26 protein-coding genes (2 of these 26 running past the window's edge) are annotated in these 57,671 nt (G+C 65.9%); 11 read left to right on the forward strand and 15 right to left on the reverse strand.

All coding sequences use genetic code 11. The features are described from left to right. From ACFOHJ_RS08410 to ACFOHJ_RS08430, 5 genes are all read left to right on the forward strand, one after another. On the forward strand, window positions 1-54 hold the 3' portion of the coding sequence (locus ACFOHJ_RS08410; RefSeq protein WP_378220231.1) for a hypothetical protein. It extends 417 nt beyond the left edge of the window; 54 of the gene's 471 nt are visible here — the last part of the coding sequence; its start codon lies beyond the left edge, outside the window; it ends in the stop codon at window positions 52-54. A 16-nt stretch (window positions 55-70) separates the two neighbouring features. Further along, the gene (locus tag ACFOHJ_RS08415; RefSeq protein WP_378220043.1) at window positions 71-364 is read left to right on the forward strand and encodes an I78 family peptidase inhibitor; all 294 of its coding nucleotides are present in this window, start codon (window positions 71-73) and stop codon (window positions 362-364) included. 328 nt (window positions 365-692) lie between these two features. Then, window positions 693-1,646, forward strand: coding sequence for an ABC transporter substrate-binding protein (locus tag ACFOHJ_RS08420; RefSeq protein WP_378220044.1), 954 nt, complete (start codon window positions 693-695; stop codon window positions 1,644-1,646). Between the two features lie 141 nt (window positions 1,647-1,787). Next, complete coding sequence (locus ACFOHJ_RS08425; RefSeq protein ID WP_378220045.1) at window positions 1,788-2,666, forward strand: ABC transporter permease; 879 nt, start codon at window positions 1,788-1,790, stop codon at window positions 2,664-2,666. Then, on the forward strand, window positions 2,663-3,457 hold the full coding sequence (locus tag ACFOHJ_RS08430) for an ABC transporter ATP-binding protein (RefSeq protein ID WP_378220046.1): 795 nt from the start codon (window positions 2,663-2,665) through the stop codon (window positions 3,455-3,457). The genes ACFOHJ_RS08425 and ACFOHJ_RS08430 overlap by 4 nt, the downstream gene beginning before the upstream one ends. A gap of 264 nt (window positions 3,458-3,721) precedes the next feature. Here the strand turns inward: ACFOHJ_RS08430 and ACFOHJ_RS08435 are convergent, their stop codons facing one another. From ACFOHJ_RS08435 to ACFOHJ_RS08460, 6 genes are all read right to left on the reverse strand, one after another. Beyond that, complete coding sequence (locus tag ACFOHJ_RS08435; protein WP_378220047.1) at window positions 3,722-34,150, reverse strand: LEPR-XLL domain-containing protein; 30,429 nt, start codon at window positions 34,148-34,150, stop codon at window positions 3,722-3,724. A gap of 119 nt (window positions 34,151-34,269) precedes the next feature. Continuing rightward, entirely contained in the window at window positions 34,270-35,052 is a 783-nt protein-coding gene (locus ACFOHJ_RS08440; RefSeq protein WP_378220048.1) for a SapC family protein, read from the reverse strand. A 78-nt stretch (window positions 35,053-35,130) separates the two neighbouring features. After that, the gene (locus ACFOHJ_RS08445; protein WP_378220049.1) at window positions 35,131-36,075 is read right to left on the reverse strand and encodes a radical SAM protein; all 945 of its coding nucleotides are present in this window, start codon (window positions 36,073-36,075) and stop codon (window positions 35,131-35,133) included. Window positions 36,076-36,093: 18 nt separating this feature from the next. After that, entirely contained in the window at window positions 36,094-36,960 is an 867-nt protein-coding gene (locus tag ACFOHJ_RS08450; protein WP_378220050.1) for a hypothetical protein, read from the reverse strand. Then, window positions 36,953-38,386 carry a hypothetical protein gene (locus ACFOHJ_RS08455; protein WP_378220051.1) on the reverse strand — a complete coding sequence of 478 codons (1,434 nt, stop codon included), beginning with the start codon at window positions 38,384-38,386 and terminating at the stop codon, window positions 36,953-36,955. Before ACFOHJ_RS08455 ends, ACFOHJ_RS08450 begins: the two co-directional genes overlap by 8 nt. Next, the gene (locus ACFOHJ_RS08460; protein WP_378220052.1) at window positions 38,383-39,411 is read right to left on the reverse strand and encodes a methyltransferase; all 1,029 of its coding nucleotides are present in this window, start codon (window positions 39,409-39,411) and stop codon (window positions 38,383-38,385) included. The genes ACFOHJ_RS08455 and ACFOHJ_RS08460 overlap by 4 nt, the downstream gene beginning before the upstream one ends. A gap of 211 nt (window positions 39,412-39,622) precedes the next feature. Here ACFOHJ_RS08460 and ACFOHJ_RS08465 point away from each other — a divergent pair, with 211 nt between their 5' ends. The 6 genes from ACFOHJ_RS08465 (at window position 39,623) to ACFOHJ_RS08490 (ending at window position 48,422) form a co-directional block, all read left to right on the forward strand. Next, complete coding sequence (locus tag ACFOHJ_RS08465; protein WP_378220053.1) at window positions 39,623-40,933, forward strand: outer membrane protein; 1,311 nt, start codon at window positions 39,623-39,625, stop codon at window positions 40,931-40,933. Window positions 40,934-41,228: 295 nt separating this feature from the next. Beyond that, complete coding sequence (locus tag ACFOHJ_RS08470; protein WP_378220054.1) at window positions 41,229-41,546, forward strand: DUF3467 domain-containing protein; 318 nt, start codon at window positions 41,229-41,231, stop codon at window positions 41,544-41,546. A 12-nt stretch (window positions 41,547-41,558) separates the two neighbouring features. Beyond that, entirely contained in the window at window positions 41,559-43,445 is a 1,887-nt protein-coding gene (locus ACFOHJ_RS08475; RefSeq protein ID WP_378220055.1) for an HlyD family efflux transporter periplasmic adaptor subunit, read from the forward strand. Between the two features lies 1 nt (window position 43,446). Beyond that, the gene (locus tag ACFOHJ_RS08480; RefSeq protein ID WP_378220056.1) at window positions 43,447-45,600 is read left to right on the forward strand and encodes a PqqD family peptide modification chaperone; all 2,154 of its coding nucleotides are present in this window, start codon (window positions 43,447-43,449) and stop codon (window positions 45,598-45,600) included. Then, window positions 45,593-47,581 (forward strand): preprotein translocase subunit SecA, encoded by a 1,989-nt coding sequence (locus ACFOHJ_RS08485; RefSeq protein ID WP_378220057.1) that lies wholly within the window; start codon window positions 45,593-45,595, stop codon window positions 47,579-47,581. Before ACFOHJ_RS08480 ends, ACFOHJ_RS08485 begins: the two co-directional genes overlap by 8 nt. 4 nt (window positions 47,582-47,585) lie before the next feature. Continuing rightward, complete coding sequence (locus tag ACFOHJ_RS08490; RefSeq protein WP_378220058.1) at window positions 47,586-48,422, forward strand: efflux RND transporter periplasmic adaptor subunit; 837 nt, start codon at window positions 47,586-47,588, stop codon at window positions 48,420-48,422. 17 nt (window positions 48,423-48,439) lie between these two features. On the opposite strand, the gene panC is transcribed toward ACFOHJ_RS08490, so the two are convergent. The 9 genes from panC to ACFOHJ_RS08535 form a co-directional block, all read right to left on the reverse strand. Further along, on the reverse strand, window positions 48,440-49,297 hold the full coding sequence (gene panC, locus ACFOHJ_RS08495; RefSeq protein WP_378220059.1) for a pantoate--beta-alanine ligase: 858 nt from the start codon (window positions 49,295-49,297) through the stop codon (window positions 48,440-48,442). Next, window positions 49,294-50,127, reverse strand: a complete 834-nt coding sequence (gene panB / locus ACFOHJ_RS08500; RefSeq protein WP_378220060.1) for a 3-methyl-2-oxobutanoate hydroxymethyltransferase — start codon at window positions 50,125-50,127, stop codon at window positions 49,294-49,296. Before panB ends, panC begins: the two co-directional genes overlap by 4 nt. 89 nt (window positions 50,128-50,216) lie before the next feature. Beyond that, window positions 50,217-51,608 carry an MmgE/PrpD family protein gene (locus ACFOHJ_RS08505; protein WP_378220061.1) on the reverse strand — a complete coding sequence of 464 codons (1,392 nt, stop codon included), beginning with the start codon at window positions 51,606-51,608 and terminating at the stop codon, window positions 50,217-50,219. An 87-nt stretch (window positions 51,609-51,695) separates the two neighbouring features. Next, on the reverse strand, window positions 51,696-53,192 hold the full coding sequence (locus ACFOHJ_RS08510; RefSeq protein ID WP_378220062.1) for a tripartite tricarboxylate transporter permease: 1,497 nt from the start codon (window positions 53,190-53,192) through the stop codon (window positions 51,696-51,698). 49 nt (window positions 53,193-53,241) lie between these two features. Then, window positions 53,242-53,745 carry a tripartite tricarboxylate transporter TctB family protein gene (locus tag ACFOHJ_RS08515; protein ID WP_378220063.1) on the reverse strand — a complete coding sequence of 168 codons (504 nt, stop codon included), beginning with the start codon at window positions 53,743-53,745 and terminating at the stop codon, window positions 53,242-53,244. Between the two features lie 25 nt (window positions 53,746-53,770). Further along, the gene (locus ACFOHJ_RS08520; RefSeq protein WP_378220064.1) at window positions 53,771-54,733 is read right to left on the reverse strand and encodes a Bug family tripartite tricarboxylate transporter substrate binding protein; all 963 of its coding nucleotides are present in this window, start codon (window positions 54,731-54,733) and stop codon (window positions 53,771-53,773) included. A gap of 86 nt (window positions 54,734-54,819) precedes the next feature. Then, complete coding sequence (locus tag ACFOHJ_RS08525) at window positions 54,820-55,620, reverse strand: SDR family NAD(P)-dependent oxidoreductase (RefSeq protein WP_378220065.1); 801 nt, start codon at window positions 55,618-55,620, stop codon at window positions 54,820-54,822. A 114-nt stretch (window positions 55,621-55,734) separates the two neighbouring features. Continuing rightward, window positions 55,735-56,817, reverse strand: a complete 1,083-nt coding sequence (locus ACFOHJ_RS08530; RefSeq protein WP_378220066.1) for an AbrB family transcriptional regulator — start codon at window positions 56,815-56,817, stop codon at window positions 55,735-55,737. A gap of 50 nt (window positions 56,818-56,867) precedes the next feature. Further along, window positions 56,868-57,671: the 3' portion of an MmgE/PrpD family protein gene (locus ACFOHJ_RS08535; RefSeq protein ID WP_378220067.1), read on the reverse strand. Its footprint extends 576 nt past the window's final position; only the last 804 of its 1,380 coding nucleotides appear in the window; the start codon falls outside the window, past its right edge; it ends in the stop codon at window positions 56,868-56,870.

Raw genomic sequence — 57,671 nt, forward strand, 5'->3', positions numbered from 1 at the left:
TACCGTCCGTCATTCAGGCCTCGTTCATCCGGGCTGGCGGATAAGCCGGGCTGAAATTGGAGATATAGCGATGGATCGACGGGTATTTCTGACGGGCTTGGCCGGAGCGGCGGCGCTGGTTGCCGGCTGCCAGAGTGAGCCGGTGGCGTCGCAGCCGCCCTCCGGCGTATGCGACAGGGCCGCGGTGGAGCGGCTGTTTGGCATGGACCGGATATCCGACGCGCAGGCGATGAAGCTGACCGGCGCGACGATCGTCCGCCAGATCGGGCCCGGCCAGGGCGTGACCATGGACTTCCGGCAGGAGCGGGTAACGATCGAAACCGATCCCAAAACCGGAAAGATCCTCCGCGCCATGTGCGGCTGAAAATCCCGCCTGACCCGCCGTTCGCGTTCAAGCCGATGCCATCGGCAGTCTAGGGCCGCGAGCGGCCTCCTGGACTAACCCGTTCGCCGAATGACGACCTCACGAGCGGGTCGAACGCCGGACCAGCGCCGCGAAATGTTGCGGCCGCCGGCACGCCCGGCAAACGACAGCACGACCGGCCCGGATACCCTCCACAGCCACCTCGGTTCGCCGCTTTCCTGCCCGCGCAGTCAGGCGGGGATTGCATCGAACAAATTGTCACAGCAAGCTTTCATCGGGCTGCAGAATGACATAGAGGTCACGACAACCATTTTCGGAGGGACTTGGAATGAAAGCTCTGTTTCTTGCACTGGCGGCTACCGCCGCTCTCGCGCTCCCGGCGCAGGCCGAGGATGTGACGGTTGCCGTGACGGCCATCGTCGAGCACCCGGCGCTGGACGCCGCCCGCGACGGCGTCAAGGACGCGCTGGCGGCCGCCGGCTACAAGGAAGGCGAAGGCCTGAAGTTCGTCTACCAGTCGGCCCAGGGCAATCCGGCCACTGCCGCCCAGATCGCGCGCCAGTTCGTCGGCGATGCGCCCAACGTCATTGTGCCGATCTCGACCCCTTCGGCCCAGGCCGTGGTTTCGGCCACGCGTGATATCCCGGTGGTATTCACCGCGGTGTCCGATCCGCTCGGCGCGCAGCTCGTCAAGGACATGGACAAGCCGGGCGGCAACGTCACCGGCCTTTCCGACATGTCGCCGGTCGCCGCGCATATCGACCTGATCAAGGAAATCCTGCCGCAGGTGAAGACCATCGGCTATCTCTACAATTCCGGTGAAGCCAACTCGGTGTCGCTGCTGGCCGCCCTGAAGCAGGCGGCCGAGCCCGCCGGCATCAAGGTGGTCGAATCCGCCGCCACCAAGACCGCCGAAGTGCAGGGTGCAGCCCGCGCGCTGGTCGGCCGCGTCGACGCCATCTACGTGCCCACCGACAACACCATCATTTCGGCGCTGGAGGCCGCGGTCTCGGTGGCCGAGGAAGCCAAGCTGCCGCTGTTCACCGCCGATACGGATTCGGTGAACCGCGGCTCGATCGCCGCCCTCGGCTTCAACTACTACGACGTCGGCGTGCAGACCGGCGAAGTGGTGGTGCGCATCCTCAAGGGCGAAAAGCCCGGCGACATCCCGGTGACGGTGGCCAAGGGCACGGATCTCGTGGTGAACAAGAAGGAAGCGGAGAAGATCGGGCTGAAACTGCCCGAAAGCGTCCTTTCGCGCGCCACCAAGGTAATCGAGTAAGAATGCGAAGCCGGGCGCCTGACGGGTTGTCCGGCTTCGCCACACCACCCGGTGCGTAGCCCTACGCAACAAGACCGACAAGCCGAACCTCGGCCGCAAAAGAGTCCATGAGGTGCGCATGCTGCTGAAAGACAGGCAATCTTGAGCCAGATCGCTTTTTGGGGTGCCGTCGAACTCGGCCTCGTCTACGCGTTCGTGGCCATCGGGGTATATCTGGCCTTCCGCGTGCTCGATTTCCCCGACCTCACGGTCGACGGCTCGTTTCCGCTGGGCGCCGCGGTGGCGGCGGTGCTGATCCTGGCCGGGGTCAATCCGTGGCTGGCGGCCCTCGTCGCGATGGTGGCCGGCGCGATTTCCGGGCTGGTCACCGCGGTTCTCAACGTGCGCTTCAAGATCCTGCACCTTCTGGCGTCGATCCTGACCATGATCGCGCTGTTTTCGGTCAACCTCAGGGTGATGGGAAGGCCGAACGTCGCGCTCATCAACGCCGATACGATGCTCACGCCCTTCTTCGGCCTCGGCCTGCGCGACTATCTGGTGCGTCCGCTGTTCATCGGCGTGCTGGCGCTCATCGCGCTGGTGGTCGTGTGGCGCTTCCTCGAAAGCGATGCCGGCCTGGCCATGCGCGCCACGGGAGCCAATCCCCGGATGGCGCGGGCGCAAGGGGTGGACAGCGCCGGGCAGATCTATCTCGGCATGGCGATTTCCAACGCGCTGGTGGCGCTGGGCGGGGCGCTGTTCGCACAGACCAACGGCTTTGCCGACGTCACGTCGGGCGTCGGCACCATCGTGGTCGGCCTCGCCGCGGTCATCATCGGCGAGACTCTGTTCGGGGCACGCGGCATCCTGATGGCGCTGATCGGCTGCGTCATCGGCTCGATCCTCTACCGCATCGCCATCCAGCTCGCGCTTTCCAGCGACGTGCTCGGCCTGCAGGCATCGGACCTCAATCTCGTCACGGCCGTGCTCGTCACCTTCGCCCTGGTGCTACCGCGCCTGCGCAACGGAGGCGGCCGATGATCTCGCTCAAGGATATCGACGTCGTTTTCGGCCGCGGCACGCCGCTTGAAAAAAGGGCGCTCAACCGCATCAACCTCGAAATCGACAAGGGCATGTTCGTCACGGTGATCGGCTCCAACGGGGCCGGCAAATCGACCCTGCTCGGCGTGCTGGCCGGCGACATCGTGCCCAGCGCAGGCCACGTGGTCATCGGCGACAAGGACGTGACCCGCAAGCCGACCGTGCGGCGTGCCGAATTGGTGGCGCGCGTGTTCCAGGACCCGCTGGCGGGAAGCTGCGGTGCGCTGACCATCGAGGAAAACCTGGCGCTGGCCGAAAGGCGCGGCAAGCGCCGGGGCCTGACACTGGCGCTCAACGCACAGCGCCGCGCCAGTTTCCGCGAGCGCATCGCCGAACTCAACCTCGGGCTGGAAAACCGGCTCGGCGACCGCATGGACCTGTTGTCCGGCGGGCAGCGGCAGGCCGTGTCGCTGGTCATGGCCACGCTGACCGGCTCCCAGATGCTGCTGCTCGACGAGCATACCGCCGCACTCGATCCCGGCATGGCCGAGTTCATCATGGGGCTGACCCAGAAATTCGTCTCGGAACGTAAGCTGACGACGCTGATGGTCACGCACTCCATGCGCCAGGCGCTCGACTTCGGCGACCGCACCATCATGCTGCATGGCGGCGAGATCGTGCTCGACGTACGCGGGGAAGAGCGCAAGGGCCTGCAGATCGAAGATCTGATCGAGATGTTCCGCAAGATCCGCGGCCAGACGATCGACGACGACGAACTGCTGATCGGATAAGTTTTAAGGCCGGGCTCGACCGACCATCTGATTACAGGCGCCACGAGGCCTTGGTTATGGGGCCGGCAGAGCCGCCCTTCGCCCTTCCGGGTCAGCCGCATTTCCGCACTCGAACGGATTCACCCATTTGCCGGGGGCGTCCTTGGACGCGCCGCTTCAGGCACCGTGACCCAGCCCGGCCATCCCGCCTCGGCCCCCTACCCCATTCGCCTATTCGGGCCGCCAGGCTTGCAGCCAGGCAAATCCGCCCGGCTGCAAGATGCGTCAGTGAAACGCGATGTCGTCGTCGGCGTCCACCTGGGGCACGAACGAACCGGTATCGGTGTCGAAGAACAGGACATCGAGATCGAGGTCCGGCTCGGCTTCCTCCGAAACCCTGATCGCCACGTTGCCGAGCCCGCTCATTGCGCCGGCCAGGGCCAGCGGAATCGCCGTCATCCCTTCGATCACGATATCGCCGCTGCGAATGCCCGATATCAGTTCGGAGGGGCTGGCGACGCTGTCGGCCTCCGGCGCGGCCGAGGCAAGATCATCGGCCTCGGCCTTCAGCGGTGCCTGCGCCGCGAACGTCATGAACAACCCCGCCGCCAGCATCCTGTTGTTGGGCGCGGCCTCGTCCTCGCTCGGCAGCGTCGTCGCATCGAACCCTGCGACGTATTCCAGGTCGGCGGTCGGCCGGCAATGCGGTGCCTCAGCCACCGCGTTGATGACCTTCGGCGTCGCGCTGACGCCCTTGGGCAGCTTGGCGGCCTTTCCGACCCTGATCGCATTCAACCCGGTCGGCACCAGCGAGGCTTCCGCCGCCCTGGCGTCGGCACCCAGCTGCGCCATCAGCGGGCTGATCCAGTCCCGGCCCAGCACAAGGCTGGCGGAACCGGCATCGAGGGTCTGGCGAACCACGTCCTTGCCGCCGCCGGGCTCGACCGTGTCGCGCTTGCGATCGAAGGCATAGATATTCGTGCCGATGCCGCCGTTGACGGTGTCGAAGCCATTGCCGCCGGAGAGCTGGTCATTGCCGTCGCCGCCCGACAGATAGTCGTCGCCGAGCAGGCCGTAGAGCACGTCGTCGCCGTCGCCGCCGATCAACCGGTCGGCGTCGATCCTGAACAGCGACGGCGTATTCACGTCCTTCGTCACCACGCCGTGCAGGGCCCCGAAGGCGCCGAAACCGTAGACGTAGCGAAGCGTGGCGGTCACGGTGGCGCCCGTCTCGCCGACCGGCAGGACCCGCATGCTCTGGATCATGCCGTCGGTCGTCGTGGCGGTAACCACCGGCAGGACGGCAGCCATGTCGCCGAACATCAGGTCGTTGCCCTCGCCACCCTCCAGGAGGTCGTTGTTGAGGACGATGTAGTCAGCGTCCGGCCGCTGCGCCTGCCGCTTGTCCTTGGCATTGAGCAGCCAGGAACTGGTCGAGCCGTTCTTCGACCAGTCGGCGGTCTTCTTGCCCAGGGTCGCCTGTACGCCCCAGGCCTCCGCACTCGCCTTCGCGGCACTGATGTTGCCGAGATAGAGGCGGTCGATGGTCTTGAAGAAGGCGTTCTGCAGGCCGTCGGCGATCTTCTTCGCGGTCGCCTTGGTGCTGCCGATCGTCAGCATCGGCTGCTCGATCAACCCGACATCGCCGATCAGGACGTCGTCGCCCTCGTCGCCGAAGATCTGGTCGTTGCCGACATTGAGCGCATAGCCCAGGCCGTTGCCGAACAGCCAGTTGCCGATCTTGTTGGCATTGGCGTCGATGGCATGGTCGCGGGTGATGTGGGCCTTGAGCGCCGCGGTCAGCGTCTTGTCCTGCGCCGCCAGCGCCTTGTTGACGGCGCTCAGTTCCGTGGTCGCGACACCGGCCAGCGTGCCGGCATTGGCCGCGCTCACCACTGGCAGCACCATGACGCCATGGTCGCCGACGATGAGGTCGTTGCCGAGGCCGCCGTGGATGATGTCGTTGCCGATGTTGAGCCGGTGCGTGGCCGGCCGCAGTTCCGTCTTGCCGGCAACGAAGGCCGTGGACGGCGTGTTGGTCTTGACCCCGAAATCGGCGATGACCTGCTCGCCAGCCGCATGCGCGGTGTAGGACAGGTCGGCCACGACCGTCTGGAAGTCCATCAGCCAGCCATGCAGGCCGAGCGCCGCCGCCGTGAGGTTGGGCCCGACCAGCGTCAGCGAGGTCGCGGGCACGACGATCGTCCCGGTATCGCCGAAGATGGTGTCGTCGCCATCGCCGCCGGTGACGATATCGCCACCGATCGTCACGTCGATGATGCCCGCATTGGGGTCGGCATCGAGCGCGTTCCTGGCAAAGCCGAGCGACGCCAGGTCCTGCAGCAGCCCGTTCAACGATACCGACAGGCCGGCGATCTCCTTGTCGATGACGGCAAGGCCGGTCTCGGTGATGGTCGTGATCCTGCCGTCGTCACCGAAGAGGGTGTCGTTGCCGGCGCCGCCGTCGATCGTGTCGCTGCCATAGGCGAGATCGCCTACCCGCGTCACGTCCGCCAGCACCGAGGCGAATATCTCGATGCGGTTGCCGTCGGAGCGGGCGATGCCGTTCCTGGCCGAGAACTCGCCGAGGAAGCCGGCGGCTCCCGGCAAGAGCTCGATCTGCGGCAGGGCGTTGGTCAGTTCCTGCGGAAGCAGGTTCACGCCCGGTACCACCAGTTCGCCTTCGGCCGGAAGCTCGAGGCCGAGGGCAGCGTCCGCGCCGATGATGCGATAGGCGTTGACGATCTTGGGCAGGTCGGTCTGGAAGCCGCTGCCGTTGGAGGCACGGTCGCCGAAGATCGTGTCGTCGCCGGCGCCGCCGCGCAACGTGTCGTTGCCGCGCTGGCCGAAGATCACGTCGTTGCCGTCGCCGCCGTCGATGGTGTCGTCATAGGCGACCTCGAGGTTGATGCCGAGCGCTTGCGTGTCCCACGTGCCACCGGCCAGAGTCACCTTGACGCCATTGGCATCGACCACTCCGCCGACCAGCAGCATGTCCGGATCGAGCAGGCTGGAGGCGAGATCGGCGCGCGAGACGGTCTTGCTGGAGCTGATGGAGACGATGCTGACCAGCGTCGCCACCTCCTCCAGCACGACGTCGCGATGCCAGCTGCCGTCGCTGTTGAGCATCGCCGAGCCGTCGGGATTGTAGGCCCGCAGAATCTGGCCTTCGTCGCCGAGCAGGTAATCGTTATCTGCACCGCCGTCGATATAGTCGGAGCCGAGGCCGCCGACGATCTCGTCGATGCCGTCGTCGCCATACAAGCGATCGTCGCCGCGCTGGCCGAAGATGCGGTCGTCGTCGGCACCGCCGTGGATTTCGTCGTCGCCGCCGACGCCGTCGATCAGGTCGAAGCGGATCACGTCGCGCAGCAGCGAAGGCGCCTTGCCCGGAACGGGCGGGTCAAGCTGCCAGACGGTATCCTTCCACGAGGTGCCGCCGATCACCTTGCGGGCGATCAGGCCGTTGTCGCCGAGGATGACGTCTTCGCCGGCGCCGCCTTCGACATAGTCGTCGCCGTCGGCGCCGCCGATCACATTGTGGCCGCCGAGAATGTCGTCGTCGCCGGCGCCGCCATAGAGATCATCGTCGCCCTGCTGGCCGACGATGATGTCGTTGCCATCATCACCGTAGATGGTGTCTTTGCCGCCACCGTCCGCGTCAGTCGTGTAGATCGAGATGACCCGCTGGTTTTCGGGCAAGGTCAGGTCGAACAGGGCATGGTCGCCGAACAGGCGATCGTCGCCCGCGCCGCCATGGATCTCGTCGTCGCCGGTACCGCCGGCGACGATGTCGTTGCCCCCACCCGACTGGATGCGATCGTTGCCGCCGTCGAGCGGGCTGATGACATAGCCGCGCTGAAGGTCGGCGATACGCTGACCATCCACGTCCACGATGGCAAATTCGAACCGCGCATTGTCGCCGAAGACGATATCGGCGCCATTGCCGGTGGTGATGAAGTCGCCGAAGGCACCGCCCGCGGCGATCTGGTCGCCGTCGCCGGTGGTAATCGTATCGATGCCGCCCTTGTCGGTATCGATCGAGTAGGCGAGCGTCGGCAGGGTGTCGTCGAACTCGGCATAGCCGCTGTCGCCGAACACCACGCTGTTGCCGGTGCCGATCTCGATCAGGTCGCCTTCGCCGCCGCCGAACACGACATGGCCGCCGTCGCCGGCCTTGATGGCGTCGACGCCGTCATGTTCGGTCCAGCCGCTGCGCACGGAGGCCATCTTGCCGTCGACATAGAGCGCGATGCCGTTGTCGCCGAGGATGACGTCGTTGCCGCCGCCGGCGGTGATCGTGTCGTCGAAGGAACCGCCCATCAGCACATGATTGCCGGTATCGATCGTGATCGTGTCGTTGCCGCCATGGGCGACATCCGTCGTTTCGACCGAGACGCGCCGGCCAAGGCTATCGAAGATCGCCAGGCCGTTGTCGCCGAGGATGACGCTGTCGCCGTCGCCGGCGGTGATCTCGTCATCGCCATTGCCGCCGAACACGACGTTGCGGCCCGACCCGGCCCTGATCGTATCGTTGTACCGGATCATCACGGGCACGCCGTCGACCATCGGCGCGAAGTCGGCGAAGGTGCTTTCGATGCGCACGAGGATATTGTTCTCGAACGTCGCCTTGCCGTTATCGCCGAGGATGACGTCGTCGCCTCCCTGCGAGGTGACCTGGTCGTTGCCGGAGCCGGCGATGACGATGTTGTCGCCGGCGCCCGTCTCGATCACGTCGTCGCCATAGTAGCCCGGATCGGTGCTTTCGATGCTGGTGACGTTGCCTGCATCATCGAACAGGATGATGCCGTTGTCACCCAGCACGACATCGCCGATGTCGTTGGCGCTGCCGCCGATCACCTGGATGGTGTCGCCGGCCGAGCCGCCGACCAGGATGTTGCGGCCGCCGGCACTGGTGATCTGGTCCTCGCCGCCAAACTCCGGATTGGTCGTCTGCACGATCGTCGGCAGGCCGTTCACGAACTCGGCGCTGCCGTTGTCGCCGACGATCAGGTCCTGGCCGCCGGTGCTCTTGAGAATGTCGGAGCCGAAGCCGCCGAACACGATGTTCGGCCCCTTGCCGGCATCGATCACGTCGCCGCCGCCGACCGACGGGTTAGACGTCTCGACCTTCACGACCGCGCGGTCGATCATCATGTCGAGTGTGCCCGCCACCAGCACGAGCGTGGAGCCGTCCACGGTCGCCTGCTGCGTGATGATGCCATGGTCGCCGATGATGACGTCGCCGAGGTCGCCGCCGAAGATGAGGTCGCTGCCCGCCACTTCCGTTTCGCCGTCGGCATTGATGCCGTCGTCGTCGATGATGACGGTGCGGTCGCGATAATCGACGTCGAAGGACGAGTCGCCGATGATCCAGTTCTTGCCGTCGACGCCGCCATGGATGATGTCGTCGCCGGCGCCGCCGGCGATGAAGTTGGTGCCGTGGCCGCCCGTCAGCGTATCGTTGCCCGCGCCGCCGTCGATCACGACGATGCCATGGGCGCCCGAGGCGTCAATGGTGTCGTTGCCGGGGTTGAGGAACTTGTAGGCCGTGCCGTTCGGCGTCCCGGGAACGGAACTGTAGCGCAGGCCGTTGGCCGAGGTGTCGCCGAACAGGACGACCGGCCCGGTGCTGTCCTGGACGATCAGCGTGTCGCTGCCGCCGCCGCCATGCACGACCGTCAGCGTCTGCTCGGCAGTGCTTTCGATGGTGAAGATGTCGTCGGCCGCGCCGAGCAGGACCTCGACGATCTGCATATTGTTGTAGGTGATGCCGCGCGCGATATCGACCGGCGGCTTACCGTCGTTGTAATCGACCGACAGCGGGTCCGCAGGCATGCCGAGCCCGGAAATATGCGTATCGGTCAGCACGCCGGAGAGCGGCGCCTGCGCGGTGTCGCTGAAGACGATGAGCTGGTCGACATCGGTGCCGTCATCGACCTCGATCTGGCGGATTACTTCCGGGTTGAATTCGTCCGGCAGCGCCACCGAGGGCGTCAGCGAGCGGTCTTCCGTTCCGACGCCGCCGTCGACGAACAGCGGGCCGCCGATGCGGGTCAGGTCATGCGGCTGCTGCGAGAACACGCGAACGCCGTCCGGCGGCGTCGTGCCGGTCTCGTCGAAGACGAGGTTGACCGTCACCGCCTGGTCCCAGTTGGTGTCGTCGAAGGTCACGAAGTAACCGGCAGCATCCTGCTGCACGCGCGGCGATGCCGCCAGATCGACCTTGGCCTGGCCGGAAATGGTGATGCGAACGACGACCGGCGCAGTAGGCTGCGTGGTCAGCACCATCTGGTAGCTGTCGGTTTCGCCGGCCTGCGATACGCTGGTGTGGCCGTCGGTCTCGATGATCTGCACCGAAGCCGTATTCGTGTCGATCACCTCGACACTGACCTTCTGGGTGTCGACATCGGCATAAACCCCGTCCGCCTTGTCGGACGTGACCTTGTTGCTGATGGTGACCACCTGCCGGTTTTCCGGCGTCGCGTCGGCCGGCGACGAGACGAGCACGGTCTGGGCGTCGTTCCAGGCAAACACATTGTTCGCGGCGTCCGCCACCAGGCCGAACTTGATCGTGGTGCGCGACAGGTCGACCTGGTCGCTGCCGGAGGACAGCGTCACGGTCACCGTCTCGCCGGCTGCCGGCGGCTTGCTCAGCGCCACCGTGTAGCTGTCGGCGGCACCGCCCTCGAACACGCTGGTCGAGCCGCCGCTTTCGGTAATGACGGCATCGGGCTTGTCGTCGTCGATGACGGTGACGAGCACGTTCGGGATCTGGAAGTTGTCCAGCGACTGGGCGACGCCGTTGGCATCGACATTGATGATCGAATGGCTGATCGCGACGACCGTCTTGCCTTCCTCCGCATCGTCGGAGATCGCCTTGACATAGATGCGCTGGCCGGCGGCCCAGTTGGTACCGTCGAACGCGACGGTGACCGCTTCCGAGAAATTGACGCCATCGAGCGAGACGAGGATGGTCTGGCCGCCCTTGGCCCGCTGCTGGGCCGAGGCCTGCGCAGCCGAAACCGTGACATAGGCGACCGTGCCGAGCACCGGCGCCGTCGGCAGGGTCAGCATATAGCTGTCCACCGAGGTCGGATCGTCTTCCCGGACCAGGAGGCCGTCGTCTATGTCGACCGCGACCGCCGTGCTGCCCTTGGTGGTCAGGTCGATGCCCGGCGTGAACAGGCCGTTGTAGCGCGGATCGGCACTGCTGACGGTGTGGGTTATGGTGCCGCTGTCGCCGGCTGCGTCGTCGGAGATGACGGGCATCACCACATCGCCCGCGATGTTGAAGGTATCGCTGCCGAGGCCGCCGATCAGCGTGGTGACGAGGTTGTCGGCAGTGGAAAGCACGTAGAAGGTATCGTCGCCTTCGAGGCCATCGACGTCGAGTGCTTCCGCGTTGCTGATCCTGATCGTCAGCCCGGCGCCGTAGACGCCGTCCTTGGTGATGACGAAGGTGTCGGCAAGCTCGGTGCCCAGCACCACGACCCGGTCGAAGCCGGCGCCGCCGTCGATGTCGACCGGCGCGTTGATGTTGTACTGGATGACATCGTCGCCATTGCCGCCGTTGACCTTGACGTTGACGCCATCGGCCAGCGCGAAGGCGCGAATGACGAATTCGTCATTGCCGTCCTCGCCCTCGAGCCTGAGATCGGCATGGTTCGAATAGACGACGAACATGTCCTCGCCGCTGCCGCCATAGAGCACGGCCGGAACCGTGATGCCCCTGGACAGGTAGCCGAGCGTGGTCTCGACCGTCTCGAAACGGTCTTCTTCCGACAGGATGGCATAGAAGCCGTTAAGGGGGTCGAGCTTGCCGTCGGCGTCGACCTTCTGGTCGCGCGAGCTGCCGAATATCTGGCCGACCTGGAAGAAGTCGTTGCCCTCGCCGCCGTCGACGGTGAGGATCGCCGCGTTGTCGTCAAAGTAGAAGCGATCGTCGCCCGCGTTGCCCTCGACATAGACACGGCCGTTGCTGCTCGCATCGTAGTTGATGCGCTCGACCGCCGGCACGTAGCCGCCGTTCCCGTCGGGCACCAGATGGGCGATGAAGTTCTTGCGAAACAGGAAGGTATCGGCCTCTTCCATGCCCTCGATGGTCAGCGTGTCGACGCCGTCGTCGCCCGCGCCGCTGTCATGGATGTTCATGACGTAGTCGCTGGCACCCGCAATGTTGACGACCACCCGGTCGGTGCCGCCCTGCCCGTCGATGGTCAGTTCGTCGCGGATGATGCGCCCCGTCCCGTCACGGGCGAAGGCAGGCAGGCCGTTCGCGCCCGGCGCCACGTCCTGCCCGAGATAGGTGGTCATCGACGGCAGTTCGTTGACGGTGACGAGATCGCTGCCTTCCCCGCCATAGACGAAGGTGTTGCCGCGCAGCGCCTTCAGGTCGAGCAGGATGGTATCGTTGTCCAGGCCGCCGGAAATCTCGATCTGCGGCGCCTGCAACGTCCCGTAGAGTTCGATGTTGGTGCCGATGCCGGGATCCGGATCGGCCACGCCCTGCGGCTGGTAATCGCCGATGATCACGATCCGGGTGGGCGAGATGATGGTCGCGGTGGCGTCCAAATAGATATCGTCGCCCGCCAGAAGGCGCACTTCGCCTTCCGACGCCTCGAGCGTCACCCCGGCCGCGACGGTGATGTTGTCGGGCAGGTCGTCATCACCAAGGCCTGAAGCCTCGTTATCGTCCTCGGCCCAGAACTCCAGCTCCGTCTGTTGCGCGATGCTGCTTTCGGTAATGACGATCGGGCTCGATGCCATGATGTAGGCGCCGCCGCCGGCGTTGACGCCGGAGATCTGTTCCCGCACGCCGCCGACTTCGAGCGCGCCCAGGTTCCCGATCCAGGTATCGCCGACATAGGACCAGGATTCCAGGTTGGAAACGGCTGTCGTCACCCGCTTGGATGAGGTGCCGATGCTCCTGGACGCGAACAGGTAGGTCTTGCTCGAAACGATGTTGGCGAGGCCGTCGTTGCGGCCGTTCAGGATATTGCCGTTGACCGCAGTGATGAAGGCGACGGAATCGGCGAAAGCGGCAACGCTCGCGGTTCCCGAGCCGATCTCGTTGAGGATGAGGTCGCCCGCCGTCTCGATCAGGTAGATGCTGCCGAGTTCGGTATGGGCGGTAACGGTGCCCGGCGCGGGACTGGAACTGTCGATGTCGAGTTCGTTGCCGACGGTGCCGATGCCGATATGGGCGGTCAGGCTGATGTTGCGGCCGATGACATCGGCCTTGGGCAGCACCAGCGCGCGCCTCACATAGGCGGGGGTCGTGTTGTCGTCCGGAATCTCGACATTGTAGTTGGGGTCCGGCATTTCGGCGTCGATGATCGAGCCCTCGACCGAAACCAGCGTGACATCCTCGTTGATCGAATGGATGCCGCGCACATTCATGTCGCCATGCGTTTCGGTCAGGAAGATCGACCCGTCGGCCGTGGCGATGACGGTGCCCCGGTTGGTGGCGTCGATGGTCGGGTCGCTCGACACGTCACCGGTAACGTCGATCTCCAGCGCGTTGCCGCTCATGCCTATGCTGCCGGCCGCTTTCAGCCAGATATGCTGCGCCTGCACCTTGGTCGCCGACGATCCCGGCAGGGCGTCGAGAATCGACTTCTGGGACGCCGTCAGGAAAGCGCTGCCGCTCCTCGAATAGACTGATTCCACCCGCAGATCGCTTGTCGGGGCGGTTATGCGGACATCGTCCTGCGCCCTCGCGATCAGGCCGCCCCCGCCGCGCATGGTCACGGTCACGGCGTTGCCGGCCTCGCCGATATGGCCCCTGCCGGCTTCCAGCAGGATGTCGGAACCGTCCAGATTGACGCCGCTCGTCGCGGCATTGATCACGCTCCCGCTCGTCTTAATGCGGATGGTGCCGCCATTCGGGTTGCCGTTGCCGGCAACCACGTTGCCGAGCTTCACGTCGGTTTCGGAGCCGAGATAGACGGCGCCGCCGGCCGTAGCCGACACCGTGTCCCGCGCGGTCAGGTCGAGATCGTCACGACGGTTGATGATGATGCGCGTGATCCGCGCGGTCTCGCTCATCGGGTCGTCGACCACCGCCGCCAGGGTGACGGTGCGGCCGAATTCGGTGGCCATCGACCTGTCGGACGTCAGGTTGACGGTGATGACATCGCCCGCCACCGACGTGATGACGAAATAGGCGTTGTCCTCGGTGGTGTTCTGCGTGTTGCCGGCAACATAAAGGAGGTCGCCGGCCTTGAACATGCCTGCCGGCCACGCGCCGGTCGTGCTGGTGATGGTGCCCTGCGTGCCGTTGCCCACCACCGCGAAATTGACCACGGCGGAATCGATATAGGCGCTCGACACCACGTTCGGCGCGGATTCATAGCCGCTGACATAGATGATGTCCTTGCGCTCCGCAGCGGCGAGCGCCACACGCTGGTCGTCGGTTAACTGGACCTGCTGGCTGCCGTCGCCGAGATCGATCTGCATCTCGCCTTCGATGCTGCCGATATTCTGGCCGGCATGGATTTCGATCTTGTTGCCGATGATGTTGGCGTTTTCGATCACCACCTCGGTGTCGGTCACCGACTTGGTCAGGCCCGAGCCGAAGGCGTTGAGCAATTCGTTCTCGGTCCAGACCTTGATCGTCCCGGTCAGCTCGGTCGCCTTCTCACCCACCGCGAACAGGAGCTTGTAACCGAAGGTCCTGGCGGCATCCTTCTGCGTCTCGTTCAGCGTGCCGAACTGCTCGTTGAGCTTGTGGTAGTCGGCCGTGCGGATGCCGCGTTCGACCTGGATGCCATTTTCAACATAGGCGTCGAGCGCGGCGCCGGAGAAGCCGCTCGCCTGGCCCTTGACCGTGAGTTCGGCCGTCAGGTCGACCAAGTCCTGGCCGGTGATCTCGACGAGGTAATCCGGATCGAACTTCTTCGCGTCGGCCTGACCGTTCCGGTAGTTCCAATAGCGGTCGTAATCGGCCTTGATCTCGGCGCTCATGAACAGCGACGTATCCTGCACGGTCTCGCCGAGGCGGCCGAACATCTGATGGAGATCGGCGTAGTCGGCGAGTTCTTCCTCGGACAAGCCGGTTGCCGTGCTCGGATTGTAGCTGGTCGAATTCGCCTGGGTATGGCGATAGGCCCAATACTGCTTGTAGGCCGCCTCGAAATCGGACCGGTAGATCGAGCCGTAGCCCGCATAGGTGGCGGTAAGCTCGGTGAGCTTGGCGGTAAGGTCGGCTTCGCGGGTCGCGATGGCAGCCAGGGCCTCGTCCTCGGGCAGCGTGTCCAGATAGTACTGCTTCCCGGCGGCGCTGAGCACCACCTTGCCCGTAACGGGATCGACGCTTGCCTTGAGGCGCCAGTAGGTGTCGTAGCCGTCGCGCTGCATCAACTCGTAGCCGAGCAGCGTCGCGTTGATCTTGTCCTGCGCGCCGGTATCGCCGGTCAGTTGCAGGTCGGTCCAGACGCCCCCCTTCAGTTCGTCATAGGTGCGCTTGTCCTTGACCGAGACATAGTCGGAATCGAGCAGCGAACCGTTCCGGACCTCGATCCAGACGTTTCCTATCGTGGTCGCCCGCTCGAGATGCAGGTCGCCCGCGATTTCGGACACGAAGATGTTGCCCTGGGCGCTGATATTGACCTTGTCGTCCTCGCTGTCGCCGGAATCGATCTGCAGCGGACGCAGCGCCGAGTTGCCGACGCCGCCCTGTGCGCCGGCCGGCAGCGCGCCCTGCCCGTTGGCATAGGTATCGGCGATCAGCGTGATCTTGCCGCCCTTCACGAGGCCCGGAAGATAGGTGTTCGCGGCCGAATCCGCGACGACGATGCCAGCCTGGCTGGTTAGCGTCACATTGCCCTTGTCGGCAATGACGCTGTTGATCGACATGTCGCCCAGGCGTTCCTTGATATAGATGTCGCCATTGGCCGAATGGCCGGTCAGGTAGGCATAGGCCGTCGGCTGGCCGGACCCGCCCTTGTACCCCTTGGGATAGAGGTCGACGAGGTCGATCTGCAGCGGCCGGATGCCGCTGCCGATGCCGAGGTTTCCGTCGAGCGTGACGCGCACGCCCTGCACCACGGAATTGTCGTTGCGCGCCTCGATCGTCGTGTTGGAGACGATCTGGGTAAGGCCGGTATCGTTATAGATGCCGTTGTCGATGATGACCTTGCCAGCGCCGGTCGAATTGACCTTAACCGTCGCTTCCTCATAGCCGATGAAGCTGATCTGGACCGGCAGGTCGGCCTTGATCGAGTTGGTCGCGGTCGTCTGCGTCCGGCGTTCGACCATGAACTTCTGGTAGTAGGTCGTCGTGCCATACCAGGTGCTGGTCTGCCACTTGTCGATCAGCTTCGGCTCGGTCTCGCTGAGCGTCACCGTCGACGACGACCACGTATAGGGAGCGGAAACGTCCGTCGCGCGGTAGAAATAGTCGCTGCCGGGAACCAGGGTCGGCTTTTCGAGCAGCTTGTATGTCGTGTCGACGACGTTGTCCGGATCCCGGGCGAGGGCGTCGATGCCGAGCCAAGCCGAGGTGCCATAGGTCGTGGTGACGCTTTCCAGCGTCTTGGTCGCGACCGACCAGCCGTACCGCCAGCCCTGCTGGGGGTTGAACACCGTAACGTAATCCCAGGTGCCGTTATGCTGGCCGTCATAGGTACTGGTCGTGGCCGGTCCGGTCTCGACCATCTTCCTGGTCGGATCGGGCAGGCCGTCGGCGCCCTTGGCGCCCACCACCGGCGAGAACTCGACGACGCGCACGTCGACCGTGCCGTCGATCTGCGTCTGGTACCAGGTCTGCGTATAGCCGCCGTCGGTATGCGTCGACTTGTCGTTAAGGATGATCGTGCCGAGGCCGCGCTCGGTCACGTCGATGCGCTTGATGAGCAGGTCGTAGTTGGTGTCGTTGTTGGCGGTAACGTTGACGTAGGCGCCCAGCGCCTTGATCTGTCCCCTGCCGGTATTCATCAGCTTGCCGGTGATGGTGATGGACCCGGCCGGCGTCCTGAATTCCTGGACGACGATCTTGCCGAGGTCGGCATCCCAGTACGCCCTGAACTCGTTATAGGCGACGGTTTGCAGCAGGACCTTGCGTTCCTGGATCGTGCCGTTGGCGATCTTCGCCTTGATCTCCTCGATCTCCTTGGCCGTATCCTGGCTGATGTTCAGCACGTAATCGCTGGAGCCGCTCTGGATCAGGCCGTTGAGGTTCACATACTCGGCATTGATCGAGATGAGGCTGGCATAGATGCCTTGACCCGGGGTCGGCAGCTTAGCGAGCTCGGCATCGCGATCCGCGTCGGTAGCCTTGCCCATGCCGTCCGGATTGGTGATCTGCTTCCAGGCGGTATAGGGATCGCCGCCGGTGTTGAGAACGCTGCCGGGCGGAAGGTCGATGATGACCATGCCGTGGGTGACGACGGCCAGCGAAGCGCTATGGATGTTGCCGGTGATGGTGATGTCGCCGGAGCCGACGCTGTTGTCGATCCTGACCGCCGCCGTGATGGCGTCGATGTCGCCGGAGATGGTGATGCCGGGCCACGGATTCTTGTCCGTGTCCACGAACAACGTGTTCTGGATCAGCACGGTGTTGACGGGCGCCACGCCGAAGGTGCGGGTGATGTTCAGATTGACGGCGCCCGGCACCAGACGGTCCCCGGGGCTGCGATCGCCGTCGGAGGTGTCGGCGTCGGCGTTGGCCTTGTTCTGGCTGTCGATGGCACTGTTCAGCGCGGCGCGCGCGTCGTCATTGGGGCCGACGCTGTCGGTCTTCGAGATCTCGTTCTGGAAGCCGTTGAAATAGACGCCGCCATTGTTCTCGGGGATGTAGATGCCGCCGATATCGAGGAACGCCGTCGTATTGTTGGTGATCTTGACGGTGACGTTTCCGGGTGCGTCGAGCGTGCCGCTGCCCTGCAACAGGTCCGACCGGATGTCGATATAGCCGGCCGATGCCAGGATCGGGTCGATATGGATGGTCAGGACGTCCTTCTTGACCGGGAAGAGCTGGGTCTGCTCATTGCCGTTGGCGTCGAGGATCGGATTGCCGTTCGCGTCCTTCAGCGTCGCGACCGTAACCAGCCCGAGGAACTCGAGCTCGTCCGTCATGCGCTTGATCTCGCGATCATAGAAATCGACGAGGTCCTGGTTGGTGGAATACTCCAGCTTCTTGGCTTCGGCCTCGGCGATGAGGTCGAAATAGCTCGACTGCAGCGGCGACTGGTCGATCCGCATCGAAACGGAATCGGAGCCGGCGCCGCTATAGACGACGGTCGGATTGTCCGTGTCGCCGCCGATCGCGCTGATGACGATGTCGATGTTGCGGTTGAGACCGGTCCGAACCGTGCCGTCGACCGTGACGATGCCGTGCGAATCGCTGTGCGCGTTGCCCTTGGTCTGGGTATAGGCATTGCCGCCCAGCGCCTTGTCGATGGCCCCCATCAGCGAGGAAGCCCAGTTGACGGCCTTTCCTTGCGCCAGCATGTCGGCGAAGGGCGAATCGTCGGCGAACAGCCGCACGTTGCCGCCGCTTTCGACCAGCGCGCCGGCCGCGATGGTGATCAGGTTCTTCTGGAACAACAGCGAATCCGCGACGACATGGTCGATCGGGATGACGCTGCCGGCAAAGGTGTCGCTGTACACGGCCACGCGATAGACGTCGTGGGTGTTGTTGGCGTCCATGGCCGCCAGCATGTTGACGTCCGACAGGGCCTTGAGATGGGAGCCCTTGCCGACGAGGATGCTGTTGGTCGGGCTGAGGTCGATGGTGGCTTCCGCCACCGACACCGTCAGGCCGCCGTAGTTGTCGACGCTGACATGCAGTTCGGCGTCCGCATTGGTGTCGGCCGTGAGGTCCATCTGGCCGACGGTGCTGAGCTCGACATGGTTGTCGACGCCGGTGTCGGTGCCGATCTGGACGGTCGCGAAGACATTGTCGGCGTCGAGCTTGCTCTCGGCGCCGATGCCGGAGGCGAGCCCGCCGCCCTTGTAGGAGACGTTCTCGTAGAAGGTGATGTCGTTGCGCGATGCGAGCGTGAATTCGCCGGCGTCGATCGAGGTGCCGATCACCTTGAGCTGCGCATTGTCGTTGACCAGCGTCTTGGTGTTCAGCGTCAGGTGGGTGTCGCTGGTGACGCCGGCACCGGCGAACAGGCCGCCCGTGCTGCCGTTGACGTTGTCGCCGACGTTCGGCTTGTCGAAACGGTTGAGGGACGTGGCGTTGAGCGCATAGGCGGTGACCTTGGCGCCGTTACCGATGACGACGTTGGAGGTCGAGTTGATCGTGTTGTCGGCTTCCGCGCCAGACCCCGCGAGCACGCCATAGGCGCTGGTGACGATCACCGTATTGGCGCGCGCCAAGTGGTCGGAGGTCATGGCGAAGCGGCCGGCGATGCCCTTGTAGGCGGCAAACGCCGCCGCGCTCTCGCCGGCAAGCTGGGTGGCCGCCTTGGTGAGCGTCACCTGCGTGTTGTTGCCCAGCACCGCCTGGGTGACGGCATTGGACGTCGTGTCCGCTATCGCCGCGGCGCCGGCGACCAGGCCGCCCGAACCGGGGGAACTCGAGGCCTGGTTGTCGTCGCTGCCCAGCGCCGAGATGTTCACGGTGCCGGCGCTGATGACGACGTTGTCCGCCACCTGGGCGGTGGTATTGGCGACCGGCACGCCGTTTTCGACATGCTGCAGCGACTGCGCCTTGGCTTTGGTGGCGCCGGCCGCGACCAGGCCGTAGGCGGCACTGTTGGAATCGGCGCGCTGGCGGCTGTCGTTCTGTGCGGCGACGCTGACGCTACGGGCCGCGGTGACGATGGTGCCGGTGCCGAGCAGCGCCACGACCGTGCTGGTGTTGATCGCTTCCGTGATCGTCGAATCGACGCCGATCAGGCCGCCGGCGAGGCCCTGCGCCTTGGCACTTGCCGTATCGCCGGTCGAAGGCAGCGTCTGGCTTGCCGCCACGCGCAGGCTATCGACGATGAAGGTGGTGCCGCTGGCCCGAGCGCTGACATGCGTATCGACATTGGCCTTGGCCACCGAGACACCGACCGCCGCCGTGCCGCCATTGACGCCGGCCGCCTGCGAACGCGCCTTCGGCGTCATCACCGCCTCGACGTCGACGGCGCCAGCCGTGATCCTGGTGTTGGAAATATCGGCCGAGACGCTGGAATTGACGTAGGAAAGCGCCGACGAGCCACCGGCCGCCAGGCTGAAGATGCCGATGGCGAGCGAGATCGCGCTCACCTCGGTGACGACCGAGGTGACATCGCGCGCGCTCATGCTGAGCGAGCCGTTGACATTGACCGTGCCGCCGGAAAGTCCGACGGACGTGCTCGAGGAAGCCGTGTTCTTGGTGGCGGCGCCGCCGCCGGAGATCGTGACGCCGAGGTCAGTCGAGGCCGACAGCGACGCCATGATGGCGATCGAGGAGAGCGTCGCGTTTTCCTTCGCCGTGATGGAGAAGGAGCCGCTGTTGGCCTGGTAGGCCGGCATGACGCGGGGCAGATAGGTCGGGCCGGCACCGGGTATGGTATAGATATAGCCGTTCGACTCGACCGGGATCTGGCCGGTAACGGTGATGTTCGCGTCGGCGGCGTAGGCGGCGATGTTGTTGGAAATCAGGTTTTCAGCATAGGCGACGCCCAGCGCCACGGCGCTGCTGCCGCCGCCGAAGCCGATCGAAATCGCCACCGCCGCCGCTCCCGCGAAGGCGTTGATGGCGGAAGTGTCGAGCGCCTCGACGGCGATGTTGCCGGCCTTGACGGTGCCGCTGTCGATGAAGCCATGCGCGTCGACGCCGACGCGGTTGAGGGTCACGGCGCCGGCACCGGCCGCGCTGAAGGCATACATGCCGCCGGCAATCGCGACCGAAGCGGCGGCGACATTGGCGTTGATCGTCTGGCTGGACTTCGCCGACAGGCCGAGCTTGCCGTAGGTATCGACGTCGGTGTCCTGCACATAGGCCGAAACCTGGACCGCCGCGCGCGAACCGTCGACATGGTAGCCGATGGAGTTAAGCGCAACGCCGAAGCCGATCGAGGCGCTGACCGCGACGCCGCCGATGGCCACGCCGGCGGTCAGGGCCACGATCGTCGCGTTGATGGTGGACGTATTCGAGGCGCTGAAGTCGATCGCGCCACCGGCATCGAGCTTGCTTCCCAGCGCATAGGCGCGGGTTCCGCCAAGGATGACGTTGGTGGCGACCGCGCCGCCGCCGGCAACCGACACGCCGACCGCGCCGCCGGAAATGGCGACGGCAGCGGCGGCGGAAATGGCTTTGATCGTCGCATTTTCCTTGGCCGAGACGCTGATCGTCCCCGGCGCCGCCGCATGGGCGGGAACGTTGGTTTCGACGCCCTGCGGCGTATAGGTCGGATCATGGATCGGAATGTCGGTCACCGACACGTCGGCATAATCCAGATGCGCGTCGACATCGCTGGCGATCGTGTTCTTGGCGACCGATACGCTGATGCTGACGGCGACGCCGGCCACGCCGAAGGCGGCCGAGATCGCGGCGGCACCGGCCGTGGCGGTGATCTTGGAGGTATCCTCGGCCGCCACGTCGACGTTGGCGGCGCTGATCGTCGCCTTGTCGGCACTCGACGCGCCCTTGATGGCGGCTTCGGTGAACACGCCGATCATGTTCTCGGTATAAACGCCGCCACCCGCCACGCCGACACCGGCCGTGCCGCCCGCAAGCGCGACCGCGCCGGCGAGCACCAGCGCATCGATGGTCTGGGACGAGGCGGCATGGACCTTGAGCGTTCCCGCGGCCTCCACATCGCTGTTGACGATCGTCGCCCGCACGCCGCCGCTGCTACCCGCATGGAAAGTCGGGGTGAGCAACGGATCGTTCTCGGCCTTGGTGGGATCGCTGATGCTGGTCCAGTCGCCGATCTGGTTGATCGCGACCGAGACGCCGATCGCAGCGCCTACACCGGCCCCGGCACCGGCGCCGACGGCAAGCGACAAGGCCGCGATCGTGGCGCTGATGGTCGAGGTGGAAAGCGCCTCGACCGTCACCGTGCCGGCGCTGTCCAGCGTGCTGCCGACGACCGTCGCCGTGGTGTTGCCGTTGATGGTGTTCTTCGCGACGGCGCCCGCGCCCGATATCGCGATGCCCGCGGCGCCGCCGATACCGATGCCCATTGAAGCCGCAGCGGAAACGGTCGAGATCGTCCCGTCCTGCACCGCGCTGACATTGATTCCACCCGCCGTGGTGGTCAGGCTCTGCCCTTCTACGACGCCGGCATAGGTATCGTTGGCGATCTCGTTCAGCGCGATCGACACGCCGATCGAAACCGAGACGCCGGCTGCGCCGAAGCCGGCCGCCAGCGAGGCCGCGCCGACGATGGCGCTGATGGAGGAGGTATCGCTGGCCTCTATATCGGCCGAGCCGACGGTGATGACCGAGCCGGTCTTGTCCGTCGGGTCATCGAGGAAGGCGGCGGTGCGCACCGAAACCGTGTTGCGCGCGCCAGCGCCTGCGCCGCTAATGCCGATTCCGGCGGTGCCGCCGCCGATCGCCGCCGAACCGGCGGCCGTGATCGCCTCGATGGTGCCGCTGGAGGTCGCCTTAACGACGAGCGCGCCGGAAGCCTTGATCGAACTGCCGCGTACATAGGCCTGGACCTGGTCGCGATCCGACGCCCCATGGCCGATCTCGTTGACCGCCACCGCCGCACCGAACGACGCGGCCCCACCAACCGTGCCGCCGACACCGAGTGAAAGCGATACCGCGACGGTTTCGGCCTTGATGGCGGACGATGCCGTCGCCGTCACCGAGACGGAATCCGCCTGCGTGATGTCGCTGGCCTCGATGAAGGCATTGGTGTCCGTGGCGATGCTGTTGAGCGCTATCGCCCCGCCGCCGCTGAACGAGATGCCGGCCGTACCGCCGACGGAAACCGAAATCGAAGCGGTCGCGACCGTCGAATGGACGTTGGCTGCGTTCTCGGCACTCACCGAAATGCCACCCGCCGTGGCTCCCACGCTGGCGGCGCCACTCAGATAGGCAGCGACGTTGTTTTCGATCCTGTTCTGCGCCATGGCAAAACCGATCGACACGGCGACGCCGGCCGTGCCGCCCAAGCCGACGGCGAGGCTGGCAGCACCCGCGACGACGTTGATCGTGCTCTCGTCCTTGGCCGAGATGTCGATCGATCCGGCCGAGACGGTGCCGGCATTGGCGATATAGGCCTGCGTCGCCACCGCGACGAAATTGAGCGTGTAGACGCCGCCGACACTGGCGCCGATGCCGGTCGTGCCGCCGCCACCGACCGCCACGGAACCCGCCGCGACGATGGCGTCGATGGACCCGGAGGAGTCTGCCGCGACCTTGACCAGGCCCGCGCTGGTCACGTCGGAATTATCGATATAGGCGCGAACGCCCGTCGCGCCCTTGTCGGCCAGCGTCGCCGCGCCGGTCGGCAGGTCGCGGCCGTTGCTGTCCGCCTCCTCGGTTACGGACCAGTCGCCGATGCGGTTCAGCGCGACCGCGGCGCCGATGGAGGCCGCGCCGCCGAGCGTGCCGCCGGCGCCGACCGAGATCGACACCGCGACCGTCTCGGCCTTGATGGTCGAAGACGAATCCGCCGTCACCGAGACGGAATCCGCCTGTGAAATGCTGCTCGCCTCGATGAAGGCATTGGTGTCCGTGGTGATGGTGTTGAGCGCCACCGCCCCGCCACCGCTGAACGAGATACCGTTGGTGCCGCCGATCGCAACCGAAATGGAGGCCGTGGCGACCGTCGAATGGATATTGGCGGCGTTATCGGCACGGATCGAAATACCGCCCGCCGTGGCTTTCACGCTGTCGGCGTTGCTGAGATAGGCGGAGACGTTGTTCTCGATCTTGTTTTGCGCCATGGCAAAGCCGATCGACACGGCGACGCCGGTCGTTCCCGCCATGCCCGCGGCGATGCTGGCGGCCCCGGCGAGGACGTCGATGGACGACTCGTCCGTGGCCGAAATGTCGATCGAACCGGCGGAGACGCTACTGGCGTTCTCGATATAGGCCTGCGTCGCCACCGCGACGAAATTGAGCGTATAGACGCCGGCGACGCTGACGCCGACGCCGGTTTCGCCGCCGCCGGCAATGGCCACGGAACCCGCCGCAACGGTGGCGTCGATCGTGCCGGAGGAGTGTGCGGTGACGTTGACTTCGCCCGTGCTCGTCACATCGGTGTTGCTGATGAAGGCGCGGACGCCCGTCGTGCCGTCGTCTGCCAGCGTTGCGCCGCCGGTCGGCAGCATCCGGCCGTTCTTGTCTTCCTCGGTGACGGACCAGTCGCCAACGCGGTTGATCGCGACCGCAGCACCTATGGAGGCTCCGATGCCGTCGTTGGCGCCACCCCCGACGGCAGCCGAGGCGGCCAGCACCATGGCCGTGATCGAAGATTCGCTGAGCGCCTCGACGTCGACGCCGGTGCTCTTGATGATATGGGAGTCGACGACAGACGACGACGTATCGACGCTGACGAGATTGGAGAGCGCGGCGCCCGCGCCGCTGATGGCGATACCGTCCTTGCCGGAGAAGCCGACGGTCATCGACGCTGCCGCGCCGGTGGCGGCGATGACCGCCTTGTTGTCGGCCTTGACCTTGACCAGGCCGTCCGAGGTCACGTCCGCGTCGGCGACGCCCGCCGCCACGCTGCCCTTGGTGTCGTTGAGCGCCACGGCAAGGCCGATGGAAATCGCCGTCGCCCCTTTCGCCGCGAAGGACGCCGCGACCGTCGCCGCTGCGGCCAGCGCATGGATTTCGCTGCTGTTGCTCGCCTCGACATCGAGGCCGTCGGTTCCCGCCGTGATGGTCGAGCGGCCATTATCGCCGTCGCCGCCATCGATCATCGCGACCGTATCGGCGGCGATGCTGTTTTGCGCGAATACACCGCCCGCGCTGAACGTCGTCCCGTCACCGGACGCCGATATGCCGACCGCGACGGAAGCCGCGACGGTGAGCGCGTCGATGGTCTGGTCGGACTTCGCCGACACGCCGACCCTGGAGCCGCCGACGCTGGAATTGCGGATGCGCGCTTCCGTCTTCAGCGGCGTCGCCTCGCCGGGCGCGGTGATGCTGCCGGCATAGCCGACATAGTTGAACGCGAGCACGATGCCGACCGCAACCGCGGTGCCCGACGAGCTGAACCCGCCGGCCACGGAAGCCGCCGCCGCCGCGATGGTGGCGTCGATGTCGGCGGAATTGGTCGCCGATACGGTGACGGCATCCGTTGCCTGGACGTCGCTGTCCTGGATCAGCGCCGAGGCGGAACCGAGGATGGTATTGAAGGCAATGGTGCCGGCGACGCCGACGGCCAGCCCGCTGCCGGTGCCGGCACCCACCGATACCGCCGCCGCGGCCGCGGTGGCGTCGATCTTGCCGGCTTGCCCGGCTTCCACCGAAACCGCCTTTGCGTCCATGTCGGACACATTGTCGATGCGGGCGCTGACCCCGACGTCGACGGCGTTGCGCGACACGACCAATCCGACGGAGACGGACTTTCCGTCCGGATTCTCGCCATAGCTGTAGTTGATCGCGACGACCGGGGCGACGACCTCCGAGGTTATCGTGCTCTGGTTAAGGGCCGACACGCTTACCGACTTGCCGACGGAGATCGACGTCGAATCCTCGACGACGGCCTCGACCGAATTGATGACGCGGTTGAGCGCGAATACGCCGCCGACGCTGACGGCGGTCGGCGCGCCGCCGCGCAACGTCTTGACGTAGTTCGATATCTCCGCGTTGATCGTCTGCGCGGCCTGCGCCGAAACGGTCAGGCCGCCGCTCAGGTCGGTGGTCGACCCGGTGATCTTCGCGCTGACCTGCGCATTCGGGTCGTGGCCGTAGATGGCGTCGACCAGGTTGGTTCCGACCAGCGTATCGACGGCGTTGAACAGGAAGTTCTGGCCGGCAAGCCCGATCGTGTTGAAGGCAAGCGTGATGCCGGCGGCGGTGCCCTTGGCGATGGTGTCGGCGTCGATGGTGGCGCCGATCGCGGTAGTGCTTTGCGCGGTGACACCGAGGTCGGCGCCCTTCACGGTGCTGCCCTCCACCAGGACGGTGGCATGGCCCACCACATTATTGGTGGCGATGACGCCGTTGATGGCGATCGACTTGCCCTTGGCGCTGCCGGTGGCCTCGACGCGCGCCGTGGTGTCAGCCTTGATAAGGCCCGACTGCAACGCCGAAACCAGCATGTTGCCGGTGGCGATGATCTCGGCCGCCGTCACCCTGGCCGAAGCGCCGCTGTCGATGCTGTTGAGCGTGGCGATGCCGCCCGCCGCGATGGCGCTGCCGCCGGCCAGGCTCGGCACCAGATTGGTGTTGATCCAGTTGAGGATGTCCTCGGCGACGAATTTCGACCAGTTGCCATCGGAAAAATCGATGTTCGACAGATCGATCTTTGCGTCGTCGGGGCCATCGTAGACCCATTTTTCGCCGGCCGCCGGACCGTTGAGGCCCGTGGCGTCGTCGATATAGACGAGATCGCCCTTGTGGACCGTCTGCAAGCCGGATTTGGTGGTGAACTGGTAGCTGCCGAGCGCGGAGTTGATCAGGTTGGTGACGACGGAAGCGCCGTAGTCGTTCTTGATCTCGGCCAGGGCCAGGACGTTGCCTTCCGAGGTGATCGAGGCGTCGTCGATGGCGGAAACGGTGACGTCGGTGCCCGTGACCTGGGCCGTCGGAACAACGGCCGAGGAACCGCTGGCGATCTTGTTCAGCGCCAGGATGAAGCCGAAGGCCTTGCCGTCCGTGCCGGAGATCGACGTCGAGGAGGATGTCGCCTTGTTGCCGACCGACGCGTCGATGACGGCCTTGTTGTCGGCGGTCACCTCCACCGCGCCCATGGCGTGGACGGCGGAATCGACGATCGAAGCTTGCGTCACCGACGGATTGCGAAGGCCGAAGGCGTCGGAGATCAGGTCGTCGCCGAGCAGGGCGTCGACGCCGTTGAACAGCACGTTGCTGGCGCCGTAGCCGATCGTATTGAAGGCCAGCGTCACACCGGCGGTGTCGCCGCCGCTGGTATAGGCGGTGCTTTGCGTGTCGGCCTTGATCGAGGAGACGTTCTCGGCGGCCACGCTCACGGCGCCGCCGCTGTTCACGGTGCTGTTGGAGATCGTGGCGGTCGCGCTCGACTGCACGATGTTGGTGGCGATGGTGCCGTTGATCGCCAGCACCTTGTCTTCGGGCGTCTCTTCCTTCGGATCATCCGGTGTTACCGGGTTGGCCGGATCGGCGGCGGCGCCCGGCTTGTGGTCGGTGCCGGGGTCGGTATCGGCAGGCTTGCCGTTCTTGCCGTCGGTCTTTCCGTCGCCGTCCCAGTCGATCGAACTGCCGCCCGAGGCGGAAACCGAGCTGTCGACCTTGGCGCTGATGTCGGCGCTTTCCAGCGCCACCACCTGGAGGTCGCCCGAAGTGGTGGAAACCGTGGCGTTCTTGATCGACGCATCGGCACCGCCGCGCACGTCGTTCATGACGATCAGGCCGCCTACCGCCTGCGACGGCGAGGTCGAGAGGTTGAGGTCCTGCAGCAGCACGGTGGCCGCCGGGTCTTCCTTCCAGTAGCCTAGGTCGCTGAAATCGGTGCTGGCGAGATCACGGCCCTTACCGCTCGCATCGTCGCCCATATAGATGTAGATGCTGCCGGCATTGCCGCCGATCTTCGTCCAATTCGGATCGTTGTCGAGCGCTGTCGAGTCAGCCTCAAGTGCGGCAGCCACGGCCTCCAGGTCGATGACGCCGCTTTCGCCGTTGTACTGGTAGATCGGGCCGCTGTCCTCGCCATCCGGAGCGGCGAACTGCACGGCGTCGCCGGTCGAGATCGGGAATTTCGACGGCGGCAGCATCTGGTCGAGATTGATGACGACATTGCCGGTGTAGCCGTCATCGATGCGGATGCGGTCGCCATATTTGATGTCGCGGATCTTGGTGCCGTTCGGGTCCGGCTTCGTGTCGTAGTCGGCCGGCGCCAGGTCGTTGATCGTCTCCTGGATGATCGACGCGCCGCCGTCGTTGGACACCGACGTGTCGGAGACCAGCTTCGAGTTCGAATAGATGCCGGAGGAATCGTCGGCGGTGACCGAAACGGTCTTGCCCGCCTTGATCACCTTGTCCACCACGCCCGTATTGTCGATGGTGGCCCTGGCCGCGCCCGAAACCTTGTTGCCGGAAATGACCGCGCCATAGGAGGCGCCCGATGCGCCGTAGAGCGCCGCCGTATCGGTGACCGCCGCGTTGGAAACCGTGGCGTTGATCTGCGCGTTGTTGAGCGCCGAGACGGTGACGCCGTCGCTCACGTCCACCGCGCTGCCCTTGATCGAGGCCGTCGCATCGGCGCCGACATTGCCGTCGAAGGCATTGTCGGCGAGATAGGGCGAGCCGATCAGCGTATCGAGCGTGTTGAACAGCAGGTTCTGCGCTTCCCAGCCGACCGAATTGTAAGCCAGCGTCACGCCGATGGCGGTGGCGCCGGAAACGCCCGAAGCGTAGAGCCGCGCGTCGATGCGCGCCTCGTTGTCGGCGCTGACGGTAAGGCCGCCGCTGGCCGTGATGGTGCTGTTCTCGACGCTGGCCAAGGTCTTGCCGAGCACGACGTTGGTGTCGATCTGGCCGTTGAAGCCGAGCACGTCGCCCGAGCCGTCGATGCCGCTGCCGCCATTGGCCGCCACGGTGTTGGTCGTATAGGCGGTGATCGTCGACTTGCCGGTGGCGATCACGTCGACATCGCCGCCATTGGCGTTGACCGTCGCGCCCTTGATGTAGGCACTGGCGTCGCCGCGCGTGTCGTTATAGGCGATCGACAGGCCGATCGCCTTGCCGTTGGTCGTCACGACATTGCCGAGCGCGGGGAAGAAGATGTCCTCGTAATCCGAGGTGTGGAGCTGCTTCCACGGCCCGGTGGAATAATCGACGGTAGCGAGGTCGCCGGTGAACGGCGTGTCGCCCGTATATTCGTAGACCTCGCCCTTCTTGACGTCAGACGAGCCGGTATATTCCAGCGAGACGCGTACCTTGTCGTCCTTCTCGACGGTGCGGGTGCCAGACTTGGTCGTGAAGTCGTAATCGCCCAGCCCGAGTTCCTTGGCCACCGTCCCGACCACGGTCTTGAGGGAGTCGAGGTTGCTGCCCGGATTCGCCGTCGAAACCACGGAAATATCGGCCGAAATCGTCGCACTATTCGTCGCTTCGACACCCACCCCGCCGCCAGCGGCCACGGTCTTGGCCGCGCCGGTGTTGTCGATATAAGCGGAGGCTCCCGCGCTGACCTTGTTGGAGGCGAGAATCGCGCCGGCGGCGGTGCCGCTGACGCCGTACTTGGCCGAGGGCGTGAACGTATTCGTCCAGTCCATCGCCGTCTCGTTGCCGGTCGTGGCGCTGATGCCGGCGTCGTTGACCGCCGAAATATCGATGTCGCCGGCGACGTCGATGCTGGAATTCTTGATGAAGGCGGTGGTCTCGACCGGCGTTTCCGCGCCCAGCGCCTTGCCGATCTCGGGCGAACCGATCAGCGTGTCCACGGCGTCGAAAAGCAGGTTCTGCGGCTGCCAGCCGACCGCGTTGAACGCCAGCACGAAACCGTAGACGGTGCCCGAACCATAGGCCTGGCTGAGCGCCGTGGCGTCGATGGTCGCCGTGGTGGTGGCCTTTACGGTCAGGTCGTTGTCGATGCCGGCACCGGCCGTCTTGGTGACCGAGCTGTTTTCGACGGAGGCCGAGGCGCCCCCCTGCACCACGTTGGAAACGGAAACGCCGCTCGTGGAATCCCACGAATTGATGATGCTGGTGTCGCTCGACGTGATCGTGGCGGATTCGTCCGCCGTCACCGACACCGCGCCCGATGCCTTCACCGTTGCGCTGTCCAGCTTCGCCGAAACGTCGCTCTTGACCTGGTTGCGGGCGAAGATGCCGCCGGTGCCCGTGGCGTTGCCGACAACATCCTTTTCCGACATGCCGGCTGCCAGCAGGCCGGTCTTGACCATGTCGGCCGGGATTAGATTGTCGGTATTGAGCTTCTTCCACAGGCCGAAGTCGTCGAAGTCTGCCGTCGCCAGATCGACCTGCGTGTTGTCGGGGCCCATGTACTGGTAGACGGCGCCCTGCTCTCCCTTGCCCGCATAGTCGTCGGCATCGCTGATGCGCACCGTATCGCCCAGGTTGAGATGCGGCGAGCCGGACTTGGTAGTGTAGTCGTAGTCGTCGAGCAGGTTGGCGGCGATCTTGTTGACGATGTTCACGCCGTTGGTGTTGTCGAGTTGCGAGGAGATGCCGAGCCCGGTGGTGGCGTCGATGGAAGCGGCATCCTTCGCCGCGACCGCGACCGAGGCGACTTCGACCGCGCTGCCGCTGATGAAGGCCTTGGCCGTGCTCGAAACCTTGTTGCCCGCGATCACCGCGCCATAGCCGGTCGTCGCGCCTTGGAACAGCGCCGAGACATTGGCCGACGCCTCGTTGTCGATGTTGGAGGTCACCATCGCGCCGGAGACGGCATTCACCAGCACGTCGCCGTCCGAGACGACCGCGCCGCCCGTGATCGACGCTTCGACATTGAAGGGGTTTTCGGTGCGCAGCCTGGTGCCGGTGTCACCGACGGCCCCGGCGACATCGGCGACCACGTCGCCGAGCAGCGTCTCCACTGTGTTGAACAGGAAGTTGCCGCGCTCCCAGCCGATCGTGTTGTTGGCGATCTGGAACGCGCCGGCGGACCCGCCTTCGGTGGTCGCCACCGTCGACAGATGCGCGTCGACCAGCGAGCGGTTTTCCGCCCACACGGTCACGTCGCCGACCTTGTCGAGACTCGTGCCGAGGTTCGAGTTGACGATTTTTGCCGAAGTCTCGCCCTGGATCAGGTTGGTCGCGACATTGGCGGCCTGCGCGGTGGTGCCGCCGGCCTTGAACAGGAAGCCCTTGACCGAGCCCAGCGCCTTCTGCACCAGCGCATCCTGGTTGAAGGGACCGCCGCCCTGCGCCTCGCTGAACACGTCGGCGACCGCCAGGATCGTGCCGGTCGAATCGGCGGTGACCGAAACCGTACCCGCCTTGACCGTGGCGTCGTTGATCAGCGCCGTCGCGCCGCCACGTACATCGTTGAACACGATCGCCGCGCCGATGGCGGTGCCGCCGGTGGCGCGTATGTTCATGCCATCGGCGACGACGGAGTGGTCGAGCTTGGCCTTCCACAGATCCGCGTCGGTGAAGTCCACCTGGGTGGGGTCCGTGAGGTCGAGCGTCGGGTTGTCGGCGCCGAGATAGGTGAAGGTCTGGCCCGGCTCGCCGGTCAGAAGCACCCAGTTCGGGTCAGCCGAGAAATTGACGGCCGTGGAGCTATGGTCAAAGTCGATATGGGCATCGGGGCCGGTATACTTGTAAAGATGCCCGGAACTGCCCAGCGCCGATACATAGACGATATCGCCGGTCTTGACGTCGATGGCGCCGGTGTAGCCGTCCGTCTTGACGTCGTAATCGAGGCCGACGGTGGTGCCGTAGGCAACCGACACGACCCCGCCATCGGTCAGCAGCCGGTCGGTATCCGGCTTCTGGCCATCGTCGAACAGGTCGCTCAGCGCATGCAGGCCGCCGTCGCTGGAGGTGATGGCACCGGTCGCGATCCGGGTGTTGGAGCTAATCGTCGTATCGTCCCGGGCAGCGACGCGAAGATCGCCGCCTGCGCCGACCGCCTTGGAGGTCGTTCCGCCGTCGATGGTCGCCGAGGCCAGCCGGCTGACCTGGTTGCTCGCCAGCACGCCACCGATAGACTTGGCGCCGCTGGACAGCACGCCGCCTTCGGCCACGTTGCGGGAAACGTTGCTGATGGTGGAATTGACCACACCCTTCGAGACCGCCATCACCATCAGCGCGCCGGCCGCCGCCACGACCGAATCCGAAATGGTCGCGCTTACCTTGACCGGCTGCTCGTCGGTCCAGAACTGGGTGCCGAGAATGGTATCGAGCGTCGCCCGGGCGATATCGGCCGCCGTCGTACCGATGTTGAAGCCGATGACGTTAAGAGCTTCGAGGCCGGTAATGGCCTTGGAGGAGGCCATGCCGAGGCTGACCGGGCCGCGGCCGTCGATTTCCACATAGATCGTCGCATCGACGAAGCTGTTGTCCGTCGCGGTAACGGCGACATCGGCCGTGCCGGTCGTCGTCACCCTGCTGCCGTCGATGGTGGCGGTGGTCGAGCCGTTGACGACGTTGACGGCGAGAACCCCGGCGACGGCGTTCTTCACGACGGCCGGATCGGCGGCGGCATCCATGCCGACCGGCGCGGTCGAGGAGTAGGCGAGCAGGTTGGTTTCGTTCGTGGCCGCGACCGTAACCGTGCCGGCACTGGTCACGTCGGATTGCGTGATCGATGCGGCGGTGGCCTTGTCGACCATGTTGATGACGCTGACGCGCGCCACCTGGGTGGAGGGCGCCGTGTCGTCCGGATTGAGCCGCGGCTGGAACGGAGTCGCGATGGCGATGAAGGTCGAATAGTCGCCCGCCAGCACGGTAACGCCGCCGGCAGCCGCGTCGATCACGCTCTGGTCGATGGCAGCGCTGGTTTCGCCGGTGACCCGATTTTCGGAATCGAGGCTGGTGGCGCTGTAGGTCGTGGCACTGCCCGCAGTCACCGCGAGGCCGCCGGCATCGGCGGTCACGCCGCGGAGCAGCGCCGTGGTCTTGTCGGCGGCGACATTGGTCGTGGCGCCGAGCGCGTTGGAGACAATGGCATTGCGCACCTGGCCGGTGCTGCTGGCCCCAAGCGCGACGTCGCCCTGCGCATTGATCGCGGTCGGCTGCGCGGAGACGGCTCCGGTTGCCTGCCCCACGACGACGCTGGTGGCGCGGTCGATATCGGCATCGGAACTGATGGCCGAAAAGACGACGATGCCCTCCGTGCCGGGAATCAGCACGTCTTTTTCCGTCTGCAACATCACCGCGACGCGGCTGTCGTCGGCAGCCGAGACCTGCACCTCGCTGGTGCCGTCGCCGGCGATGCCGCCGGTCTGCACGATGCGCGAAGCGGCGGCGTCAATCGATACCGCCGTGGTATTGGTGACGTTGACGGCGGAGGCGACCTGCGCGTCGGTGAACCCGTCGATGACGTTCTCCGCCATCGTTTTCAGGTCCTGCATGGCGATCTCGCCGCGCGCCAGGGCATTGCTGAAGGCCTGCGACCCGGTGTCGAACAAGCCGTCGACGCTATCCGCCTTGATCCGGCCGATGAGATCGGCGGGCAGATCGGTGAGCGCCAGCACGTTGTCGGGAACCGTGACTTCCGTGAGCCCCAGAAGATTGGGGATCGGCACCTCGGAAATCGCCAGGTCGACATCGACGGCGGTATTGGCGGCGATGTTGACGGCGGCTCCTTCGACCCTGGCGTTGCCCGCGAGGGTGACGGTCGATGCGTTCGTCATCCCGACAGCGATGCTGCGCAGGCCGGTCGAGGCCTTGCCATGCATCTTGACCGTATTCGACACCTGCGACGAGATCGCCACGGCCCCGGCGGTCGCCTTCAGCGAACCGTTGATGATGACGGTCGCCGACGTGGCCGACGTGGCATCGATCGTCGCGCCTGCGGTCGAGGCATCGAGCGAACTGCGTGTCCAGTCGACAGCCTGGATGTCGATCGACTGCGCGGTGATGACCGCGCTCGGACCGATGTTGATCGATTCCGCGCTCAGGCCGAGATGGCCCGAGAGGGTGAGCGTGGCGTCGACGTCGATCGCGTCGCCCGCGTCCACCATCAGCGAGAAGTTGGCCGGGTTGGGGAGCGAGGCAATCGTGGTGGTTCCGGCCTGGTCGCCGAGATAAAGCCAGACCTTGCCAGCAGCCGCCGTATCGTAATTGACGCCGCCGATGATCACGCGCAGCGAATTCGCGCCATTGGCCTGGAGGGTGACATCCTTGCTGGCCGCCGCGTTGACCTCGACCGAGCGGTCCTCGACGGTGACGCCTCCGCCGACGGCAAACGGCTCCATGTTCTCGAAGGAAAGCGTCGAGCCGTTGTTGAGCCCCACCGAGCCCGACCCGTTGGCGCCCAGCACCGCGCTGTTGGCCACTGCGGCAACGCCGCTGTAGGTAATCGTGTCCCGGCCGCCGAAGCCGCCATCGATCACGCCGGAAAGCTTGCCTGCAGCGGCAAGCGTAAACGTGTCGTTATTTCCGTCCCCGCCCCTAAGGTTTTCGGTGTTTGAGAAATTCACATCGACACGGCTGCCATCGATGCTGCCGGAATTGGTGCCGTTAACATTCCACGAAACATTCGACGAGCTATCGAAGACTATGCTGTCGTCGCCGCCGCCGCCATTGAACGAAATCACCTTCGGCAACGTATGGGCGCCAAAGGAATCCTCGTCGATCTTCAGCGTATCGTTGCCGGCGCCGCCGGTGATCGAAATGCTGTTGATCGTGCTGAGGTCGCCGAAGGCGAGCACCTTGCCGCCGTTCGTCTGGTCGATGATCTGTACGGTCTGGATAGCCGAGGTGCCACTCTCGGTCGCTTGCACTTCCTCGAACAGCCGGACGAGGATTTCATGGTCGACGGAGGGGCCGTCGGTTGCCAGGTTGACGTTGAGATCGGCGTTGAGCAGCAGGCGCGGCTCAAGCGGGTCGAAGACCAGCCTCACGCGGTCGGCCAGTTCGCGCTGCGCGCGCGATCCCATCGCCAGCTTGGCCAGCTTGGCCTTCAGGATTTCCGAAAGCTTCGCCCGCCGATGTGAGATCGGCCTACCGGCAATGCCTTCCGACTTGAACGGAAACGCCATTTTGGCTCACCCCCGCCCGCGCCAGTTCTCCCAACAAGATCTGGCCGGACGCCCCATGTCCCTGCCTATTTTCCAAGCCCTAACGGAAAAAGGGCGCAGTCGCCGCGCCCTTTTTCAAATCATGCGTCCGCAGGTTCCGGCGCCGTATCCAGTTCGGGCGTTTCATCCTTCGCCCCCACCGAACCGGCGCCCATGCGCTCTGCCGTACTTGATAGATGTCGCATCGATTGCAGATGCAGATAGATCAGTTCGAGGTCGTCGGCCTGCGCGAGCTCGGCCAACTGGTCGCCCGACAGTGCCTTCAACCGATCGCGGTTGACCGCGAGGAAGCCCGACAGCATCAGCAGCTTGCCGTCGCGCAGGGTGAAGCGGGCCTGCATCGATTCAAACAGGCCGAGGTCGTTCAGGCGCTTGGTCAGCGCCTGCGTGCGCTGGAACTGCACCTGATAGGCCTGGAGGAAGCCCAGCACGTTCTGCAGATACAACGTGCGCTCGCCGTCGCCGTCAAACAGGCGCTCGCCACGCCCCTTGCGGTTGCAGCCCTCGAACTCCTCATCGACGCAAAGCGTGAAGTTCGCGCCATCGTCGGTGCTGGAGAAAACGAAGGGATAGCGGCGCAAGAACGCCGGGACATAGCGCCCGGCCCACGAGCCGTCCTCGTTGACGTAGAGGTTCTCGCCGTCGCGCACGCCCAGGAGGACCACCGGGATGATGTTGTCGCCCTCGCCGGCGAAGACCACCGCATATTCGGCAGCCGCGTTGGAGAACTCGGCCGCCATCAGCGGCACCGAATTGACCTCCCGGGCGAAGGAAAAATTGTTGCCGGTCTTGACCGACAGGTCGCCGTGGCTCTGGCGCGACACCGGCATCGCACGTTCATATATCAGAAGTTGCTTTGCCATTTTCCCCCCACCACAGGATAAAAAGCCGTCGGCGCTTCGCCCGGCCCTTACCTGCACTTAAATTTAGATGGCTCTCCATTAGGAAAGTAGAAGATCATTCGCCTGAGTGCAACTGCTTATTGAACCGGTGTTCAGCGGAATCAACCGATCGGCGTGGTCGCCGAACTTTTCGATATAAGCCGTATTCAGCCCCAGGCACTGGGTCGAGGCGCAGCGATCGCGGTACGGGCACTGGAAAAAACCGTTCCTGGCGAACTCGTCCCAGAAGGCCGGATCGATGTAAAGCTGCGGCTGATCGTTGACAAGAAGGGCGGAATCTTCGCCCAGAAGGCACTCGGGAAAGTTCTTGATTTCCACCGAACGGCCGAGGGCCTGAGCCTTGTGCGAAGCTTCCTTCAGATAGGGCAGGACGTCCAAGTGGTTGGCGACAAGCCCTTTTTCGTCGGTTTCGGCCATCGGGAAATAAAGCCAGAACTCCATCTGCGTCAGCCGCTTCAGGTGCGCCAGCCTGTCGACCACCGCCGGCAGCAGCCGATAGCTTTCTTCGGTCACCACCGTGTTGGTGATGGTGGCGACGCCGGGGTACTCGTCGAGGATCTCAAGCCCGCGCAAGGTCTTGTCGAACGAGCCCCTGACCGTGGTTATCGCGTCGTGGGTTGCGGCATCGCAGCCGGCGACGCTCACGAAAAATTCATCGACGCCCGCCTCGACCAGGCTGCGGCTATAGGCGGGACGGCCGAGATGCATGCCGTGCGTCTGGATGCGCACATGCTCGAAACCGGCCTCCCGCGCCTGGCGCGCCAGGTCCGGCAGGTCGCGGCGCAGCGTGATCTCCGATCCGGTGAGGATCAGGCCGCTCCACTGCCGGGTGCGCCGGTTATGGTCCAGAAGGTTATGGAAGCTCTCGTCGCTTTCGGGGGCAAGGCGGTCCATCGTCCCCTCGATCATGCAGTGAACGCATTTGAGGTTGCAGCGGAACTCCATCGTCAGCGAGACGTATCTGGTATGGTCGTAGATCGCCATGGCGCGCCCGTCGGAAATCTACACGACGCCGTAATAGGCGCTCTTCAGGATTTCCAGCCTTCCGTCGACCATACGGTAATCGATGCCGACATCATAGAGCATATGGTCGAGCCGATCCCGGTGGGCGACAAGAAAATCCCGAATGGCGGCAGGATACCCCAGCCTTTCCACGAACCAGATCAACGGGTCGATGGGCAGGCGGGAGAAATAGACGCCGTCATTATACTTCTTGTTGGCGACGACGATGATGCCGCAGTGATCGGCGAGTTCCGGCCACAGGATGGACGAGATGTCGAGCCCTTCGAGATCGACATGCGCCGAGGCCGCGACCTTGCCGACGATGTCTTCCCAGTTCTCCTTGGCGTCGAAGAAATAATAGAGATTGTCGAAGCGCAGGCCCGACCGGGTGAGTTGGTAGGAAAGCCCCGACGAGACGTGACCGCTCGGATTGCCGAGATAGACGCTGATCTCCTCGATCTCGCGCTCGCCCCGGCCGAGTTCCGCATCGAGGTCGATCGAGAACATGAAATAGGGCCGCTTCGGCGACAGCGTTAGCGCCGAGGGCGCATAGGGCGCCAGCGCGCCCAGCACTCGCTCGATCGACACCTGGCGCTCCAGGCGCTCGTAGTCGTAGAAATACAGCTCCCAGCTATAGGCATCGCCCTTCTGCTTGACACCCCAGACGGTCTTGAGCGGGCCGATCCCGTCACGCACCGCGCGAACCATCTCGCCCAGCCGGGGCGGAGCCCCAAGCGCCTCGAAGGATTGCCACAGCAGCGTCGAGGAGCGCAGCTTGCCCGCCGTCGGGGCCAGCGGCTTGTAGGACCACAGGCAGTAGTCGAACTGCATGTCGCCGGATTGCGCCCAGTCGAGCAGATCAGCCACGGCCAGCCCCCCGTCTCGCAGCCGCGCCGAAATAAAGCGTGGCGAAATCCCGGCCGTCGCCTCCCATGCCGCCGGACAAATGGCCGAGCGGCTCGCCCCCGATCCGCGACAGCAGGTCGTCGAGCCCGGACGGCGCGATGGCGTAGGTGTCGGCCATCCGCCTGACCGCGCCCTCGACCGCAGCGACCCGCAGGCCGGCTGAATAGAAATTGATGTCGAAGGAACGCCGGGGCGAGCCCTCCTCCTCCACCTCCATGAAGAAGATGCGCTCGTCCGGGCAGCGATGGCGAGCCGCCTCGATCATCGCCAGCGCGGCATCGACCGAGGCGAAAGCGCCCTCGGCAGGCCGCATGGCCTCGAGCCGGCGCTGGATGGCCTCCACGCCGCGCGCCTCGGCCGGCCAGACATAGCGCGACACCCGCGCCGAGCCGGGATCGTCGGGCCGCCATTTGACCGCAAGGTGAACCAGTTCGTTTGCCGGCTTCGCGCCCTTGGCCAGGCCACGCCGGACGCGCCCGGAAAACTCGGCATAGATCTTGTAAAGGCCGGCCTTGCCCCCCTCGTAGCCGAAATGCACGATCTCGGCTTCGTGCAGATGCCGGCATAAAAGGTCGAGCATCGCCTCCGGCATGGCAAGCTCGCGGGCAATCCGCCGGAGCCCGGCATCGGGCTGGCCCCCGAGCGAATCCTTGTGGACGATGGCGAGAAAGCGGTCCTCGTTGACGGCGCCGGCGCCGAGCTTGACCGAGCGCTCGAGGCCGAAGGGACAGTCCAGCGCCTCGATCAGCGAGAGCATGCGCTGCCCCTGCGTCTTGATCGGCGTCCGTTTCGGATCGCCGGCGGCCGCGAACAGGTCGAGGCGCTGCCGGATCGCCGCCGCCGCCTCGTCGGCCAGCCTTTGCGGCGGGGCACGGCCGTCCATGACGATGTCGGCGCCCGGCCGCACGCGCTCGCGCTGGAGGGGATAGGTGTCGGCGATGAAGCCGGTATATTGCGCCATGTAGAATTCCAGCCATTCCACGAAGGCCGGCGCCTGCCCCGCCTTTCGCGCCTTGGCCGCCGCCTCGCCGAGCTTGCGGGCAAGGGCGATATCGGCCGGCGTATCGACCCAGATCAGCGTGTCGATCAGTTCCCCCGTGGCCCGATGCGCCCGCCCGAGCAGCGTGTCGAACAGGACGCATTTCGGGCGCGGCGTCGCCTCCGCCAGGCGGATCAGTTCCCTGACCAGCGGCTCCAGCATGATCTCGTCATAGTTCGAGCCACGCCCGATCCAGTCGCGGACCTTTTCGGCCGACGACGCGGTCATCGTCTCGTAGTCGTCATAATGCAGCGCCGGCACGCCGAGCCGCTGCTGCAAGGCCTTTGTCAGCGAGGTCTTGCCGCTGCCAGGATGGCCCGATATCGCGACGATGGGCGCCCGCTTCATGACGGCCTCTTTCTCGCGGTGACGAGCGCGAACGGCATCTCGATCCCGACCGTCTGGACGGTGACATCGACGAAACCGAGTGTGTCGAGTTCGGCCGCATAGAAGCCCGGCTTGCGGAAGAACGGCAGGAAGACGAGGTTGGCGACCATCGAATAGGGCAGCCGCGCGCCCCTCATTTCGATCGGCATGCGCTCGAAGATCAACAGGCGCCCGCCCGGCTCCAGCGCGGCGGCGGCCTTGTCCAGGAACGCCGTGGCTTCCTCGTCGGGCCAGTCGTGCAGCACCGACTTGAAACTGACGACGTCATGGCCGGCCGGCAGCGGGTCGCGCCTGAGGTCACCCCCGCGGAAGGCGATACGCGCCGCCTGCGGGAACCCGGCCACATGGTGGCGGCCGAGTTCGCAAACGACAGGCAGGTCGAAGACCGTTGCAGTCATCGAGGGATAGCGTTCGCAGATCTGGCGAACGAACTCGCCGCTGTTGCCGCCGACGTCCATGATGGCCCTGGCGCCGGCAAGGTCGAGCCGGTCGAGACAGGCCGGGGCCTCGTAGCGGGTAAGCGTCGAGGTGTAGTTCACCCACTCGGCCGTTGCGGCGAGGTTGTCCGGCGTCACCTCCATGCAGCGGTCGTAGCGGAACAGTTCGAACACCCTGGCCTCCGCCATGAAGCGGGGAATGTCGCACAGAAGTTCAGCAAAGAGGCCGTGCACATCCGGCGCCACCAGGTTGGCGAACCAAAGCTTCGCCTCCAGGAGGTCGCGATACGCCAGGGCCGCTCGGAAATCCGGCGTCAGGCGAAGCGGGTCCTCGCCGCGAAGGACACCGTTGCCCGCCAGCACCTGCAGGAAGAGGGCGAAGGCGGCTTGCGGCATGCCGGCAAGCCGATGAAGCTCTTCCCTGGCCACCGGCTCGCCGCCGGCCAGCCGGTCGACCAGCCCGGACGCGAAGGCGAGCGCCAGCGCCCGTGCCTCGATCTCGGTCTCCAGAAACCGGTCGACCTGCCGAATCGGATCGGGTTTGATCATGCCCGGACCCCGAATCTGCTTGCGCCGACGGGCAACGGATTGAACTCCTCCTTGCGGACGCTCGGTATTTTCATCCGATCAGCAGCCATTGTTGCAGATTCGACACGGTATCGGGCGACCGTATACTAATCGGCTCCTGTAGGGGGCCGATTTTTTGACACGATTCTGAATCGCGTGTTAATTCGAATACAGTTGGGCGAGGGGAAACATCATGGTTCGCAATCGGTACGCCGCTTCGGTCGCGGTTGCGGCCTTCCTTTCCGCCATGCCGCTGGCACAGGCAGCCGACCAGGTCGTCGCGCCGCCGCAGGAGGTTTCGGGGCCGTCCTGGACCGGCTTCTATCTCGGCGTCCACGGCGGTGCCGCCTTCGGCAACATGGGCTATGACCAGTTGGCGACGCCGGGCTTTCCGGGCGACACGATCAGCTACCGCATCGGCTCCGAGGACTTTGTCTACGGCGTCCATGGCGGCTTCGACTACCAGTTCAACAATCGCTGGGTCGCCGGCTTCGAACTCGATTACACGCAGATCAGCGCCGACTATTCGCCGAACGTCGCCGGCGGCCTCGGCACGCTCGTCAAGGCCAACTCGCTCTATTCGATCAGCGGCCGCGCCGGCTACCTGCTGACGCCGCAGACGCTGATCTATGGCCGGCTGGGCTATGCCGGCATCAAGCTGGAAGCCGAGGAAGGTTTCGCCGGCACCGCCAGCAAGACCGTCGGCACCGCCCAGTTCGGTGTTGGCGCCGAAACCTTCCTGTGGGGTAACCTCACCGGGCGGATCGAGGCGAACTACTACCACGCGTTCAACAAGTTCACCCTCGAAGACGATGGCGAGGTCTTCAAGCCGCGCTATCTGCTGGTGACGGCGGGCCTTGCCTATCGCTTCAACGCCGACCGGGGCTCCTCCTACCCTGTGGAAGCCGCGCCCGACCTCAACTGGGGCGGCTTCTATGCCGGCATCAGCGGCGCCTACAATGCCGGCCTCATGAGCCGCGAAATCGACGTCGCCGGCGCGACCATCGGGCCGTTCAGCGCATCCGCCTTCGGCGGTGGCGTCTTTGCCGGCTACAATTTCCTGTTCGGATCGTCCTACCTGCTCGGCGTGGAGGCCGGCGGGGAATATCTCTCCGCCCGTTTCAACGATCCGGAGCAGAATTCGCTCGACCCGAGCGCGCCGACCCTGTTCGGCACCATCAAGGGAACGTTGTCGGTCTCTGCCCGCGCCGGCTATTTCGCGACGCCCTCGACGCTCGTCTATGCCAAGGGCGGCTTTGCCGGCCTGTGGACCGAGGCCAACGGGGAATTCTTCGGGCTGGGTGGCGGCGGCCGCAAGATGCTGTCGGCCTATCAGGTCGGCGCCGGCATCGAATCGGCGCTCACCGACAAGTGGAGCCTGCGGGTCGAAGGCCTCTACACCAAGGCGTTCAACGGCCTGAAGACCGAGAACAGCCAGCTCGAGCAGGTCGAACTGAAGCCGTCGCTGCTGACCGGCCGGATCGGCCTCGCCTATCATTTCTAGGGGCGGGGCAGCCCTCGGAAACGCGTGCTCGTCGTTCGGGGTCGTAGCGCACGGCCGGGGTCATTGACGGCGCGCATGTCCCGGTCCCGAAGCCGGACACTTTCGGAAGGGCTGCTTTAGAAACCGCGAAAACGGCTTCCGGTCCAATCCCGTTTGAATTACTGTCCGCACGGGCGCGCCGCCGTGAGACTGCCGGCGCCCGCCTCGGGCAAGACGGTATCGACACAAGCAGTCCATGCGACGAACGCGGCTTGCAGCCGCGATTTTCTGGCAGCGACAACAGGGCGGGAACATAATGGCCAAGGCAGCAGCAGCGGCGAAATCCGAAGAGTCCGGCAACGGCGGCGACAAGGCGCCCAAGGGCGTCCAGTGGCTTGAGGACCAGATGGCCACCCACTTCGCCAATGTCGTCAACGTCCAGGGCACGAGGGAACAGGTCGACCTGTTCTTCGGCACCAACCGCACCTGGAACGTCGAGGACGGCGGCTCCGTCTCGGTCGAACTGTCCAACCGGATCATCCTGACGCCGCTGGCGGCGAAGCGGCTGTGGACGGTGCTGGGCGGCGTGCTGCGCGAGCACGAATCCCGCTACGGGGCACTCCACGTCGAATAGCGGCCGAAACCGATGGCCAAGGTCACGCAAAGCGACGATGCGGAGCCGGCGCATGATGCCGTGTCCGCCAGTTCGCTGACGCTGCTTGCGCCGGCGCTGTGGAAGCGCCTTTCGGAAGCACGGACATCCGAGGACCTGGCCACCGCCTGGCTTGCCCTGCAATGCAGCATGATCCCCGGCGCCTCGCAGGGGATCGTGCGCGTAGAGGCGCAGGGCGGCGGCCTGCGCCTGCTGTCGGCTTGGCCCGAAGTCGGCGACGAGCCGGCGGACCTGCGCACCACTTCGGAACTGGCCCTGTCCGAGCACCGCGCCGTGGCGCGCGGGGCCACGGCCGATTCCGCCGCCAGGCCCTCGGTGGCGTTCCCGATCCCGCTCGAGGACACCGTCATCGCCGTGGTGGCGGTCGCGATCGACATCCCCAATCGGGCCGAAGCCAAGGACGCGATGCGGGCGGCGATCCGCCAGATCCAGTGGGGCTCGGCCTGGCTTCGCGATCATCTGCGCGGCCAGAGGGCCGTGACCAGCGTGCGCCAGCTCGACCGTTCGCGCGCCACGCTCGACCTCATCGCCTCCATCCTCGACCACCAGCGCTTCGCCCCGGCGGCCATGGCGGCAGCCACCGAACTCGCGATCCGCTTCGACTGCGCCCGAGTGAGCATCGGCTTCATTCGCCGTGGGGCGGCCCGCGTCGTCGCCATCTCCCATACCGCGCAGTTCGGCCGCCAGATGGGCCTGGTGCGCGCCATCGGGGCGGCCATGGACGAGGCGATCGACCAGCGTTGCTCGATCCTCTATCCGATCGGCGCGGACGAACCCATCGCCACCCACGCCCACAGCGAGGTCTCCCGGCTGCAACAGGACGGCCAGGTGCTGACCGTGCCGATCTTCGTGGTCGACGCCTTCATCGGCGCCATCACCTTCGAGCGCCGGCGCGACCATGCCTTCGAGCCGGAGAGCCTGCAGATCCTCGACATGATCGCGACCGCCATCGGCCCCATTCTCAACGAGAAGCGGCTGAACGACCGTTGGCTGATCACCAAGACCGGTGAATCGCTGTGGCAGCAGGTCAAGCGGCTGCTCGGGCCGGGCCATACCGGCCGCAAGCTCGCCGCGGTCGGCCTCATGGCCGCGCTCGCCTTCGCCTATTTCGCCACCGACACTTACCGGGTCAACGCCGACGCCCAGATCGAAGGTTCGGTCCGCCGCGCCGTCATCTCCTCCTATGACGGCTTCATCCAGGAGGCGACCGCGCGGGCGGGCGACGTCGTCAAGGCCGGCGACGAGCTGGCGACGCTCGAAGACCGCGAACTGGCGCTGGAACGGCTGCGCTGGGCGACCCAGCGGCAGCAATACAGTTTCGAATACGACAAGGCGCTGGCGACGCGCCAACCGGCCGCCATCAACATCGTCAAGAGCCAGATCGAGCAGGCCGACGCGCAGCTCAAGCTGATCGACGAGCAGATCGCGCGTACGCGCATCGTGGCGCCGTTCGACGGCCTGATCGTCTCCGGCGACCTCAGCCAGCGCATCGGCGGCTCCGTCAGCCGTGGCGAACTGCTCTACGAGATCGCGCCGCTGACCGACTACCGCGTCGTCATGCAAGTGGACGAGCGCCAGATCGCCGATGTCAACGAGGGCCAGAAGGGGGAGGTCATCTTCGCCTCGCTGCCGGACGAGCGTTTCGACCTCACCATCGGCAAGATCACGCCGGTGGCGCAGGCCAGGGACGGCAAGAACCTGTTCCAGGTCGAGGGCAGCCTGACGCAGGCCTCGCCGCGGCTGCGGCCGGGCATGATCGGCATCGCCAAGATCGCCATCGACCGGCGGCGGCTGGTGTCGATCTGGATGCGGCCGGTGCTGGAATGGTGGCGCCTGGCAAGCTGGCGCTGGATGTCGTGACGTGGCCAAGTCGCTGTTCAGCCCCTCCTGGTACCGCGTCTCGGAGCTGAAGTTCAGGCTGCGCCGCCACGCCCAGATTCACCGACAGAGCTTTCGCGGCGAAATCTGGTACGTGCTGCAGGACCACCAGACCGGGCGTTTCCACCGCCTGTCGAGTTCGGCTAACCTGATGATCTCTTTGATGGACGGCAGGCGCACCCTGCACGAGATCTGGGACCTGGTCGGACGACGCGCCGGCGACGACCCGCCGACGCAGGAGGAGGTTATCAACCTGCTCGCCGAACTGCATTCCTCCGATCTCCTTCAGGGCGAACTGCCGCCGGATTTCCAGGAGCTCAGCGAGCGCTCGACCAAGCACGCGCGCAGCGAGATCGTGAACAAGCTGCGCAACCCAATCGCGCTGCGCATGCCGCTGTTCGACCCGGATCGCTGGCTGAACCTCACCATGCCGCTGGTGCGGCCGCTTTTCACCGTCTACGGCTTGCTCGCCTGGCTGGCGCTGGTCGGCACCGGCATCGTCCTGGGGGTGATGCATTGGCCGGAACTCGCCGCCGACGCCTCGGACCGGCTGCTCAGCACCGGCAACGTCGCCCTGATCCTCGCCATCTATCCGCTGATCAAGCTGCTGCACGAGGCCGGCCACGCCTATGCCACCAAGGCGTGGGGCGGAGCCGTGCACGAGGTCGGCGTCATGCTGCTGGTGCTGATCCCCGCGCCTTACGTGGACGCGACCTCCTCGACCGCGTTTCGCGAGCGGGGGCGCCGCATGGTCGTCAGCAGCGCCGGCATCATGGTCGAGTTCGCGCTCGCCGCCGCCGCCATGATCTTCTGGGTCAACGCCGAGCCCGGCCTTGCCCGCGCCGCCGCCTTCAACGTGATGCTGATCGGCAGCATCTCGACGCTTTTGTTCAACGGCAATCCGCTGCTGCGTTTCGACGGCTACTATATCCTTGCCGACCTGATCGAGATTCCCAATCTCGGCACCCGCGCCAACCGCTATTTCTGGTATCTGGTACAGCGCTACTTCCTCGGCATCGCCGACATCGACAACCCGGCCTCCGCGCCGGGCGAGCGCAAGTGGCTGCTGGGCTACGCCATCCTCGCCTTCCTCTACCGCGTCCTGCTCAGCCTGATGATCGCGCTGCTGGTGGCGACGAAGCTGTTCTTCATCGGCGTCCTGCTCGCCATCGCCACCGTCTTCGCCACCCTGGCGATGCCGATATTCAAGGGCTTGAAATTCCTGGTCACCTCGCCGCGCCTGCAGGACCGGCGCGGCCGCGCCATGGCCTTGTCCGGCGGCGTGGCCGCCGCCCTGCTCCTTCTGGTGCTGGCGGTGCCGATGCCCTATGCGACGGTGGCGCAGGGGGTGGTGTGGATTCCCGACCGCGCCGAGGTGCGGGCCGACACGGCCGGCATCGTCACTGAGATTCTGAGCCCTCCCGATTCGATGGTTTCGCCCGGAACGCCTCTGCTGCGGCTGGAAGATCCCGGAATCACCGGCCGCGTCGCCCTGATCGAGGCGCAGCGCCACGAACTGCAACTGCGCTACGAAGCGATGCGGTTTTCCGACCGCGTCGAGGCCGATGTCATCCTCCAGCAGATCAAGAACGTCGACGGCGTCCTGGCTTCCGTCAAACAGCGGCGCGACGGGCTGGTGGTGACAGCGCACGACACGGGGCGCTTCATCCTGCCCAAGGTGGCCAACCTGCCCGGCCGCTTCCTCAACCAGGGCGATCTCGTCGGCTATGTCGTGTCCTCCGCCACGCCGCAATTGCGGGTGGTCGTGCCGCAAAGCGATGTCGACCTGGTGCGCGCCCGCACCGACGGCGTCGATGTGCGCTACGCGGGCGAGACCGGCGATACGGTGCCTGCCCGCATCAGCCGCGAGGTCCCGGCCGCCCAGTTCGACCTGCCGAGCCTGGCGCTTGCCGTCGAGGGCGGCGGCAGCGTCGCGGTACGCTCCGCCGACGACGGCAGCGGCAAGCCGCGCGCGCTGGAAGGGCTGTTCGTGTTCGACGTGTTTCCCGAGCGCGCGGCGCAGCACCTGCTTCTGGGCAGCCGCGTGTTCGTCCGCTTCGACCATGGCAGGGAGCCGCTGATCTGGCGCTGGATGCGCACCGTGCGCCAGACCTTCCTGAGCCACTTCAATGTCTGACGTCGTTCTCCCCAGGCCGCCGCTGCCCATCCTCTACGCGGAGCGCAAGGACGTCCGGCGTGCGCCGCTCGACGAATATGCCTCGCAGGTCGTGGCCTATGCCGTGGTCGCGGGAGCTGGGCGGCGCGCCCGCCGGCTTGCCGGTATCGTGCCCAAGGCGGACGCGTTCGAGGCCGAGATGCGGGCGCTGTCTGACGAAGCGCTGCGCCTTCGGGGGCGGCAGGTCTCCATCGCACTGCGGCGCAACCACGGCTTTCCCGAAGCGATCGTGGCCGAGTGCTTCGCCGTCATCCGCGAACTGTCGGCACGGCTGAGCGGCCGGCGCCACTATCCGGTGCAGATGATCGGCGCCTATGCGATGATCCGCGGCTATCTCGCCGAAATGGCGACCGGCGAGGGCAAGACGCTGACGGCGGCGCTCGCCGCCGGTACCGCAGCCCTTGCCGGCCTGCCGGTGCATGTCGTCACCGTCAACGACTACCTCGCCAGGCGCGACGCCGAACTGACGCAGCCGATCTACGACGCGCTCGGCCTGTCGGTCGGCGTGGTCGTGGGCGGGCAATCGATGCAGGAACGGCAGGCCGCCTACCGCGCCGACATCACCTATTGCACCAACAAGGAACTGGCGTTCGACTATCTGCGCGACCGCATCGTGCTCGGCCAGCGGGACGGAAACCTGCGGCTGAAGCTCGAAGGCCTGCAGGACGAAGCGCCGCGCGCGGCCAGGCTGCGCCTGCGCGGCCTGCATTTCGCCATCGTCGACGAAGCCGACAGCGTGCTGGTCGACGAAGCGCGCACGCCGCTGGTCATTTCCGGCGAGGCCAAGGGCGAGATTTCCGCCGAGGCCGCGCACGAGGCGCTCGAACTCGCCGCCTCGATGCGGGAAGGCGTCGACTACCTGCTTCTGGCCGAGCAGAAGCGCGTGGTGCTGACCGACGCCGGGCGCGACCGCACCGCAGACTTCGCCGAGGCCCACGGCAAGGAGTGGCGCGGCGTGATCGTGCGCGAGGAATTCGCCAGACAGGCCCTGTCGGCGCTGCATCTTTTCCATCGCGGCGAGGAATATCTGGTGCGCGACGGCAAGGTGCAGATCATCGACCAGCATACCGGCCGCCTGATGCCGGACCGCGCCTGGTCCGACGGGCTGCACCAGATGATCGAGGTCAAGGAAGGCTGCAAGCCTTCGGCGCGGCGCACCACCATCGCGCGCATGACCTACCAGCGGTTCTTCCGCCGCTACACGCATCTTTCCGGCATGACGGGTACGGCACGCCAGGTCGCGCGCGAGTTCTGGACCGTCTACCGCCTGCCGGTGGTGGCGATCCCGACGCATCGGCCGAGGCAGCGCAAGAACCTGATCGACCGGGTGCTGCCGACCGAGGAGGCGAAATGGCGGCTCGCCATCGAGCGCATCACCGAACTGCACGCGCGCGGCGTCCCGGTGCTGGTCGGCACCGGCTCGGTCGCCTGTTCGCTCGCCGCCAGCGAGCATCTTGCCGAGGCCGGGCTTCCCCACCTTGTCCTCAACGCCGCGCAGGACGGGGCCGAGGCAGCCATCGTTGCGCAGGCCGGCGAGATCGGCCGCATCACGGTCGCCACCAACATGGCCGGGCGCGGCACCGATATCCATCTCGCCGACGGCGTGGAAGAACTGGGCGGCCTGCATGTCATCATGATGGAGCGCCATGAGGCGCGCCGCATCGACGACCAGCTTGCCGGCCGCAGCGGCAGGCAGGGCCAACCGGGCTGCTTCCAAGCGATCCTCTCGCTCGACGACCCGCTGGTCGACTTCGCCGCCAGCCGGGCGCTCAGGACGCTGGCGCGGGCAACGGCGCCTGTACTCGGCGAATGGCCGTCGCGCTGGCTGCTGCGCCATGCGCAGCGCCGGGCCGAGCGCGTGCATGCCGGCATGCGCAAGGACCTGCTGAAGACCGATGAAAAGCAAAGCCGCACCCTCGCCTTCTCCGGCCGCCCAGAGTGAACCCATGAAGCCCGTCGCCTCGCTCGCCACCATCCTCCTTCTTGCCCCGGCCGTCGCCGGCGCCGAGCCGATGACCTTCGATTGCGTCGCCGAGCCGGCGCAGCGGGTCCAGATCGGCACGCCCGTCACCGGGCTGCTCGCTTCCGTCGAGGTCGGGCGCGGCGCCCGCGTCCAGCCCGGCGACGTGGTGGCACGCCTGGAATCGACGGTGGAGGAAGCCAATGTGGCGCTGGCCAAGGCACAGGCCGACGCCGACGAGGCGGTGCGCGCGCAGCAGACGCGGCTGTCGCTCGCCGAGGCGGACCTTGCCCGGTCGAAGAAACTGGCGACCTCCGGCTCGGTCTCCGTCTCCAAGGTCCAGGAGCTGGAGGCGACCGTCGAAATCGCCCGGCGCGACCTCGACACCGAGCAGCGCAAGACGCTCTTGGCCAAGATCGAGCTTCAGCGGCAGCAGGCGCTGCTCGACCGGCAGAGCATCCGCAGCCCGATCAAGGGCTTCGTCGCCGACCAGAGCCTGCGCGCCGGCGAGTTCGTCCGCCAGGACAGCCCGATCATGACCATCGTGCAGATCGACCCGCTCTTCGTCGAAACCTACGTGCCCGTCGCGCTGTGGGGCAAGATCACCGTCGGCTCCCAGGGCTCGGTCGTGCTCGACCAGCCCGACAAGCAAAGCCGAAAGGCGCGGGTGACGGTGGTGGACAAGATGTTCGACGCCGCCAGCGGCACCTTCGGGGTGCGGCTGGAGCTCCCCAATCCGGACGACCTGATCCCGGCCGGCCAGCGTTGCCAGGTCGAGTTCGACGTCCCGGCGGAGCCACCCGCCACCGTGCCGCTCCAGTAAAGCCTCGGCCCGGCAGATCACTCCGCGGCAGGCTGGACGACCACATTGTCGATCAGGCGGGTCTGGCCAAGCCATGCCGCCGCAAGCAGGCGGGCGGGCCGGTCCGCCAGCTCGAGCGGGGCAAGATCGGCTGCCGAGCGCAGTTCGACATATTCGACCTCGCGGAAGCCGGCGGCGAGGATCGAGCGGTTAGCCGCCTGCAGCAGGGACGCGGCCGGCGCGCCCGCCGACAGGCTTCTGGCCGCCTCGTCCAGGATCGCGACCAGCTTCGGGGCGATCGCCCGCTCGCCGGCCGAGAGCCGGACGTTGCGAGAGGAGAGCGCCAGTCCGTCCGCCTCGCGAACCGTAGGGCAGCCGACAATCTCGATCGGCAGGTCGAGGTCGCTCGCCATGCGCCGCACGACGTGAAGCTGCTGTAAATCCTTCTCGCCGAAGAAGGCGATGTCGGCGCCGGTCTGGAGGAACAGCTTCGCGACGACAGTGGCGACGCCGTCGAAATGCCCGGGCCGCTTTGCCCCGCAAAGCCCCTCGCTGACGCCCGTGACCGAAACGGTTGTGGCGAAGCCCGGCGGATAGATTTCCGACCCGTCCGGCACATAAAGCAGATGCGCGCCGAGCGGGGCGAGCTTGTCCGCATCTTCCTCTTCCGTGCGCGGATAGGCGGCAAGGTCGGCCGCACTGTTGAACTGCTTCGGGTTGACGAACAGGGTGACGATGACGCGGTCCGCCCGCGCCAGCGCGGCGCGCACCAGGCTCAGGTGCCCTTCATGCAGGGCCCCCATCGTCGGCACCACCGCGATGCGCGCCTTGTCCTTCCGCCAACCGGCGACAACCGATCGGAGGTCCGCCAGCGTACGAACGATCGGCACGCTCATGGCGAAGGCGCCTTCGCCGGCCCGGTGTAGACGTGTTCCATGCCGGGAAAACTCCGCTCACGGACTTCCTTCGCGTAGGCCGCCATGGCGGCATCGGCGGCCACGCCAAGTTCGGCGTAGCGCTTGACGAATTTGGGCTGGAACTGCGTGAACATGCCGAGCATGTCGTCGACGACGAGGATCTGCCCGTCGCAGTCGGCGGAAGCGCCGATGCCGATCGTCGGCACCGCCAGCTTCGTGGTTATCGCGCGGGCGAGCGGTTCGGCCACCTTCTCGATGACGACCGAAAAGGCGCCGGCCTCGGCCACCGCCTGCGCGTCGGCCAGGATGCGGGCGGCGGAATCGCCAAGACCCTGGACCTTGTAGCCGCCGAAGACGTTGACCGCCTGCGGGGTGAGGCCGACATGCGCCATCACTGGAATGCCGCGGGCGGTGAGAAAACGGATGGTGTCGGCGATCGCCTCGCCGCCCTCCAGCTTGACCGCCCCGCAGCCGGTCTCCGCCATCAGGCGGGCGGCGCTGCGAAACGCCTGTGCCGGGCCTTCCTCGTAGGAGCCGAACGGCATGTCCACCACCATCAGGGCATGCTCGATGCCGCGCCGCACCGCTTTGCCGTGCATGACCATCATGTCGAGGGTCACGCCAAGCGTGGAGTCCAGCCCGTGCAGGACCATGCCGACGCTGTCGCCGACGAGCACCACGTCGCAATGACGGTCGGCGATGCGCGCGACCGGCGTCGTGTAGGCCGTCAGGCAGACCAGCGGGGCCTGCCCCTTGCGTGCCACGATATCCGGCGGCGTCAACGCCTTGGCGACAGATGTTGCGCTCATCTTCCTTCCCCTACGTCATCTCGTAAGGGTTGCACAATTTGACGCAATTGCGAAGAAAATTGTGCACTGCGGAAGAAAGATTGCCCGCGTCAGCCCCGGAACCGGGCCAGGCCGGCTAGATCAGGGGCCGAGAACAGCCCCGTCGCCCATTCCGCCAGGTCGTTCGCCCGGCTGTCGCTCCATCCGCCATAGGCGCAATTGGCACGGAACTTGGCGGTTATCTCATCAAGGCCGAGCCGCTCGCGGACACCGCCGCGCAGATGCGGCTGATGCGCCTCGAAGGTGCGCCCGTCGTCCAAGGTGACGATGACGGTGCCGGTATAATTGCGCGGGTATTCGTCCTTCGGGTCGATCTCGTAGGAGACGCGCCCGGCCAGGTCGAGGATCGCCGGATCGACGATGCGGGCGTCGGTGAACTGGCCAAGGCCGGCGGCCTGGTCGACAAGCCCGACGGCGACGCCGAACGGAACGCTGAACTTCGCCGAATACGGCGTCGACGGCTTGCGCTTCTCGGCCAGCGGTTCCCAGAGGCGATGGACGGTTCCCTCACCGACCCTGCACAGCACGGAGGCGATGCGGTCGACCGGCAGGCCCTCGCGCGCCAGGCGGATCGCGCAATCGATGAAGGGCTGGACCATGGTCCCGCAGGCATAGGGCTTGAAGGCGATGCGGCCGCAATGCCAGTCCTCGCCGAGGTCGGCGGTGATGCGGGCCAGCTCCGGCTGGATCGTGTTGACGCCGAAGGCGAAGAAGAAGCCGTGCTCGCCCTCGAACACCGTGCGCGGCCCAAGAAAGCCCTCGCGTCCCATCAGGGCCGCGCGGATACCGCTCTGGGCGGCCCAGCCGGGATGCAGGCGCTTGGTCCAGGTGCCTTCGGAAAGATATTCGATGATGCCGGAAGCCATGCTGCCGGCCACGCCGAGCGCATCGGTCATCTGCCGCGCGCTCATGCGCAGCGTGACGGCGACGGCGGCGGCCGCGCCGAGCGTGCCAGCGACGGCGGTCGGGTGGAAGCCGGCGCGGTGCTGGGCGGTCGGCGCCACGATCGCCATGCGGCACATCAGTTCGGCGCCGGCGACAATGCCGCGCAGCACGTCCTCGCCGGAAGCGCCGAAGCGCTCCGCCGCCGCCAGTGCGGCCGGAATGACCACCGCGCTGGTGTGCATCGGCGAGCCTTCAAAAGTGTCGTCGTAGTCTTCGCCATGCGCGGCGGTGCCGTTGACCAGCGCCGCGCCGGCCATGTCGAACCCCCTAGCTTGCCCGAAGGCGGTGCAGGCGCCGGCGCCGTCCCAGCTATCGACCACTGCCTTCGTGTAGTCCTCGTTGCGCGCCGATACGGCAAGGCCCGCATGGTCGATCAGCGCGCAGGTCGCGGTCTGCCGGACCTCGGACGGAATGGCGCCGACTTCAAGCGCGGCTGCCCATCCGGCGAAGCGCTCGGCAACCGAAGAGCCCGGGGCGGGTATGTCGTGATGTGCCATTGAATTTCCATCCAGTTGACCAAGAGGAGCGCGGCGTGGCGGGCCGGGCCCATCACGCCGCGAGGATTTCGCGCGGTTGCGCTGCCTTCAGGCGGCAGCGACCTTGCGGTAGCGCCGCACTTCCGTCACCAGCGCCAGCACGATGATCAGGCCGGAGCAGATCAGCAGGCCCAGGCTCACCGGGTTCTGGAAGAACACGATGTGGTCGCCGTTGGTGATCAGCAGCGAACGCCGGTAGTTGGACTCGATCATGTAGCCGAGCACGACGCCGAGGATCAGCGGTAGCGCCGGGAACTTCAGCACCCGCATCACATAGCCGAGCACGCCGGTGGCGAGCACGATGCCGAGGTCGAACAGGCTGTGGTTGATCGAATAGATGCCCGAAAGCACCAGCACGAAGATCGCGGCGGTGAGGTAGGGTTTTGGCCGGTTCACCAACCAGATGCAGGGCGCGAGGATGACGACGCCGAACGCAAACATCAGGATGTTGGCCAGGAACAGCCCGCCATAGAGGCCGTAGACCAGGTTGGGGTTGCTCGTCAGCAGCAGCGGGCCGGGCTGGATGCCGTGGATCAGGAACCCGCCGAGCAGGATCGCCATCGAGTTCGATCCGGGAATGCCGAAGCTAAGGGTCGGCACCAGCGCGCTCGCCGTCACGGCGTTGTTGGCCGCTTCCGGCGCGATGACCCCTTCTTCGGAGCCCTTGCCGAACTGTTCGGGCGTCTTCGACCAGCGCTTGGCCTCGTTATAGGCGAGGAACGCCGCCACCGTGCCGCCCGCGCCCGGTATCGGTCCTTCGGCGATGCCGAGCCCGGTGCCGATGGCCTGTGCGCGCCGCAACTGCCACAGCTTTTTCAGGCTGGGCAGCTTGAGCCTGGTGCCTTTGCCGACCGAACCGTCCATCGCCGGATCGTCGCGCTCCGTCACCTTGCTCATCAACTCCGCCACGGCGAACACGCCGAGCATGATGAAGATGAAGTGGATGCCTTCGAGCAGGTCGGGATTACCGAACGTGAAGCGCGCGACGCCGGAGAGCGGATCGGTGCCGATGGTTGCCAGCATCAGGCCGGCGACGCCGGCGATAAGCCCTTTTACCAGCGACCCTTCCGACAGCGAGGCGATGATGCTGAGGCCGAGGATGCCGAGCGCGAAATAGGCCGGCGGGGTGAACATCAAGGCCAGGCTGGCAAGCGGCTTCGTCAGCAGGACCAGGAAGATGAGGCCGACCAGGCCGCCGATGGTGCCGCCGACCAGCGACAGGCCGAGCGCCTCGCCGCCACGGCCCTGCTGGTGCATGGTGTAGCCGTCGATGACGGTCGCCGCCGCCGAATTGGTCCCGGGCGTGCGGATGAGGATGGCGGGAATCGAGCCGCCATATTCCGCACCGATATAGGTAGCGCCGAGCAGCACGATCGCCGACAGCGGCGTCATGTCGAAGGTGAACGGCAGCAGCAGCGCCATGGCGATGGACGGAGAGATTCCGGGCAGCGCGCCGCCGAGAATGCCCCACATGACGCCGCTGGCCGCCGCAACGAGCACCGGCAGCGACGTGAGGGCCGCCAACGCGTAATTCAGGCCTTCCATGGATGTGTCCGATCGTGATCCAGAGTTGTCATGTTGGCGACCGCCGGGCCTAGCCGAGAAGCGTGGGCCACAGGCCGGCGGGCAAGGGCACCTGCAGGACCCTGACGAAGATGATGTAGAAGGCAGCGCCGCCGAGGACGGCGAAGACCAGCGTGCGCCACGACGGCTTCAGTCCGCAATAGGTCGACACGACCAGCAGCAGCAAGGCCGCCGAAACGGCGTAGCCGAGGTGGGGGAGCAGCGCGAGATACGCTGCCCCGATCGCGATCAGGCCGAACGCGCGGGCATGGCTTCTCCAACCGTGCGGGTTGTCGCCCCCGTCCGCTTCCACCGGCTTGGCCGCCACGCCTGCGCGCTTTTCCTTGCGCATATAGGCAAGGGTCTGGGCCGCGAGCGCGACGGAAAGCACGGCCAGCGATATGGCGAGCAGCTTGGGCAGCCCGTCGGCACCGACCTGCCCGCCAAGCCGGCTCTTCGGCAGTGCGTCCGCCCCGAACCAGTAGGCGACAGCGAGGGCAAACAGGACCCCCGATGAAACAAGCGTCGCTCTCATATCCGTTCTCCCGAGGAGGCCCCGATTACTCGACGATGTTGTATTCCTTGAAGAATACCTTCATCTCGTCGGCGAATTCCTTGGTCAGGGCGCTGGCGTCCTCATGGTTGAGATAGGCCTTCTGGACGCCTTCAGCCTCGTACCAGGCCTTGAATTCCGGATCCTCGAGCAGCTTGGAGATGCCCTCTTCCCAGGCGGCGATGACATTATCGGGAAGGCCCTTGGGACCGGCGATGCCGCGGAACTTGCGCACGACCAGGTCGATCCCCTGCTCCTTGGCGGTCTTGACGTCGGGGAACTGGGAAAGCCGCTCGTCGGTGTAGGTGGTGATGAGCCGCAGCGCGCCGGCATCCAACTGGCCGCGCAGTTCGGCGATCTCGCCGATGCCGGCCTGGGCCGTGCCGTTGAGCACGCTCAACATGACGTCGCCGCCGCCGTCATGGGTCAGGATGTTCATTTCGGTGCCGGTAACGGTCTTGAGCTTCTCCATCACCTGCCGGTCGAGCGAGCTCGGCGTGCTGACGGCGACGACCAGCGCGTTGGGCCGCGCCTTGGCGTCGTTCACCAGGTCGGTCAGCGACTGGTAGGGGCTGTCCTTGGCGACGAACACGACCTGCGGGTCGTAGAACATGTTCACGACCGAATCGAGATCCTCGTAGGTCGCCTCCGGCTTGCTGAGCAGCGAGGTGATGACGTAGCTCGGCGTCGTGCCATAGAAGGCGCTGCCGTCCTTCGGGCCGTTGGCCAGCGTCGCCATCGCCTTGGCGCCGCCGCCGCCGCGCACGTTCTCCACCACGAAGGTGGTGCCCATGATCGGCGACAGGTGCTTGGCAAGCTGGCGCAGGAACACGTCGGTGCCGCCGCCGGGGCTCGAATGGGTGATCAGCTTGACCGTCGATACCGGATAGTCCTCGGCGGCGGCCGGCGCCACCATGAGACCGATCGCCGGAATGGCCGCAAGAACGGCACCCAACCATTTATGCTTCATGTTCGTCTCCCATTGTCTCGATTTGTAAACTGAAAACTGACTTTTGTTGACAATTCTGAACGGTTCAACGGCATAAATCAAGCCGCCTATGCGAGATAAAGGCCGCCATTGACGTGAAAAGTCTGCCCGGTCACGAACCCGCCCGCCGGTCCGCAAAGCGTCATGATCACTTCCGCCACGTCGGCGGGCTTTCCCTCCTGTCCGACCAGCGGGCCTGCGCCCCCCGGCAGCGAAACCCCGTGCCCCGAAGTCTTGGACCGCTTGCCGCCGATGCGGCCCGGAGCGACGCAATTGGCGGTGATGCCCGACGGGGCGAATTCGACCGCGAGCGCCCGGGTAAACCCTTCCAGGCCGGCCTTCGCCGCCGCGACATGGGCGCGCCCGATCGCCCCGGTATGAGCGCTGACGCCGCCGATATTGATGATGCGCCCGTAATTGCGCCGGGCCATGTGCGGGATGGCGGCGCGGCTGCACAGGAACGCGCCTTCGAGGATGACGGACATGATCTCGCGCCAGTCGGCGAGACTCATCTCGGTGAGCGCCGCCTCGCGCCGGATGGCCGCGTTGTTCACCAGAATGTCGAGCCGCCCGAAACGGCCGGTCACGGCCTCGACCATCGCGGCAACGGCCTGCTCGTCGGTCACGTCGGCCAGATGCACCATCGCGGGAACGCCGAGCGCTTCGACCTCGCGCGCCGTCGCCTCGGCTTCGTCGCGCGACGAGCGGGCGTTGATGACGACGGCGGCCCCTGCCCTTGCAAAAGCCAGCGCGGTTGCCCGGCCGATGCGCCGCACACTGCCGGTCACCAGCGCCACCTGACCGTCCAGCGGACGGTCCCGGCCACCCTGCCCCGCGCCATTTCCGGCCGGCATTCCGTTATCCGTCATCCGCTCCCCTTTGGCCCTGCCGAAAATGGCGGGCCGCCATTCATCATCATAGCCGCTCATTAATGTATACAGAAGTGTGCAATAAGTGCAACCTCCTTCAATACGTTATCCGCGCTATGAAGAAGGCGCGCGCCCGGCCATGCGGTCGAGCATGGCCGCGACGCCGTCGAACAGACCGATGCGCTTGAACAGGCGAAAGATCTGCTGGCTGAACGCGTTGACGATAAACGAGCGCACGACGTGGAAGGCCGTCACCAGCCCGACGTTCAGATGCAGGATCTGCGCCGTCAGCGCCATTTCGGCCAGCCCGCCCGGAGACGCCGCCAGCGCCATGCTCGACAGGTCGAGACCGGTCGCCAGGTACAGAAGCACGGCATAGAGGAACAGCATCGACGTCATCAGCACGATGAACAGCACGGCCATGACGCTGACGCGCGGCAGCTTGACGAGGTTTTCGCGGTTGAAGCGGGCGCCGATGGCGATGCCGATCATGAACTGGCCAAGGGCGTAGAGCGCATACGGCACCCGCCCGTCGACAAGGCCACTGGCGGCGATGGCGCCGGCGCCGATCAGGCCCCCGATCATCCACGGATTGTTGACGCCGGTGAAGCGTATCAGGAAGACCGCCGCGCCGGTGCAGGCGAAGACGAACAGCAGTTCCGGCAGCGGCAGCAGCGAGCGCCCGGTGGCCTGCGGGATGCCGCCGTCGATGCCGAAATGCAGGAGCAGCGAAGGCAGGATACAGACCAGCAGCGCCACCCGGATGGTTTGCGTCATCGCCACAGGTTCACGCTGCGCGCCCTCCTTTTCGCCGGTGCGCGCCATTTCGGCGAGGCCTCCCGGCGTCAGCGAGAAGAAGGCGGTGGGGATATCGACGCGGCTGGCGCGGCTGAACGGCACGCACAGCAGCCCCGTCGCCAGGATCGACACCAGCGCGGTGAGCAGCATGACCGGGAACCAGATCACGATCATCTCGAATGCCGCCACCGTCAGGCTGAGCCCGATCGAGGTGCCGATCATCAACTGCCCCAGTTGCCGGCCGCGCCGGGGCGCGATGACCTGGACGCCGCGAATGGAACCGATGGCCGTCGGCACCATCGGCCCGAGCACCCAGGCGAGCGGCACCCCGCCCTTCGACGCCAGGAAGCCGCACAGCGCGGAGGCCAGAAGAACCACGGCGGCAGGAAAGTGTCTCATGGCTTTCTGTCCTGTCGAATTCAACGTCACGGGCAACCCTTCGGGGTCGATCAGGCCGCGATCCGCGCCAGTTCGGCGACGTCCTGCATCTGGTCGAGGCGGCCGATCGCATCGCCCAACCGGGCGGCCGCCTCGGCCCCGATAACGGGAACCGCGTTGGCTGTAAACTTGGCGTGCAGGGCGGCATCGCTCATCGGGTTGTCGGCGGTCCCCGACGCATGCTCGACCCGGTGCGTGAACCGCTCGCTGCCCGCCAGCCACACGGTGGCGCTCGCCTGGTCGCGGGCGAGCTCTTCTTGCGCCGTAACCTCGATCAGCGACGCCAGCGCCGGCACGTCCTGCCGCGCGGTGCCGGCATCGGAGAACTGGTCGACGCCCGCCGCGCGGTCGAGGAACGAAACGGCAGCCGTATAGGTCAGGCTGAACTTCGACTTCAGGCCGGAACGGGGATTGGCGACGCCGGTAATCGAGATGGCCCCCGGGTTGACCTGGAGCTCGATGCGGCGGACCGACGCCCCTTCGCCCGCCTGGTTGCCGAGCGCGATCATGGCGTCGATGGCCGGATGCAGCACGACGCCGCAGGCATAGGGCTTGTGGCCGTTGCGGACGATCTCCCAGCGGTTGCCGAGTTGGTCGAGGAGTGCGGCCTCGTCGGTCTCGGCGCTGTAGATCCGGCAAAAACCCCGCCTACCCTCGAGAATCTCGTCGGAGCCGTCATAGCCGTTCTCGGCAAGCAAGGCCGCGAGCAGGCCGTTCGAAGCGGCCTTGCCGGCGTGGAAGGACTTCGCCATCGTGCCCCGGTTCTGCTGCATGCCGGCCGCCTGCGTGGCGGCGAGCGCGATCGCATTGGTCGT

Origin of the sequence: Aquamicrobium soli, from assembly GCF_042646345.1 — a bacterium.
Classification (GTDB): Bacteria; Pseudomonadota; Alphaproteobacteria; order Rhizobiales; family Rhizobiaceae; genus Mesorhizobium; species Mesorhizobium soli_A.

Excerpts from the sequence above, each read along its gene's own strand:
- ACFOHJ_RS08515 (WP_378220063.1), bottom strand. The coding sequence starts at position 53,745 with ATGAGAGCGACGCTTGTTTCATCGGGGGTCCTGTTTGCCCTCGCTGTC.
- panB (WP_378220060.1), bottom strand. The coding sequence starts at position 50,127 with ATGAGCGCAACATCTGTCGCCAAGGCGTTGACGCCGCCGGATATCGTG.
- ACFOHJ_RS08470 (WP_378220054.1), top strand. The coding sequence starts at position 41,229 with ATGGCCAAGGCAGCAGCAGCGGCGAAATCCGAAGAGTCCGGCAACGGC.
- ACFOHJ_RS08485 (WP_378220057.1), top strand. The coding sequence starts at position 45,593 with ATGTCTGACGTCGTTCTCCCCAGGCCGCCGCTGCCCATCCTCTACGCG.
- ACFOHJ_RS08430 (WP_378220046.1), top strand. The coding sequence starts at position 2,663 with ATGATCTCGCTCAAGGATATCGACGTCGTTTTCGGCCGCGGCACGCCG.
- ACFOHJ_RS08510 (WP_378220062.1), bottom strand. The coding sequence starts at position 53,192 with ATGGAAGGCCTGAATTACGCGTTGGCGGCCCTCACGTCGCTGCCGGTG.
- ACFOHJ_RS08420 (WP_378220044.1), top strand. The coding sequence starts at position 693 with ATGAAAGCTCTGTTTCTTGCACTGGCGGCTACCGCCGCTCTCGCGCTC.
- ACFOHJ_RS08460 (WP_378220052.1), bottom strand. The coding sequence starts at position 39,411 with ATGATCAAACCCGATCCGATTCGGCAGGTCGACCGGTTTCTGGAGACC.
- ACFOHJ_RS08445 (WP_378220049.1), bottom strand. The coding sequence starts at position 36,075 with ATGGCGATCTACGACCATACCAGATACGTCTCGCTGACGATGGAGTTC.
- ACFOHJ_RS08415 (WP_378220043.1), top strand. The coding sequence starts at position 71 with ATGGATCGACGGGTATTTCTGACGGGCTTGGCCGGAGCGGCGGCGCTG.
- ACFOHJ_RS08440 (WP_378220048.1), bottom strand. The coding sequence starts at position 35,052 with ATGGCAAAGCAACTTCTGATATATGAACGTGCGATGCCGGTGTCGCGC.
- ACFOHJ_RS08525 (WP_378220065.1), bottom strand. The coding sequence starts at position 55,620 with ATGACGGATAACGGAATGCCGGCCGGAAATGGCGCGGGGCAGGGTGGC.
- ACFOHJ_RS08530 (WP_378220066.1), bottom strand. The coding sequence starts at position 56,817 with ATGAGACACTTTCCTGCCGCCGTGGTTCTTCTGGCCTCCGCGCTGTGC.
- ACFOHJ_RS08455 (WP_378220051.1), bottom strand. The coding sequence starts at position 38,386 with ATGAAGCGGGCGCCCATCGTCGCGATATCGGGCCATCCTGGCAGCGGC.
- panC (WP_378220059.1), bottom strand. The coding sequence starts at position 49,297 with ATGAGCGTGCCGATCGTTCGTACGCTGGCGGACCTCCGATCGGTTGTC.
- ACFOHJ_RS08505 (WP_378220061.1), bottom strand. The coding sequence starts at position 51,608 with ATGGCACATCACGACATACCCGCCCCGGGCTCTTCGGTTGCCGAGCGC.
- ACFOHJ_RS08465 (WP_378220053.1), top strand. The coding sequence starts at position 39,623 with ATGGTTCGCAATCGGTACGCCGCTTCGGTCGCGGTTGCGGCCTTCCTT.
- ACFOHJ_RS08435 (WP_378220047.1), bottom strand. The coding sequence starts at position 34,150 with ATGGCGTTTCCGTTCAAGTCGGAAGGCATTGCCGGTAGGCCGATCTCA.
- ACFOHJ_RS08475 (WP_378220055.1), top strand. The coding sequence starts at position 41,559 with ATGGCCAAGGTCACGCAAAGCGACGATGCGGAGCCGGCGCATGATGCC.
- ACFOHJ_RS08520 (WP_378220064.1), bottom strand. The coding sequence starts at position 54,733 with ATGAAGCATAAATGGTTGGGTGCCGTTCTTGCGGCCATTCCGGCGATC.
- ACFOHJ_RS08490 (WP_378220058.1), top strand. The coding sequence starts at position 47,586 with ATGAAGCCCGTCGCCTCGCTCGCCACCATCCTCCTTCTTGCCCCGGCC.